The sequence below is a fragment of the Alteromonas hispanica genome (genome assembly GCF_010500915.1).
In the GTDB taxonomy this organism is placed as follows: domain Bacteria; phylum Pseudomonadota; class Gammaproteobacteria; order Enterobacterales; family Alteromonadaceae; genus Alteromonas; species Alteromonas hispanica.
On record NZ_JAAAWP010000001.1, the window covers coordinates 403701 to 461371 of the forward strand.

A 57671-nucleotide genomic window follows, 5' to 3' on the forward strand; every position below is an offset into this window, starting at 1 on the left:
CCTGCAGATGATTCTAAACAGTCACCTGCAACACCCTCTAAAGAGGCTACTACGGAAGCGCAAGATATAGACGCTGATATAAACGCTAAAGAAGATAAAAAGGTAGAGGATAAACCAGCAGCTGAGAAAGCAGCGTCGGCGGTGGTATCACCTCTAGGCGCAAGCGGATTAGGTAAGCGCAGAGCGTCTCATCCAATGACTTCGCCTGCCTCTGTTGACGATGCGTTTGTCGATGTTGAGTTAATCTCAAAATCGGATGATACGCGGCCTTCTTTGGCAGTTTGTGGCAAAACTGCGCTGGTATCGCAAGCATCAGCACGAGCTTCGGCTCCTGCAACCTTGCCTGAGAGTGTAGATTAATGAGTTAAGCCACTCTTGTCCTACTGGCTCTTCCTGTCGTATTAAGGAATGAGCACGGTAGCAGCCGTATAAAAGCCGTTTCATTATGAAACGGCTTTTTTATGTTAAGTGGACGCTACTTGTATTAATTGCATGGCATTTTATACCATTAGTCCGTATAGATAATTACCTACTAGAAAGTATTCAAATATTGACCATTGGTAACAACAATGACGGCAGATACAAACATTGATAGCGCAATAGATCCCCAATTTTTATCATGGGTAGAGCAAGTCTGCTCGGCCTCAATAAGCCGCGCATCACTTATTCAAACACTGTGGAGTGGCTACGGTGCTTGTTTCCGCGCTATTCTAGAGCAGCACGATGCCAATACAACCGAAGGCCCGCTACCTGTTGTGGTAAAGTGCGCTTCGCCTACTGACGTTGCTCAACATCCGAGGGGGTGGAGTTCATTAACGGGCCACCAAAGAAAGCTTAAGTCATTTGCTATTGAAAATAACTTTTACAATCACATTCAACCATTCACGAATGAGTTTTGCAAAACGCCTCGGGGTATCGCTGTTGAAACCAAGGAAGACAAAACACTGTTAGTTATGGAAGACCTTGGAGCAGCGGGCTATTCTGAAACTACACTCTCTCTTAGTGTTACTCAAGCTAAGGTTGTACTGCATTGGCTGGCGGAATTTCATGCCGCATTTATAGATACGAAACCATCTTTAAACCTTAAAAAGCCTAACGGCGAAAACGTTGAAGTTTGGCAAGAAGGCACCTACTGGTATCTGAACACCCGACGTGATGAATACAATGCCATGCCCTCTTCAGAGTTGAAAACGCGAGCGCAAGAGATAAGCACCCTACTCGCCAACTCAAAATACCAAACTCTGCTTCACGGTGACGCAAAAGTGGCGAATTTCTGTTTTACACCGCACTATACGCAGTGTGCTGCAGTAGATTTTCAATATGTGGGCTTTGGCGCCGGGGTTAAAGATGTTGCCTATTTTTTGGGAAGTGCTTTGAGCGACAACGATCAACGTCTGTTCCGCGACCGTTGCTTAAATGTTTACTTTACCGCGCTTGAACGTGCCTTAAAGCGCCAATGTGCGAACTCTAAAACAAGCATCACAGAACAAGACATTCCGTTCATTGTGAACGAGTGGAGAAGCCTTTACTCGTTCGCCTGTGCCGATTTCCATCGTTTTCTAGCGGGGTGGAGCCCAAACCATAAAAAGATTAATATCGAACTTCAGTATCAAACGTCATTAGCGCTGAACAGACTAGGCTAGTATTCCCACACGTCCCCTCATATAAATGGTTATTAGCCGTTGCCCGAGTTGATGAAATAGCATTTTTATCCATATTCGATTTGTTTTTTATAAGTTACTTTGCGATGTATTGAGTTTAGTGACCGAATATCAATTACCTAACGTATAAGATTTCGTGGTTACGAGTTCAAATATAATTGCGATGATAGGTATTGACATCGTTGACCTGCACCACTGATGCCGAATCATTAATGACGAAGTTGACGACAAACTTAAATATATAAACGCGATTTCAAATTATTATGTATAAACGCAAACTCTATCTATTTGGCCTTCTCTCTACCTTTATTCTTATTATCGCGTTAGCAAGTGCGGCTGTTACGGCTCACCTCACTCGTGCAAACTTAGAGCAAAGCCAACTAGCTCAATCTCTTCTGTCTGAGCATCAAGAGCTTTCGAGCACTTCCTATCGATTGTTTAAACAACTCACTGACGAACTCATTTTTGGCAAGGGCGCTAATCAGGCGAATGTTAGAAACAAACAAGAAAAAATTGATCAATCTATTACGCGAATTAAGAAGTTCGAACTAGCCCAGCGAGAGGCATTAGGACTTGATGCTACTCAAGGCAGCGTTGAAGATACTGACGAACTTGAGGCGTTGATTGCCTATATTGTCTCAGAGTTTCGCGACATCGCCCAGCTAAACGACAGCACGCCTTTACATGAACAAGAGCGATTACACACCCTGCTTGAAAGCACCATTGATAATCAATTTAGAGAAGCTATAAACGCAGCAGTAGTGCGTCAAGGCAAAGTAGTATCTAGAATAAATGCAAGTATAGACACGCTGAACACCAGTATTGTTTGGTTTACCATTATTTTAGGCGCTATTACCTGTCCTTTTATTTTATTAGGCTGCTACTGGCTGTTTAATGCTTTGTATCACCCATTAACCGTTATTCGCACAGGCACCGATGCTATTGCATCTGGCAACTATCATTATCGCCTACCTGAAACACTGGATGATGAGTTTACTGACTTGGTTAAAGCGTTGAACTCAATGATTGCAAGACTCGCTGAGCACGAAGACAAAGCATCAGCCTACCGCAAGCAGCTAGAATATGATGTTGAGACCCGCACTCGCGCCCTGCAAGAAGTGAATAATAAACTCACTCAGTTAGACGCCAAGCGTCGGCAGTTTATGGCTGATGTGAGCCACGAATTGCGCACGCCTCTCACTATTATTCGGGGTGAGGCCCAAGTAACACTACGTCAAAAATCTGCGGCAAATGAGATATACCAAGAAACGCTGCATACAATCTTAGAGCAGTCTGTGAAGTTAAGTAAACTAGTGGACGACCTTTTGCTTTTGGCTAGAGCAGAAATGCATGAGTTCACCCTAGATGTTGCAGAATATTCACTGAAGTCTTTGGTCAACGAACAGATAGCATTATGGCAAAAAATTGTGAAACCACGTGTAATTTCGTTGAAGTGGAACATTGATAGCGTGGACAAAAGTCAAACCGTAATCATCGATAAAGACAGAATTATTCAGGCGCTTACTATACTTATCGAGAACGCCAGTAAGTATTCAACTGAACATGCCCCTATTACTCTCGCCGTAGATGAAAACGACCATTGGGTAAACATTCATGTTATCGATATTAGTGAGGGAATTTCCTCATCGGATTTAGAGCACATTTTTGAGCGCTTTGTGCGTTTAAAAAGAAAAGGCGATGGAATGGGTTTAGGGCTATCTATTGCGAAGGCAATTGCCGAGGCTCACGGCGGAAAGCTGATGGCTACATCAACACTGGGCAAAGGCTCAACATTTACGCTATCGATTAAAAAAGCAAACAACAATAAGCCGCTCGCAGCTTTTGAAGAAACAACTTTCAGCGAAGTTCCAAACAATGAGAGACAGCCATAATGAAAATTTTAGTTGCAGATGATGAAGCGCCACTTCTACGATTTATATCTCGCGGATTGAGCGCTGAGGGTTACCATTGTGTTGAAGAAAGCACGCTACATAATTTGATCACTCGTATTAAGCAAGAGTCTCCCGCTATAGCCATACTCGACAGAATGTTTGGGGATGAGGACAGTGTGGAACTGCTTCCAACCATAAAATCAATGCCAAATGCACCTATGGTTCTGCTTTTAACAGCCGTTGACGATGTGAAGGAAAGAGTGAATGGTTTAACGCTGGGTGCTGATGACTATTTGTGTAAGCCCTTCGACTTTGACGAGTTATTGGCACGTATCACAGCACTTAAACGCAGAGCTGGCACAACGGCTGTGAACGACAGTTTTACAGTAGGCCCTTTGCAAATTGATAAAGACTCTCGAATTGTCACTCTCTGCGGCGAAGAGCTCTCACTTACAAAGCTAGAGTATGACACCTTATTCTATTTTGCAGAAAATGCAGGCAAGGTGCTGTCTAGAGAACGAATACTCAGTCGAGTTTGGAGAAGTCATAGCGACCCTTTGACCAACGTTGTCGATGTATACATCAGTCGCTTGCGACAAAAGCTCAGTGTGAACAGCTCAATTTCGATAGAAACTTTACGGGGAAATGGTTACCGGCTAACGGTAAAATTAACGCCGTAAAAGAAAAAAAAGCCCAACGAAGGGACGCGTTGGGCATAATTGTAACGATTATTACTGTATCGTTTAACACGGGCTTTCTATGGCACACACATCAAATCCTCAACCCAGATGCCCCGCGAACGTTCCTGCCACTTTCTCAGCAGCAGGACAACAGTATTTGCTACCCTTTATATGGTAGAGAAAAAACGTAACTAAACCTTTTACGCTCCATTAAAAAAAGATGAACGGAAGATTAAAAAGTCACTGCCATATTTTTCAGCATTGGCTTTACACATTCACTTTTAAAAATTCGGCTTGTTGTCAGCCTTAATTTCACCTAATTATAGCTGCGTATATTTAAAAGAACCCGAGTGGATCTTCGCTGTAACTGACTAATAAATTTTTGGTTTGTTGATAGTGGCTCAACGCTAGCTTATGGGTTTCTCTACCAATCCCTGACTTTTTATAACCGCCAAACGCAGCATGTGCTGGGTACATGTGATAACAGTTGGTCCACACCCTGCCCGCTTCAATTTTCCGTCCCATGCGATAAGCCAAATTCATATTTCGGCTCCATACACCTGCGCCAAGTCCAAACTCGGAACTGTTGGCAAGTTTGAGTGCTTCGGCTTCGTCCTTAAAGGTCGACATTGAGATAACTGGGCCGAAGATTTCCTCCTGAAAGACACGCATGTCGTTGGTTCCTTTCAGCAACGTTGGCTGAATATAAAAGCCGCTATTCAGTTCATCTGTCAACTGCTCAACATTTCCCCCTGTGAGTACTTCAGCACCTTCACTTTTACCAATTTCAATATAGTTAAGTATTTTGTCGAACTGTTCTTTCGATGCTTGTGCCCCCACCATGGTCTCAGTATCAAGGGGGTTACCTCTTAAAATTTTCGCAGTGCGCTCAAGAATTTTTTCCATAAACTGATCGTAAATGTCTTCTTGAATAAACAATCTCGACGGACAGGTACACACCTCGCCTTGGTTAAAGTATGCAAGTACGGCACCTTCAATCGCTTTCGATAAAAACGCGTCGTCTTTATCCATAACGTCATTAAAGAAGATATTTGGTGATTTACCTCCTAATTCGACCGTCGAGGGAATGATATTATCAGCCGCACACTTTAGGATATGAGAGCCCACTGGCGTTGAGCCAGTAAAAGCAATTTTGGCAATTCGCTTACTCGTAGCTAGCGCTTCCCCCGCCTCTTTACCAAACCCGTTTACAATGTTTAGTACACCAGGTGGTAGCAAATCGCCAATAATTTCAGTAAGCACTAAAATAGAAGCCGGCGTTTGTTCTGCTGGTTTGAGCACCACACAATTGCCTGCGGCTAATGCAGGTGCAAGCTTCCATGCAGCCATAAGAATGGGGAAGTTCCACGGAATAATTTGACCAACAACTCCCAGTGGCTCGTGAAAATGGTAAGCAACGGTTGTTTCGTCTATTTCACCAATAGAACCATCTTGAGAACGCAGGCAACCTGCGAAATACCTGAAATGATCGGCGGCGAGAGGAATATCAGCCGCTAAGGTTTCGCGTACTGCTTTACCATTGTCCCACGTATCTGCTACAGCCAGCAGCTCTAAATTCTCTTCTATAAGATCGGCAATTTTAAGCAGAATATTACTACGCTCTGTGACAGATGTTGTTCCCCATCCTTCCCTCGCCTCGTGTGCTTTATCAAGGGCAAGATTAATATCATCAGCGTCTGAACGCGGTATCTTACAAAACACTTTTCCGTTAACCGGGCTAATATTGTCAAAATAGTTACCATTAACAGGCTCAACCCACTGCCCGCCAATATAGTTACCATATTGAGCTTTAAAATTTACAAGTGCGCCTTCACTTCCGGGATTTGCATAAATCATATTTGTGCTCTCTTCTTGTTGTCTAGCGGTAAAAATTCATATAGCTATTGGTCGTAAATATAGATAAAACACCATGCTTTATATTCACTATTGATTTACATTAATATAACAATAAGAAGGTAACTTGATTTGCTGTCCAAGAAATTTGCCTGAGAGTCCAAACAATCAGTAAAGGCTAACTATGCATACTCCGAATTTAGACAAAAAACGTCAACAGCTTGATGTCTTAATTGAAAACAAGGTTACATTTTCTGCTGACAGCAGTGAGTTGAGTATTTACGACACCTACGAAAGTGCTCAAAAGGTTGCACTTCACTCAAACGAGCTACTTTTCTGCGCTATGCTAACTGGTAAGAAAATAATGCACGTAGAAAGCAGCCAATATCACAAAGCATTTTTACCAAATGAATCGTTTGTGGTTGCTCCGCAAAATAAGGTGCTTATCGACTTTCCTCAGGCTTCTCTCAATCGGCCCACAACGTGTCTCGCTATAGAGATAAGCCGAGACAAGATCAATGATGTCTCCAAGGCGCTAAATATGAAGCAGCGGCTAGCTCACGATGCCTTGTTTGAATACGTTCCAAATGTCGTGCATACGCAGCACAATGTACAAACACAGCAATTACTAGAGCGTATGGTTCATTTATTCAGTGAACAAGGTGCCGAACGTCACTATTTAATTGATTTATCGTTAAACGAGCTCATTACTCGGTTATTGCAGCAGCAAAGCCGTGAGCTTCTTTTGGCAAATTCAGAAGAGCTGAAACTAGATAGCAAAATAAGCGAGGCAATTAGGTATATAGAAGAGAATGTTTCGCAAGACTTAGACATTAACAAGCTGTGTAAGATAGCATGCATGAGTAGAAGCAAATTCTATCAGCAGTTCAAGCTTGCCTTTGGTACTACACCGGCTTTATTTCAGCAGCAATTGCGGTTAAAGCGCGCACGGGCCCAACTGCTCAGCGGTCAACCTATCAGCGCCGTGTGTTTCGATTTAGGGTTTAATAGTGCAAGTCATTTTAGTCGAGTATTTAAACAAGCTTTTGGCATTGCGCCAAAAGAGTGCCGGCACTAATGCACCAAACAGAAAAAAGCCCAATTTGACAATTGGGCTTTTAGGATGTTTATAAGGCTTAAGTCGGCTTAAAGTTGGTTAAATTTACTCAGTCTCGTTTCATATCTACGTGCGGAATGTCATCTTCAAGATACATTACCGAAGTGGGGACAAAGCCAAAGCTCTTGTAGAATTCGAGTAAATATTCCTGTGCACCTATCTCGATAGACGCGTCAGGCCACAATACATCGCATTCATTTATGGCTTTATCTACCAACAACTTGCCTGCGCCCTTGTTGCGGTGAGCACTATGGGTAGCTATACGCCCAATACTTGCTGACGGATAGCTAACGCCAGGCGCTAATAACCTAGCGCACGCAATCAACTTGCCATCGACAAAACCCATTAAGTGACGAGTTTCTTGATGCCTGTCTTTTTCATCAAGCTCTGGGTAAGGACATGTTTGCTCAACCACAAACACATCTACCCTAAGTTTTAGCAAATCAAAAAGCTGGTGAGTACTAAGCTCATCGAACTTACTGCAGATCCAGGTGATCATGAAGCCTCAATTTTGTTGTTTGACTGTGTAAGCTAACGCAAAAAGGTAAATTCCAACGCGACATATTACGAAGAGGAAAGTAACTTACCACGTCAAATCATCGGGGATTTCATAGTCTGCATACCAATCATCCTCTGCTTCATCTTTACCATCATTACCGCTTTTATCTAAATCAGCTCGGTAAACAATAAAGCTTTCATCTCGCTGCGCAATTTTATCGGCGACCGGCGTTGGCACCAGCTCGTAGGCATCATCTAACAACACTACGGTCAATCGACCTTTTGTCACCTGACGGTGCATATCCGCACTTACGTACATCCGCTTCACCACGTTATCATGAGTGAAGTTAAGTACGGTATCGCCTTTGCGTTCTTGTTTATTGGTGACTATTAGCTGTTTAACCTGAGCTGCTATAGAGCGCTTTTCTCGCTCGTTTTGCTGCAGTTGATTTAGCTCGCGAGAGCGCGCTTTTTTCTCTTCAGCCGCCTGCTGCGCTGCTATAGTAGCTTCATCAACAACAGGCTTTTTCTGCTTCTGCTTTTTACGCTTCTCAGCACGGGCTTTCTTTGCAGTTCCTTTATCTGCTAAACCCGCTTTCAAAAGTTGGTCTTGTAGAGATGCCATATATCGTTCAATTACCTATTAAGTTACTTCTTTTTGGCTTTAGATTTAGCTGCGGGCTTCTTAGCCGCAGTTTTCTTAGGTGCCTGCTCTTGCCATTTACCGTTTTCGTACCATGCCGACCAACCAGTCGCCTTGCCCGCGTCATTCTCAGACATAACGTACTGTTGTTTTGTTTTACGGCTATAGCGCACTATTGTTTCGTTACCGTCTGAATCTTTTTGTGGAGCATCAGCAAGATAATAGAACTTAGGCGAAATTCGGTCTCTAAAGCGAGCAAGTTCGTGAACTTTCGGAGCACGTGTTTCCCTCGACTTTGGGAAATTGTGAGCCGCTAAGAAGATACCCGACGCCCCGTCGCGTAGCATAAAGTGGGCGTCCGATTTTTCACAGGGCAGTTCCGGAAGATCCACGGGATCTTCTTTCGGTGGAGCAGCTTCACCATTTCGAAGTAACTTACGAGTATTTTTACATTCTTCGTTAGTACAGCCGAAATACTTACCGAATCGACCGTTTTTAAGCTCCATATCACTGCTACACTTGTCACATTCAATGATAGGTCCGTCGTAGCCTTTAATTTTAAACGTGCCCGTTTCAATCTCGGTACCTTCGCAGGTAGGCGTGTTACCACAAACGTGTAGTTTTCTTGTTTCATCAACAAGGTAACTGTCCATAGCTGTACCGCATTTAGGACAGCGTTTCTTTGAACGCAGCGCTTCGGTCTCTAACTCCTCCTCATCATCAACTTTCACTACCTCATCGCCAGGCGTTAAGTTCATGGTGTTTGTACAGCGCTCTTTTGGGGGAAGGTTATAGCCAGAACATCCTAAGAACACACCTGTGGATGCTGTTCTTACATTCATTTCTCGTCCGCACTTATCGCACTCAATGCCAGCTGGGATTGCTTGATTGAGGCGCATACCGCCCTCTTCAGGATCTTTTTCAGCATTGAGTAATTTGCCATAAAAATCGCTGTAGAAATCGTTGAGTACATCTTTCCAGTTTTTATTACCTTCGGCTATATCGTCGAGATGCTGCTCCATGTTGGCCGTGAAATCGTAACTCATTAAATCGTCAAAGTTTTCCATAAGACGATCGTTTACAATCTCACCCATTTTCTCAGCATAGAAACGCTTGTTTTCCAAGCGAACATAGCCTCTGTCTTGGATAGTGGAGATAATACTCGCGTAGGTAGACGGACGGCCAATACCACGTTTTTCGAGCTCTTTTACCAAAGATGCTTCGTTAAAGCGCGCAACTGGCTTGGTGAAGTGCTGCTTTGGATCTAATTCATTGAGCGTTAGTGAATCGCCTTTTTGCACATCGGGTAGCAATAGCTCATCGTCACCCTTTTTGCGTAACTGGGGCTGAACACGTGTCCAACCGTCAAATTTTAGCACTCGCCCTTTTGCGGTGAGCTCATAATCAGCCGCAACTACCTTTATCGTTGTTGCATCGTATTTGGCCGGTGTCATCTGACAGGCTAAGAATTGACGCCAAATTAGCTCGTAAAGACGCTGAGCATCTCGTTCCATATCACCTAGGCTTGCAGCACTAATGGTAACATTTGAAGGACGTATAGCTTCGTGAGCTTCTTGTGCGCCTTCCTTACTGCCGTAGCGAATAGGCGATTCCGGCAGATACTTGTCGCCAAAGTTATCCGTAATATAGCTGCGTGCACTCTCAACGGCCTCTTGGCTCAAATTTGTTGAATCTGTACGCATGTAGGTGATGTATCCCGCCTCGTACAAGCGCTGCGCCATCATCATTGTTTTCTTCACGCCAAACCCTAAGCGCGTGCTTGCTGCTTGCTGAAGCGTTGACGTAATAAACGGGGCTGACGGCCGGCTCTGAGTAGGCTTAGACTCACGACTTTCTACCGTAAAATAGGCTTTTTCTAAATCGGCTAATGCCTTATCGGCTTCGTCTTTATTTTTGGGTTTAAATGCGTTGCCTTGATATTTGGCAACCAGCATTTTTAAAGCCGCTTTTTCTTGACTGGTAAGGTTGGCGTGAATATCCCAAAACTCTTCCGGTACAAAAGCTTTTATTTCCCGCTCACGCTCTACCACCAAACGCACTGCAACAGACTGAACACGACCTGCAGATAACCCTCGGGCCACTTTTTTCCAAAGCAGAGGCGACACCATAAAGCCTACAACTCTATCTAGGAAACGTCGTGCTTGCTGCGCATTTACACGAGAGATATTAAGCTCACCAGGCGCAGAAAACGCATCTTGAATGGCATTTTTAGTGATTTCGTTGAAAACCACACGTTGATAAGTTTTACCCTTGCTGCCTAGTAACTCTTGTAAGTGCCAAGCAATAGCTTCTCCCTCGCGATCCAAATCGGTTGCGAGATAGATGGTATCTGCATCTTTGGCTAACTTTTTTAGCTCACTGACAACTTTTTCTTTGCCCTGCAACACTTGGTAGTGCGCATGCCAGTTTTTTTCAGGGTCGACACCCATTCGGTCTACAAGCTTTAAATATTCATGTCGACGAAGATATTCTTGCCGCGCTTCTTCGCTGTATGTTTTGAGTTCTTTTGCCGGTTTTTTAGGCTCTACATTGCCTAACGCCTTCGTTGGAAGATCCCGAACATGGCCAACCGAACTTTTTACGATAAAATCTTTACCGAGATATTTATTTATCGTTTTTGCTTTGGCTGGTGACTCGACTATGACCAGTGATTTTGCCATATAATTGAACTAAACCTATTGATTTTAAATGACTTATTACGTCAAATACCGAAAATTGATGCAACCTTGCACTATATATAGGGTGCGCGCTCTTTTTTAACATATATCTACAAAGTGAATGGAAAACAAGATCTTCTTCATACTTATTCTTTCGCTTGCTTCAATCTCACACAAAAACTGTACAAGAAACAACCAGCGCGATTGGCAAAGCCTTTAAAAGCCGTATAATGCCAGCCATTCCACTAACACCGGCGCCTCCTATCAATCGTAAAATGAGCACTGGTGATAAAAAAGCGCGATTGTTTTACGCCTCGCTGAATGCCTAGAACTATACAGCGTAGCGTTCAAATGCCCAAACACCAAATAGAGGGAAAGTATGAAGCAATTTGAAGTGAATTTTGATGGCCTTGTTGGCCCAACCCACAACTATGCCGGTTTATCATTCGGTAATGTTGCTTCTCTCAACAACGCCAATGCGGTAAGTAGCCCAAAGCAAGCAGCCAAACAAGGGTTAGCAAAAGCGAAAGCACTATCAGACATGGGGATGAAGCAAGGCGTATTGGCACCGCAAGAACGCCCTGACATTAACGCGCTGCGTCGATTAGGTTTTTCAGGCACTGATGCACGCGTACTAGAAAGCGCTGCAAAGCAATCTCGCGAGATATTTTTAGCATGTTGCTCTGCTAGTAGCATGTGGACTGCAAATGCCGCCACTGTGTCTCCTAGTGCCGATACGGCAGATGGACGAGTGCATTTTACCCCTGCAAACTTAACAAACAAGTTTCACAGGTCTTTAGAACCGCAAGTTACCGGCAACATTTTGCGCGGTACGTTTGCCAATGAAACCTACTTTGCTCATCACCAACACTTGCCAGATAATGACCATTTTGGCGACGAAGGTGCTGCGAACCATACTCGTTTGTGCAACGATTATAACGAGGCAGGAGTTGAGTTATTTGTTTATGGCCGACATGCTTTTGACCCGTCAAAGCCTGCACCGACAAAATACCCAGCAAGACAAACATTAGAGGCCTGCCAAGCCGTGGCTAGATTACATGGTCTAAGGGACGAAGGCGTTGTGTACATGCAGCAAAATCCTGATGTGATTGACCAAGGTGTATTTCACAACGATGTAATCGCTGTCGGCAACCAAAACGTGCTCTTCTTCCACGAACAAGCGTTTCACGAGAAGGAAAAAGGGTTTGCTGAGCTACAACGTAAGTTTGGTAACAAGCCACTACACTTCATTGAAGTGCCTACAGCGAAAGTGTCTGTGCAAGACGCAGTGAAAACCTATTTGTTTAATACGCAAATTATTACTCTGCCAAATGGTGAAATGACGATAATTGCGCCTACCGACTGTGCTGAGAACGAGTCAGTTAAAGCCTATTTAGACAATCTTGTCACTCTGGATACGCCAATAAAGTCGGTAAATTATTTTGACGTTAAACAAAGCATGCGAAATGGTGGTGGCCCGGCGTGTTTGCGTTTGCGTGTGGCAATGAGTGAAGAAGAGCTGAACGGCGTAAATCAGTCTACTCTGATAAACGATGCACAATTCGCGCGACTAAATGCGTGGATAGATAAGCATTATCGCGATGAATTAAGCGAAGATGACTTAAGAGATCCGCAGCTACTCATTGAATCTCGCACTGCCCTTGACGAGCTGACGCAAATACTTCAGATAGGTTCGGTTTATCCGTTCCAGCAGGGTTAACAACCTAATCTGAAAGGCTTACACGGCTATCATTAAAGCGTTCATCTGATATAACAAAGCCGGCATTCATGCCAGCTTTGTTGATGCGTAAAAGATTGATTCCATATCGTAATTCCGCTACCTCGATATTATGGAGTCACCTCAGTACATTGGTCTGTTACGCCAAACGGATTGGCAGGCGGAGATGCCCCCTCATCAGTTACATCATCAGCAGAAATGCTTAATGTGTAATGCATTGATGCTTTTGCTTCACTACCCGTAGACTGACCGAATACAGAAATAACGGCATCGTACCAAACCGCATAACTTGCTGGGTATCGGTACTCAAGTTCTGCGTAGCCATTCTCATCTGTCACTGAGTCTACTGCAAATGTGATTGTTCCTACTGAACCTGGCGTAAGCGTGCCATCACCATTGGTATCTTCAAGACGAGGCGTGGTGTCTAAAATGCCGTTGTCATTAACATCCTCTGTTTCACACCTTTGGTTCACGATAGCCTGCCAAATCGACTCTTCATCATTGTAAACCCAAAAGCCGGTGCGATACTCACCGCCATCAACGAACTTCACTGGAGTAACAGAGGCAGTAAGTTCTACACCGCTAACGGGTTGACCTACAGAGTCTGATACAAACACGCTGAAACGTTTCAAATAGGTTGTAGAGGTTGGCTCTTCAAGCTCATTGCCGGTACCAATAGATATATCAAACGCTCGGTTACCAACAGTCAGCACAACATCATCTTCTATTGCAGGATCATCAGCCACAAAGGCCGTAATAACTACTGCATCAGGTGTTGATACAGATCCTGATGTAAATACCGTAGTAGCGATACCTTTACTGTCAGTGGTAGCCTGTGAAGGTGAGACAAAACCAGTTGAAACATCTGACACAGTAAAGTTGATGACACTGTCTTTCACCAAGTTTCCGTCTACGTCTCTCACTACCGCACTGATAGTGCTAGTTTGACCATCTGGACCCAATAAATCTGGTGACGCATCAGCAATGAGTGTATGTGGCGTGGTAGCAACAAACTCAATTTGCGTTAGCGCAGACACAAGCACATCGCCATTCCCATCTGTTGCAGTAGCCGTGATAGATGAAATGCCAGCATTGGTAGAGCTTATGCTAATTGTAGCCTCACCGTTTGCATCTGTTGCCACCGTTGATGTACCACTTATCACGCCACGAGAAGCACTAAAGGTTACGTCTTCACCAACCACCGGTGCATTATTCTGGCGCCATTGAACCGTAATGGACTGCTGTTGACCTACAGGTACTTCTTCAGTAGGAAGGTTTACGAAATTGAATTCGTCCTGTTGTACTTGAACAGTAAACGTAGCGCTTGCGTTTAACGCGGTTGCAGTAATGGTATTTTCACCCGAGTTAGTCGCAGTATATGACACTGTCGCTTGGCCTGTAGAGCCAGTATTTACCTCTGATTCGCCAAGTGTACCTCCGCTGGCCTCAAGCTGAACAGGTTGGTTGAGTATTGAGGTACCGTCAGAATCCTGAACACGAATGGTGTAATTTACCATATCGTTTAAAATAACTGATGACGCGCCATTTACCGTAACTTCGGTTCCGTCGATTTCAATAGAAACGTTTTCTGGGCTTAGCGAACCAGCTTGTGCCGAAACGGTTACTGTACGATTAGCTGCGTTGTTTCGCGTAGACAAAAGAGCGCGTGCAGTGCCATCTGCAGCTGTAGTAGTTTGAATAAGCTGCAGTTCAACGCCATCTTCACTAGGTGCAGAAAAACTCACTTCCACACCTTCCATAAGTACACTTTGCTCGTTTTTTACCAGTGCAATTAATTCAACTTCATCGCTTCCGCTTGATGCTAATTGAATGCTATCTGCAAATAGCTCTAGCGAAGCAGGTTCCTCGCTTACGCTAGTACGACCTGAAGAACTAAACGTAGTAGAATCTGATTCTCCTGTTGGTAAAGTAACGATAACTTCACCATCGCCAGACAAATCACTTACCGCCATACCAATTGACGCAATACCATTCTCGTCCGTCAGTGCAGTTGCAGTGTCATTTGAAAACTCTGCCAAGTCGCTGTTACTAAGTGAGAAAGTTAGCAATATGTCATCTTGAGGGTTCCCGTCTGCGTCAGTAACCGTCGCTACAGCGGTAAGTGCATTGTTTGTAGAGAGCTCATTATCTTGTTCACCGTCACTGTTTCGCAATATCAGTGATACGGAAGATTCTGTAGAGCCCGTTGTTGCAGCGGTTGCTGAAAATGTCGTCGTTCCCGTCTCCCCAGTACTTAAGCTGGCGGTGATTTGACCGTCGCCCGACGCAGTACTAGCATTAAGGCCAATACGCGCTACCCCGCTTTCATTGGTGCGAGCGGTTCCTGTATCATTGGCAAAGGTTGCTAGCGCTGCGTTATCTAGCACAAAACTAACTAAGCTATCAGACAGTGCATTACCGTCTTGATCGGTGACTGTGGCTACTACAGTAAGGCTGTTGTCTTCTGATAAATTGCTATCGCTTTCACCATTGAAATTCTCTAGAGCGAGAGAAACTGTATAAGTTGGCGTAGTGGTTCCACCGCCACCATTACCAGTACCGTTGTCCGTATCGTTTCTTGAGACAGAACCGCCTCCCCCACATGCTGTTAGCATAAATATTGCGCTAAATAAGCTTAGCGTCTTCGCTAATGTCCGCATAATTCGTTCCTGAACCTCTATTAATGGCAATTGCGTCGTTTTTTATGTTTAAAAATCAAATGAATCTGGCACACTACGGAAGACTAAAAAATATAATAATGCACAGGGAACTTTCATGTCTCAATCTGCACACAAGTATAGTTTAACCGCCCGTATCTTTATCGGCATGGCAACCGGTATCTTAACCGGCGTGTTTCTCCAATTATTGTTTGATGATAGCGGAGATTTCACATTTTCGATATTCGGTTTAGAGCTCTCTACGTATAACATTCTTGTAGAAGGTATATTTTCAACTTTAGGCCAAATATTTATTGCCAGCCTGAAAATGCTGGTAGTGCCATTGGTATTCGTCTCGCTCATCTGCGGAACAAGTACCTTATCTGACCCCAGTAAGCTTGGTCGCTTAGGCGCAAAGTCGGTTGGCCTTTATGTTGTCACAACCGCGATTGCGATAACACTGGCAATGAGTATAGCCCTAATTATTGCGCCAGGCGAAGGACTAAATTTAACAACAGAGACAACCTTTCAGGCAAAAGAAGCGCCAAGCCTGTCTGATGTTATTGTCAATATGTTCCCAAGTAACCCAATCAATTCTATGGCACAAGGGAATATGCTGCAAATAATTGTTTTTGCAGTGCTATTTGGCATAGCAATGGCAATGACGGGAAACGCAGGCAAGCGCTTAACCGCAGTGTTTGAAGACATCAACACCGTTATCATGCGCCTTGTTACCATTATCATGAATCTTGCACCCTATGGCGTTTACGTGCTAATGGCCAAACTGTTTTCGACTATCGGTGGCGATACTATTCTTAGCTTAGCTAAGTATTTCTTCTTGGTATTTGGCGTACTTATTTTGCACGGATTAGTGACTTATTCAGTATTGCTGAAAGTGCTAGCTGGTCTAAACCCTATTACGCTACTGAGAAAAATGCGCGACGCTGCTTTGTTTGCATTTAGTACATCAAGCAGCAGTGCAACACTGCCTGTTACAATGGAGACTGCCAGAAACAAGCTAGGTGTAGGGAACTCCGTATCGTCCTTCACGTTACCATTAGGCGCTACCATAAATATGGATGGCACAGCTATTATGCAGGGTGTTGCCACCGTATTTATCGCTCAGGTTTACGCTGTCGATTTGAGTTTAGGCGATTACATGATGGTAGTACTTACCGCCACATTAGCCTCAATCGGCACGGCAGGTGTGCCAGGTGTTGGTCTTATAATGCTTGCTATGGTACTGCAGCAGGTAAATTTACCGGTGGAAGGTATTGCACTTATTATTGGTGTAGACAGACTTCTAGATATGACCCGTACCGCGGTAAACATCACAGGAGACTGTATGGTGTCGTGCGTAGTGGCTAAAAGTGAAGGCGCGTTAGATGAGGATATATTTAACGACCCTAACGCAGGCGAAAAGCAAGAAGACGTTGACTTCGAGCATTTCGAACGCAATAAATAAAACGGCCCTCTGTCCTGCAAAGAACATAAGCAGGGAAGACTGAAACGAAAAAAGGTAGCTATTTTGCTACCTTTTTTATGGTCATTTATCTCAAAGCACTTTCTCGATTTTCTTGTTTCCTCGAAGCCTTATTTTTAAATAGAAATCGGGCTCAAAGGTAGTGTGCTTATTAGTGAAGCGAGGATGAGGGCGAGATCTTCGCCGCCTTTTGTGCGGGATATAAGGTTGCCATTATGCACAAGCTTAAGGCCACAAAAGTTGTGATAAACACGTCTTGCCATTGAAGTTCTGAGGGTAAAAAGTCGATAAAATAGATATCGCCTGAGAGCACTTCAATGCCTAACGCATTTTCAACGAATAACACAATAGATGATAGATTGGGGGTGACAAGTAGCGCTAAAGCCACACCAACCGTTATACCTACAACACCGTTGATAGCGCCCTGAAAAATAAATATTGAGCGTATTAATGCGTCTGTAGCCCCCATCGTTTTGAGAATTGCGATAGCTGCTTGTTTTTCTCTTACTGCCATAACAAGGGAAGACACAATATTAAAGCACGCCACCCCAATAACTAAAATCAACGCTATGTACACGACTGCTCTTACCAACTGGATGTCGTTATATAAGTGGCCCTGGGTTCGCGTCCAATCAGACATATAAACAGCTTGAGGGTAGCTGTAGCCTATCTCGCGCATTATGGTGTTGGCCGAGTATGCGTCATAAAATGTAAATTGAAGTCCTTGTGCACGAGATTGCAATTCTGCGGCATTTGACGCTGTATCAAGATGCATTAGTCCTACTAAGTTGTCTAGCTCGCCACCTATTGATAAAAAACCACTGACAATTAAAGAAACAGTTTTAGGTGCTTTAAACGATAAGTCGTTTGTTGTCACTGGCACCAAAACCTGTATAGGGTCGCCAACGGAAAGCTGAAGCTTCTCTGCTATTCCCTGACCAACTAAGACCCCCTTTGGTTCAGCCGTAAACGCTGCCCACTGTTTATCTGTTACTCGCTCTTTGTATTGAGAAGTGTTTTCTGAAGGAATAATACCCGTTAACTCTACGGCCTTTAGCTCACCTTTGAACTGCAGCATACCGGTAAGTTTAGTGTAAGGCGTAATGCGTGCTATCCGCTTGTCCTGCTCTAAACGGTAACGCTGGGCCTCCAAATTATCAATGCCCCTATTATCAACACTGTATAGTTCACCATGAGGAATAACACTTAAGATCCTGCTGGTAAGCTCCTTTTCAAAGCCATTCATAACACTGAGTAATAAAATGAGAACAAAGCATCCTAGCGCGATACCAACGGTAGAAGACATAGAAATGAATGAAATAAATCGCTGCTGAGAGCCGGATTTACGAAACTGTTTGGCTAGTTCAAATGCAAACATGCGCCCTAGACCTCTTCGGCACTAGACTGAACTAACCTACCGTCTTTTATACGCAGTACTCTGTCCATCTTTTTAGCGAGGCTTATGTCGTGAGTTACAACAACAAAAGCGGTTCGCTTTTGCTCGCTTAGAGCAGTAAGGAGTTTGTAAATTTGATCGCCCGTTGTGTCGTCCAAATTACCAGTTGGCTCGTCGGCAAGCACAACAGAAGGCTCTGTCACTAAGGCTCGTGCTATCGCTGTTCGTTGGCGCTCGCCCCCAGACATCTCTGCTGGAAGGTGGTCTAAACGATGTGACAAACCGACCTCATCAAGCATAGCCCGTGCTTTTTCTTGCGCTGCTGACGCAGAAAGACCGCGTATACGAAGCGGCATAGCGACATTTTCTAATGCTGAAAACTCACCCAACAGATGATGAAATTGGTAGATAAAACCCATTTCTTCATTGCGAAGCGTCGCCAATGCATTCGCGCTTAAAGAATTAAGAGATTTTCCCTTGAAGTGAACCTCTCCACTGCTAGGCGTATCCAGACCGCCCAACAAATGCAGCAAAGTACTTTTACCCGAGCCAGAGCTTCCTAGGATAGCCACGTGCTCTCCGGCATTGATAGACAGCGACACATCGTGGAGAACGGGGGTAACATTGCGACCGTCATGGTAGCTTTTATGAATATTGTGGCAACGAAGCACGTCTTGCATACGTTTTTTCTGCTCTTTTTCTCTTTGTGCAAATGTTACCGTTAAACACCAGCAACACCAAATAGAAAATAAAAGCCATTCAATAATTTAGACGTTGCTTTTTACGCACTCCGCCAAATTTTCAACCGATTGAGGTTTTCCGTAAAGCCAGCCTTGCCCAAAGCCTACTGACAAGCTACGTAACTCTTTCGCTTGCTCACAGTTTTCCACACCTTCTGCAATAAGCTCCACGTTGAGCCCCTCGGCTATACTGACGATATGAGGAATAAGAGACGAACGAATGCTGTGCTCTTCCATTTCCATCACAAAGCTTCGATCTATTTTGAGGTAATCACAGCTCAATGTTTGCAACTGTCCTAAATTAGAATAGCCAACGCCAAAGTCATCGATAGCGAATAAGAACCCTTTGCTTTTAAGCGACTTAATATGCTTTACAGCGCTTTGTGTTGCTATTTGCTCATCTTCTGTAATTTCTAAGACAAGTTTAAACTGCTTAGTGTTGAGCGCTTGAACAAAGTCGAGATCTAAGCAACCGTTACGAGTGAAGTCTACTGGGAAAAGATTGAAAGAAACTTTAAATCCCTCTGGAATATCAGGATTACTTGTAAGCTCCGACATCGACTTTTTGATCATATCAAGGGTGAACTCCCAGGTTTTATCAAGAGATTTTATGTACGGAATAAACTCATCTGGAAATATAACGCCAAAGTCATCTTCAAAACGGCTAAGCACCTCACATCCAATAACTTGTCCAGTACGAAGGTTGACGAAGGGCTGATAAACGCAGAAGAAACTCCCCTGTTGCAGCCCTTTTTTAACTCGATACTCTATTGAACGTCTGCGGCGAAGGAAATTAAACGTCACCATATGGGAAAATGCTGCCGTCATTAGCATGATTAGGAAAAATAGAAACAATTTACCGGCATGAAGGTTCATAAGACGTTTGTAGTCTGGGACAACTTTTAGGCACGTATGAGAATACGTTTTATTGCACAAAATAAAATCAAGAGAGAAGAATTGAGACTTCGCCAGCATCTCATTACTCAAAGTTCTATTAATGAGTGTGGGATTGCCCGCCATCGGGTAGAATTTGTCGCCGTTATAAAAAAGCTGCCAGTCTTGTGCGTTACTAAAGCCAATAACGCTGTTCATATCTAATACCGCATTGTAACGCCCTCTTCTCACTACAGTGCCCGTAGACCTTTGCTCGAATAACTGAAGAGGTGTATTTATCCAAAAAATATCATCTAGTGCTGTAACAAAATCTGGCTTTGCGTCCTCAAAGGGGGTATCTAGAATACCAAGGTAAGTGCTGCAGGATAATTTATCGTTCTCGTAGAATCCAATTTCTTTCACAAAGCGAGAGCGAAACAAGGTTTTTCTCATTTCAAACAAGTGTTCATCGCTACATACTTTAAACGCAAGGCTATTTAGGTGGTCGAGCGTTAACTCCGCATCTCGAAACACCATGCCAACATTATTTAAGATTTGTCGAGCGCGCGCCTCCTCCTGCGTTTTAACAAAAGAGAAGGTGATTAAGGCAAGTAATAGAGTGACTGCAATTACGCACACCAAGGATGCGAAGACTGCTTTAGCATTGTCGGCCAAAAAATAATTATTTGTGTTCGGACGTGTCATAACTTGCGCAAAAATTAATATGATTATCGACGCAGCAGCGTAAACTAATCGCAGAAAAAAACACTTGAACTTTGGGTTTAATAAAGGCTTTTAGAGATTAAACATTTGTTAGAAACGTTCCAAATTAATGGCTTTCATTAAGCTTTAAACAAAAAAGGAAATGTCTTTGTTGTTTAAACAAACCACCTTTCTTGGGTTTTTATGAATTGATGCGTTTATTTAGAGCGACAACATAATTCATTTGGAAACTCACCGCATTCACAATGCTATATAAAGAATTTCGTTACATCCGAAGATTTATCAAAACCTAGACGATTGAATTTAGTGCTTATCTTTCTAAACGATGCTGAAACGTGAGAGACAAGATAGATTAGGAAGTTGAGTGGGAGAATTTGAAGACTTCCTTACCATTGATGGCGGAGCGGACGGGACTCGAACCCGCGACCCCCGGCGTGACAGGCCGGTATTCTAACCAACTGAACTACCGCTCCACACAATGGGTAAGATAATAACGCGACACAATTTATCGATTAATGGCGGAGCGGACGGGACTCGAACCCGCGACCCCCGGCGTGACAGGCCGGTATTCTAACCAACTGAACTACCGCTCCACATAATCGAGATTGCTTTGTGTTGCTTTATTGTATAGCTAAATGGCGGAGCGGACGGGACTCGAACCCGCGACCCCCGGCGTGACAGGCCGGTATTCTAACCAACTGAACTACCGCTCCGAAGACCTTTTAGCTATATCATTGAAAGTGGCGGAGCGGACGGGACTCGAACCCGCGACCCCCGGCGTGACAGGCCGGTATTCTAACCAACTGAACTACCGCTCCACATCTTCAATGTTATCAGTGAGTTAATTGGATTGCTGTAACCCCGTGCCCTCACTGCGGCGCAGATAATACGTATTACCCAATGTGGAGTCAATGCTTTTTCTCAATAAAATTGTCATCTGCAGTTTGTTTGTCTGTTAAATAAACATTATGTTGAAATAAAGCTCAAGACGAACAAATTAAAAACGGATTTTGACAGAGTTTTAAAAAGCTCGCGAAAATTACTTTTCGCCTTCGTTTTGTTTTTTCTTTTTAAACATCCCAAACAACCGTTTAAGCCCTTTCGGTTTCTCGTCTAACACTAACGAAGAATCATCTATGTCAGCCTTTTTGGTTTTTGCCTTGGGCGCAACTGGCGACGCTTTCTTCTTACGAAGAATAATGATGATACCTGCAGCCAGAAGACCTAGAACGATAATAGAGCCATTAACCGCAACAATTAAAAGTATAAACGTGTCTGAGTCTATTTCGTCTTCTTTTGTCTGCTCTTGCATGCTTTCAACGATTTCTTGCTGCTCACCAAGCAGTGGCGTAGTGCCATCGACGATAGGATCTTCTCCATAAACCAGCGGATCTTCAACTTCTGGTTCTACGGGCCCTTTACCTAAAAAGGTATATTCAGGTACGTCTAAGATAAAGTCTCTACCATTAACTGTGGTGCCGTATGCGGTTAGCTTCACACGAAAAACACCTTTTTCATACGCTATGATTTGGTATTCCCTTGCTTGATCGCCACCTTCGGTAAGCGAAAAATTTTGTGTATCGCCATTAGGAAAACGCACTTTGCCGTCGACTAACAGTGACTGAATTTCAACAAGCTCTCTGTCTACATCAATAATAAAGTTGTGATACCCAATATTTCCGTCATCTAATTGCACCGAAATAGCAACCGGGTTCTCCTCTAAAATAATGGGCGTTCCCTCTTGCTCTCGGGTGACCATGGGAGTGGTAACCCTAAAGACCGGCTTCCACTCTCCTGGCGCAATTTTTAAGTTAAATTGCCCAGTAAAAATTCCGTCTCCGGGTTTCTCATCCATGCCCAAACCATTATCTTTGAACGTGGCTATGAGTTCGTCAGTGGCGCCGAAATTATCGTAATTAGCGTTATTTGTGCTGATAAATTCGATATCAACATCCACCACGTTGCGGAACTCATTAACATCAATGGCTTTACCTCCATTGGTTAAATACGCGGTGGATTTTAGAATTTCACCAGAAAAAAGTAAGTCTGGAAGTGGTTCGGCGGTTAACTCCACATCAGAAACAACCATTATTCGACTTTCTGGAAGTACCTGCCCAACTGCTTGCCAAGGGCCTGGTGCGGGATTTTTAATGGTGATCATGTCGAAAGAGTCTGAGTCGTACCACTCTACTCGCTCTTCATCCACTCTACCCTGAAATAATTTGGAGCCATCTGGACGAACAAGTACAACCGGTGCGGAGCCATACTCTCGAAAAAATACCATAGTTATTTCTTCGACATTGTAATCGATGCGAAAGCGGTTTTTTAATAGTTCTATGGAATTTGTGTATTCATCACCTAGTTCGGTAATGACCGATGTGTCGACGGATTTTGTGGTTTCTTGTGAGTCAGTTACTGCACCGTCTGCAGCCTGCTGAAGCATATCCTGCTGTTCTCGCAACGATTGCGAAGCTGTGTTTGTACACCAAGCGCTCAGAATAACGATCGCACAATAAATCCACAATTTCACGTAGCCATGCTCCTGCACTAAGTCTTCTATTATACTTTCAAAGGTTGATGAAAAGCCGCTATTTAGCCAATTGCAAAAGGTCGTGGGCAATGTTTTATCTAAAGCTTTTCCCAGCTTTTTTATTTCGCCTCACGACTCGCTTATTGATTTAGGGCGCCACAAACAGTTACCACCTGCGTCCTGAACTATATCTAAACGGGCTTCATGCTGTGCTAATTCATCGGCGGTAGCTTTAATAACCTTTAATTTATTTCCCGTTCGCTCGATGCGTCTTACGGCCGTGGAGTCGGCGTCACTGCTTCCCGTTGATGCCAGTCTCAACTTTGTCTGACCGCCAGTCATTAGCAGGTAGACGTCGGCTAAAATCTCTGCATCAAGTAATGCTCCGTGGAGAGTACGGTGGCTATTATCAATGCCGTAGCGCTTACATAAAGCGTCTAGGTTATTTTTTTGGCCAGGATGCATTTTTCTTGCAAGCACTAGCGTATCTAGTACATCGCAAATTTGATCTGTTACCACGCCTTTGGTGCTTGGCTCCATACCAAACTCATGATCCATAAATCCAACGTCAAAAGGCGCGTTGTGAATGACGAGCTGAGCCCCTTTTATAAACTCAATAAAGTCGTTAGCAACGGTTGAAAAAACTGGCTTGTCGCTTAGAAATTCATTTGTAATGCCGTGAACTTCAATAGCCTCTTGCTCAATATGACGACCTGGGTTTATATATGCGTGAAAATGATTACCTGTCAGTCGGCGATTGACCACTTCAACGCAACCAATCTCAATAATTCGATGGCCTTCTTTTGGGTCAATACCGGTTGTTTCAGTATCTAATACAATCTGGCGCATACATCCTCTACTATTATTGTGTTTCTATTTTTTGATAGTATATCAACCCCTTTGCTGCAGGCTAAGGGAAAACCAAAAATAAATGCATAACACTTAGGTTACTGCTTAACACGATAGGACACCACGTGGCTCAAGAAAACGTACAAAAATCCATAGATATTTATACCGATGGCTCTTGCTTAGGTAATCCCGGACCGGGCGGCTATGGCGCTGTGCTTATTTACAAGGGCCACCGCAAGGAACTCAGCGGAGGCTTTGCGCACACAACAAACAACCGAATGGAATTGCTTGCACCTATTGAAGCGCTGAACTCTCTAACCGAAGCCTGCCAGGTTGATCTCACTACAGACAGCCAGTACGTAAAAAATGGTATCAACCAGTGGATCCATAATTGGCGTAAAAATGGATGGAAAACATCAGATAAAAAGCCGGTTAAAAATGCCGACCTTTGGAAACGTTTAGACGAGGCGGTAAAAAAACATTCGGTTAATTGGCACTGGGTAAAAGGTCATTCCGGCCACCCCGAGAACGAGCGTTGTGATGTGCTTGCTAGAACTGCGGCAGAATCGAAACCGACAACGCCTGATAGCGGCTTTGTCGGTTAATACGTTTGCGGTGTAATTTTTACCACGAAACCGTGAGTTTGCCCTTTGTATCGTTGTTCTCCAATCGTGCATGGGGCTTATCAATATCGTCGATTTTATAGTGAGTGTCTATGTTCACTCTTAACTCGCCAGTGGCAAAAGCCGGTAAGCATACTGTTGAAAAGTCACTAATTAGCTTAGCTTTGTAATCATCGCTGCGATTGCGAAGCGTGGTTCCCGTCAACGTAGCGCGCTTGCCCAATAGTAATGCCATGTCGAGCTTATCAGCATAACGCCCAGCCAGCATGGCTAAGTTTACAATTATGCCGTCATGTTTGAGCACGCTTAAGTCTTTATTGAGGTAATCCCCGCCAACCATATCCAGTACCATGTCAACGCCATCGGGCCATACTGCTTTAAGTTCATCGACAAAGCTTTGAGTTTTGTAGTTAACTAATTGTTCTGCCCCATTTTGTTCACACAGCGACAGCTTCTGTGATGATGAAGCTGTGACGGCTGCATGCACTCCCCAATATCGACACAATTGAGTAGCCGCAAGCCCCACCCCGCTTGCCCCACCGTGGATGAGTGCCCGCTGAGCGGGTTTCACATGAGCGATGGTTCGCAGGCACTGAAACGCAGTTAAAAATACTTCTGCTAAACCCGCGGCCTCAAAAAAAGGCATATTTTCAGGAATAGGCATTAAATGGGCCGGATTAACAATGGCCTCTGTTGCATAACCTCCACCAGCAACTAAACCAAAAACACGGTCGCCCTGCTTAAAGTTAGACACATCAGGTGCAACCTCTGCAACTGTCCCTGCTACTTCAAGCCCTAAAATAGCACTTTCCCCGGGCGGTGGCGGATAGTGTCCCTGACGCTGTAACGTATCGGCTCGGTTGATACCAAACGCACTCACTTCAACTTTTACCATGCCATTTGGCAGCACGTATGACGCTCTCTCTTTAACATTCAGTTCAGTGGGTGAGCACCCTTTTTCGAAATCTACGTAATACATGTCATCTCCTATGTTGAGCGCAGTTGAATTAAGCGAGCTGTATATTCCTACCTAACGCCATCTTGCTTTACTATTTTTGTATCGATTTTGATTACGCGGTTTGTCTACGCGTTTTGATTACGCGATAGGGCAACGTATAGTTCGCTTCAGCACCATATTGTGACAGAAAGTCCGCTCATTTTCGCTGAACCTGACGAGTTTGAGCTATGCATGACAAAGATACCGACACACAAAACAAGAATATTCGCTATAATCCGCGCTGTTACATTTTACCTACCTTATCAGATACGAGAACTTATATGTCCGCACAAGTAATTTTACAGCCCAACAGAGATAAATCACTGCGCCGCCGTCACCCTTGGGTTTTTGAAAGTGCTGTAGATGAGGTAAAAGGTCGAGCAAAACTAGGTGATACCGTTGATGTTTTCGATTCGCAGGGCGACTGGCTGGGACGCGGTGCCTACTCCCCTGATTCAAAAATACGTATTCGTATGTGGACGTTTAAGCAAGATGAAAGCATCGATAATGGTTTTTTCATGCGTAAGTTAGAAAAAGCGCTAGCACTGCGCAGACGTTTATTTGACCCACAGCAGACCAATGCATTTAGATGGGTGGCGTCTGAAAGTGACGGTTTACCGGGTATTACTATCGACCTTTACGATAATGTCGCAGTTTTACAACTACTAAGTGCGGGCGGGGAAAAACATAGAAGCAAAATTGTTTGGGCTATTACCAAATTACTGCCCGATGTTCACATCTACGAGCGAAGTGATGTAGACGTTCGTAAAAAAGAAGGTTTAGAGCCTGTAGTAGGCGTTTTACACGGCACACCGCCAAACCAAGTTACGGTAAAAGAAAACGGACTTAATATTGTTGTCGATATTGAAAGCGGACATAAAACAGGGTTTTATCTCGACCAGAGAGATAGCCGTGCGGCAGCCGGACAATATGCCAAAGATGCAGATGTACTTAACTGCTTTAGCTACACGGGCACCTTTTCATGCTATGCATTAGCCGGTGGCGCAAAGTCGGTAACGAATGTTGATGTGTCACAACCAGCTTTGAACCTGGCAAAGCATCATGTTGAGATTAATGAACTCGATGGCAGTAAATCTCACTATATCAATAAAGATGTGTTCAAAGCTTTGCGTGAATATCACGCTGAAGGCACTCAGTTTGATATGGTGATTTTAGACCCACCAAAATTCGTGGATAACAAAGCAACGTTAAACCGAGCAGCAAGAGGCTATAAAGATATCAACATGTATGGCATTCATGCAGTGAAATCTGGCGGCCTTTTGCTTACTTTTAGTTGCTCTGGGCTTATGCCTGCCGACCTTTTTCAAAAAATTGTCGCAGATGCAGCGCTAGACGCAGGTAGAACCATTAAAATAATCGCACGGCTTAATCAGGCCTCAGATCATCCCATTATTGGAAGTTATCCAGAGGGCTATTATCTAAAAGGTTTGGTGTGTGAAGTAACCGACGACTAGGATTTGTGTACCTTCGCCGTAGATAAAAACTTAAACCGTTGCCCCAGTAGCGCACTGTTAATACGCCAGTAGCGCTTCGTTAAAACGCGGATAGCGTTGGCGCGATACTTTCTCGCGCCTTTTTGTCTTCCCACTTTTTCCACACTAACTCATGAAAATAAAAGGCTACCGTATTAATGGCAGGCTCTACCAATGCGACTAACCCACCAACAACCATACTTCCGGTAAGCAGGTAGGCTACGGTAAACGCAACCGCAAAATGCATAATAGCGAATGTCATCGTTTTTTTCATAAAATAGCCTCTGTCATGTTGATTTTGAACTCGAATGCAATTAGCAGCTTTAACTTGTAAGCCAGCATTTGAAAACAAAAAGTCGTACGCTTTAAATATCGTAATGAGAATTATTATCAAAAGCAACACAAAATGAAAAACGAATTAATTTACCAAGGCAATCGATTTTTCCGAACTAAGAGGCGTGACGAAATATCAGTAACGCAAAGAGGTTGTACAAAAGTGATGAGCTTAAGAGCAGGAGCGGAACAACCAAGCGACAGAGCGCTGGGAAACATTTAGATTAAAAAGGGAGCGATTTAAAAGAGGCGCTTAAGTACAAAAGGCCCCTCTCTCGAAAAGGAAATGATTGTTTTTAGAGATAGGCTACCTACCCGACGCTTCGTCAAGACAGCAGAGCACTAAAACCAATTATTTCCTAAACCGACTTACTTCATTTGGGTGATTTCCACCCCAATAATGCAACTCGATTCCGACTCAGGTTCACAACGCACTACATTAGCAAGCGCGGCGAGTGAAGGTATTTGTGAGCTAGACGACTCTATCGCCACGCTAATCTGCGTTCCAACTTCTATAGCGGGTTCATCGACCTCTAACGACATACCGGTAGCGCTAATATCCCTACACATTGCCTGCATCGTACGGCTCGATTCATCATCGGTAACCTGTAACTGACACGGCGAGTTAACCATCATCCTGAAAAAATTACGCTTATCGTCGTACCCTAGCATGTCTACTTCCTCTGATTTTTAGCTCACGCTTACTACCCTAATCTTGTTATAGATTGAGGATTTTGACTTGTCAAACCGCGTGACTAGATTCCACACAATTATGTGTTCAAATTTGCTCTGATAGCAAGGTTTAAAAATCGCTTAAAAACAGGCTTATACGTTTTGCAGATATGGGATAAGCCGTGCCAAGTTGCTGTGCGAACAGCGATACCCTTAACTCTTCAATCATCCATCTCGCTTCGTCGAGCGCCGCTGGCACCTTACCTTTCGGAAATTTACTTCGCGCTTTTTCCCACTCGTTAACACATTTCTCTATAGTAAGCTGATGCTGTCTATCTTTATGTGGATCGATAGGGAGCTTCTCTAACCTGCGAGAAAGACCCTTTATGTAACGATTCCAGTCATCAAGTCTTGCCTCACCAATATAAGAAGCAAACCCTGGAAACACCAGCGATGATAAATGGCCTTTACAATCGCCCAGGGCATTTACCATGTTAAGAGGAACATTCCCTTTCATCAGCTTTTGACACTGGTGCGCTAACGTAAGCCCCTGCTCAACTTGCTTAGCAATATTCAGCACCTTATCGTTGATATCTGCGCGGACTTTGTCTAAACAGGCCTCAAAATCGGCTTTAGTTCGAATATCGGTATCGTACTCTTTGCAATAATCTGATACCAGGGCGTCAATCCCCGCAAATATACAGTCGTCGATAAGCGCTTTTACCTGACCAAAAGGATTAAAATACAAACCGAGCTTAGCTTTATTGGGAAGCTTATTTTGCAAGTAATTAAGCGGCGACGGCATCGCATTTTTAATCAGAACGTTTACGCCCTGACGATGCTCAGTTTCGGCCTTATCTGCCTCATCAACTAGCGCGATATCAACCCTGTCGCCTCGCTTCACCAATGCCGGAAACGCTTGCACCTCAAATCCACCCACTTTTTGTACAAAGGTGGCTGGTATATCCTCAAAATCCCATTGCTCAATGTCACTGCGCTCTAAATCGGGAGTGGCGGCTTTTTCAAATGTCTTTTGAACCTGGCCTGCACACTGCTGCTTTAACTGATGTAAGTCGTCACCTGTGGCAATGTTATCTCCGTTATCATTAACGACTGCAAAGTGCATTTTAAGGTGTTTGTCTAACTGCTCAAAATTCCACTCTTCAGGCTCAATCACTACGCCTGTCATTTTTCGCAACTTATCCGCAACCGCATCCACCATGGCAACAGGGCGATTATTCTTATCGGTTTCGCTTATATCCGAGAGACAAGCATCAGCAAAATTCGGCGCTGGCACAAAGTTTCGGCGCAAACGTTTAGGTAATGTTTTAATCATGCCCACAATTAGCTCGTGTCTTAACCCGGGTACAAGCCAGTCGAAACCAACATCATCAACCTGATTCAGAACAGGTAGAGGTATCACCACCGTTACGCCATCATCTTTCGCATTTGGCTCAAAGTTATAGCGAAGAGGAAGAGTGATGTTTCCCTGTCGCCATACATCAGGAAATGCATTCGCTACCGATTGACCGGGTTGCTGCCTATACACATCTTCTTCAGTAAAGGTGAGACCTTCATTGCTACCATGCTGCCTGAACCATTTTTTAAAGGCGGCTTCGTTATTGGCTTCTATGGGTACTTTCTGAGCGTAAAAATGGGCAAGCTCTTCATCGTCTACAACTAAGTCTCGGCGTCGCGTTTTTTGTTCAAACTCATCTGCCTGCTCTAATAGCGCTTGGTTTTCTTGTAAAAAGCCAAAGTTGATTTTTGTGTTTCCGGCAACCAACGCCTCTCGTATGAATAACTCGTGACAAATAGCAGGATCTATCTGGCTGTAAACTTTGGCTCGCTTCATAACAATGGGCAAGCCAAAAAGTGTGACCTTTTCAAAAGCGATTACCGCCCCTCGCTTTTTCGACCAGTGAGGCTCTGAGTAACTGTGCTGGGTAACGTGTGTTGCTAATGGCTCAACCCAAGCCGGGTCAATTTTAGCCACCATACGTGCAAACAGCTTTGATGTTTCGACTAACTCTGCCGCCATAATCCATTTTGGCTGAGCTTTTGATAACCCCGAACCGGGAAATATCATAAAGCGTGTATTTCTAGAGCCTAAGTACTCTCGGTCTTTATCTTTAAAACCAAGGTGAGACAGAAGCCCACTAGCAATGGCCTGGTGAATCGCCTGGTAATCTGCTTCTTGATTTGAGATCCCCAAACCTATCTCGGCTATCGACTTTTTAAGCTGGCTGACAATGTCCTGCCATTCCCGCATACGCAAATAGTTAATAAAACGCGTTTTGCACCATTTTCTAAGTTGGTTTTGACTAAGATTGTTTTGCTGCTCTCTAAACCCAAGCCATAAATTCAGTAAGCTAATAAAATCCGAGTCTTTATCTTGATATTCACTGTGACTTTCGTCTGCCTGCTGGCGCTTCTCCTGCGGGCGCTCTCGCGGATCCTGAATAGAGAGCCCAGCTGCAATCACCATAACCTCGCTTAGCGCATTGGTAGCATCAGCTTCTATCACCATTCGAGCATAGCGTGGATCTATAGGAAGCCTGGCGATATTTCTGCCCATCTTTGTTAACTGCATTTTGCCATTGCGCTTGGCAATAGCCTGAATTTCTTCAAGCAGTCTAAAACCATCATTAATGTTGCGATTATCCGGCGGCTGCACAAACGGAAAGGCAGCGATATCGCCTAGTCCTAGCGCTAGCATTTGCAGAATTACTGAGGCTAAATTTGTCCTGAGTATTTCTGGGTCGGTGAACTCTGGGCGACCTAGATAATCATCTTCGCTGTACAAACGAATACAAATACCGTCAGACACACGGCCGCATCGACCGGCCCGCTGGTTTGCAGAAGCCTGTGAAATAGGCTCTATTGGCAGGCGTTGAACTTTACTACGCGCGCTGTAGCGAGATATCCGGGCAAAACCGGGGTCGATTACATATTTAATACCTGGCACGGTAAGAGAGGTTTCAGCCACGTTGGTAGCCAGCACGATACGTCTTCCACTATGAGACTGGAAGATACGATTTTGCTCAGATGCTGACAGGCGTGCGTACAGCGGCACTACCTCTGTATTGCGATAGTGCTGCTTACTTAGCGCATCTTGGGTGTCGCGAATTTCCCGCTCTCCGCTCAAAAATATCAAGATATCACCCGGCGCCTCCCCCATAAGCTCGTCTACCGCTTGAACGATAGCGTCTGACTGGTCCATATCATCGTCGTTATCTTCGGCCGCTCGGTAACGTACTTCTACAGGATAGGTTCGCCCACTGACTTCTATGATAGGCGCGTTATTAAAGTGCTTAGAAAAGCGCTCAGGGTCGATAGTGGCAGACGTTATTATGAGTTTAAGATCAGGGCGCTTATCTAGAAGCTGACGTAAATAGCCAAGTAAAAAGTCGATATTTAAGCTGCGTTCATGGGCTTCATCAATAATTATCGTGTCGTACTGATTTAAAAACCGATCTTGTTGCATTTCCGCCAGTAACATACCGTCGGTCATTAATTTAACGTAGCTACGTTCGCTCACCTGATCGCTAAACCGAATTTTAAAACCGACTTTTTCACCTAGCGGCGTGTTGAGCTCTTCGGCTATACGAGTGGCTACGCTGCGTGCAGCAAGTCTTCGTGGCTGTGTATGAGCAATCATACCGTCTACACCACGGCCTAACTCTAAACAAATTTTAGGCAGCTGTGTGGTCTTTCCTGAGCCCGTTTCACCAGCAACAATGACAACCTGATTATTGGCAATGGCTTCCTTTATGTCTTCTTTTTTATCGGAAACAGGAAGTGGCGGATATTCAACATCCGGAAGGTTTGCTTTGCGCTGCGCTTTTTTCTCTGCGGAATATGTTATGTCGCGCTTTAATTTTTCAAACTGCTGAAGCAGCTTTTCATCATTTCGACCGTCCCCTTTAGCCGATTTCGCAAGCTGGGTGATTCGTCGTTTCAAGCGAAACTTATCTGCTGTAAGGCAAGCATCAAGTTCCTGATAAAGCGGTTTTATTGCTATGGGTGAAGACAAGGTAACATCCTACAGATAATAACGTTTGAGCTTTCAAATAAAAATGGGGCGTCGATCCTAGAAGATAGCCACCGAAAAAGCCAGCGTATGTTAATGCCAAAGTCAGCGTATATAAGAGACAAAGTCAGCGACATGCTCCGCGAACCTATCAGCCAAAATACCGGCAACAAAATAAACGCGGTAAACACATCATGAGCAAAGAGGTGTATTTAGAGCAACGCTTTACAACACACGTCAATCACTTACAAATGGCCAATACAATTAGCATTGGCCAATTGTACGTAGATTTAGGATGTATGGGTTAACTCATCATCTAATGGGGTGCTAAAACGGGGAAACCCAAGACTTATGGCTGCAATACCAAACACAAAAATGAGCATGGGGTACCAACAGTAAGGTGTTATTGCTAACGGAGATATCCCCACTACTGCAGCTGCACTAAGCAACTGTGCTCCGTAAGGAACAAGCCCCTGAAAGCTACAGGAGAAGATATCTAATAACGAGGCCGTTCTTCGTGGGTCTACCCCGTACTTCTTATTCAAATCTTTGGCAATTGGACCCGCAGTTACAATGGCAATAGTGTTGTTCGCGGTAGTAATATCAAGAAAGCTCACTAATCCAGCGATACTAAATTCTGCCCCTTTCTTGGTTTGCACCCGCTTTGTTAAGCGCTGTATTAGCCATGTTATTCCACCGTTGGCATGCATTAGTGCCACAATACCGCCAATGGTAATGGCAATCATAGCGAGATCTTGCATCCACCCCATTCCCTTTTGGATACTCTGCATCATGGTAAGTGGCGTAAAACTGCTCTGCACCAAGCCCACTGCACATGCACTTGCAATACCTACGGCCAATACACTAATCACGTTAAAGCCACTTAGCGCGAAACCAATAATGCATAGATACGGCAATATTCTCCATAAGTCATAATCTTTCGACTCTACAATGCCCGATGTATCAACATCCACTAGCAACAGTAAAATCATGGTTACTATGCACGCGGGCAACGCCACCATAAGGTTTGCTCTAAACTTGTCTTTAAGCTGCACACCTTGGGTTCTTGTTGCTGCTATCGTGGTGTCTGATACAAATGAAAGGTTATCTCCGAACATCGCACCTCCAACTACAATTCCTAACGCCATTTCAATAGGCAAACCAAGGTTAGTAGCAAGACCTGCCCCGATAGGAGATAGCGCGGTAATGGTGCCCATGGAAGTTCCCATGGCAAAAGAGATAAAACAACAAATTAAAAACAAGCCGGGGAGTATCAACGAAGAAGGAACGAATTGCAGCGCCATGTTTACCGTCGCGTCTCGTGCGCCTATATCAATGGTCACAGCATAAAAAGCACCTGCGAGCAGAAAGATAAGTACCAGCAGAATAATGTTCTTATCTCCCCCTCCCTGGCAAAAGGTTTGCACCTTTTCAGAGAAGCTTACTTTGTTCCCCTTCGGATTTAAGCAAAGTCCGTAGCCTGCACTGATGAAAAACGCCACCAATATTGGCATAGAGGTAATATCGTTAGTCGTTATGCCGGTAACAACTACCAGAATAACAAAAAGGAGTATGGGCGTGAGACCCAACGGATTTGGCGCGACGGAATTAGTTGAATGCACTGATAACTCGTTTTATGTTGCGTCTATTTAAAAATGAGACGAAAGCATAAAAGGTTTTATTTTTATTGCAAAGAAAATTGAACAACCATATTGCATAAGCAATAAGCATAAGTTTATAGATTGAATGCTAAATTCATGTTTGCATAATTGAAAGTAAGTAACCCTAGGGGCTCTGGTCATAGAGCCCCTTGAATTTTTTTGCTGCTAAGCAAGCCATGTTTATCAGTTATCTGCTTGCCTGAAATTTATTCGGTCGATGCAGGTTAAACAGCGTGTTGATAGCCGTCTTTTAACTGCACATCAATTGCTCTTAACACCGACGTACGATTAATGCAGCCTAACAAAACACCATCGTCATCAACCACCGGATATACTTTTGGTTTTTGTTTCAAGAACAACTCGCCTAATTCAATTACCGACATATACGGTTTAACGGAAAGCACTGGAGACTTCATTATGTCCCCGACGCGACATATTTGTTCACGGTAATAACTCGACGCAATCATGGTAGCAATACAGTCTTGTTCGGAAAGAAAACCAATGACTTTACCTTTTTTGTCCACCACAGGGCCGCCACTTTGATTACTAGAAAGCAATGCTTCGACGGCTTGGGCAACCGGCATTTCCACGGTTAGCTTTACAGGATGGGTGTTCATATAATCACTGACTTGCAACGATTCCATTTCTTATCTCCTGTCGTTGCGCATACCGGTACATACAATAACAACTTTGCAAAACAGCGTATGAAACAAGTCTTCGTAACGACCTAGTATTTATTATTAATTTCGGTGAAAGCGACATTTCCCTCACAGTTTTAGCGTAGACCGCTAACCCCTTTCAAGCCAGTCATTTTAACAAATTTTTTACACCTTTAATTGGCCCGTGAAAACCCAGCAAAAATAATAAATTTAGATAGCGACATGGTTTACTCTTTATGCGCTTAATTCTTGCCCATTGAAGGGAGCATTTTACTGCCGTTTTTATCACCTTTCTTGTAACCGAGCAGGACAATAATACGATGCAAAGTTGGCGCTAAACGCCTTGCCGTGTAAACTCTACGAAAATTAATGGCACCCTATTTACGGAGCAACTTTGGCGGTTATGCAGACACCTACCTTTTTATGGCACGACTTTGAAACGTTTGGCACTAATACCCACAAAGATTTGCCTTGCCAGTTTGCAGCAGTGCGAACAGATGAAAACTTAAATATTGTGGGAAAGCCCATCAATATAATGTCTGCAATAGCAAACGACTACCTTCCCCACCCAGAGGCCTGCCTTGTTACGGGTATTACACCTCAACAAACCTTAAGAGATGGCATGAATGAGGCCGACTTTGCCTCTAAGATCTTTGAAGAAATGTCGCTCCCCAATACGTGCAGTGTGGGTTACAACAGTATTCGATTCGATGATGAGGTGGCGAGGTTTCTTTTTTATCGAAACTTCTTCGACCCGTATGCAAGAGAATGGCGCAACGGAAATAGCCGGTGGGATATTATAGATCTTGCCCGTGCATGCTATGCACTGCGTCCAGAGGGCATTGAGTGGCCGGAACGGGATGACGGAACACCAAGCTTTAGATTAGAACTACTCACGCAAGCCAACAATTTAGAGCACGGTAATGCCCACGATGCTTTAAGCGATGTCTACGCCACTATAGCCTTGGCTAAGCTAATTAAAGAGAAGCAACCACGACTGTTTGATTATGCCTTTTCGCTAAGAAACAAACACGCTGTTATGGAGCAGATTGACGTCTCGAAGCCCTCTGTATTGCTGCACATATCATCGAAGTTACCTGCTGCCCAAGGTTGTTGTACATGGATAATGCCTATTGCGAAACATCCCAAAAACGGCAACGGATTCATTACTGTCGATTTATCTCATGACGTTGATAGCCTAATTCATGATTCACCCGAGGAGATAAAACAAAAGCTCTACGCACCATCCGAACACTTTGCCGATAAAAAGGAGCGTCCGGGTGTAAAATTAATCCACGCCAATCGTTCGCCTTTTATTACTACGGCAAAAGCAATGTCAGAAGAAAACGCCATGCGTTTAGGACTTGAACGCGAGAAATGCCTAGATAACTATCGCAAACTAGCCTCTCATCCTGAAATTGCAGAAAAGCTGATTGCTGTGTACAGCGCAGAAGACGAGCACGACGAGAACGACATCGACCACGCGCTCTATAGCGGAGGCTTTTTAAGCGATGCAGACAGACGCTGGTGCGAACAAGTTGTCGCGGCTAGCCCTGAAAATTTGCCGGCTCTTGCAGATTTAACCCAACATCAAGGCTTGCGAACTTTACTCTTTAGATACCGCGCTAGAAACTACCCAAGTACCCTGACAGCGGATGAGATGACGCGCTGGCAACGCCATCGCCAATCACGATTAACCGACGCTTCGTCAAACGGCTCCATTACATTAGATACTTATTTGGTGAAGCTTGAACAACTGGCTCATGAGCATAGCGACAACCCCGATAAACAGGCAATTTTGCGCGCACTATTTCAATATGCTGAAAACCTTTGACGTAAAGCCCTTATAAGAATAAATTGATAGCTAACGGATTAGCGGTACTGTTACCTCGCAAGGCAGAAACGCATTAGTGAGTAGTACTATTTAGAAAGAATATGAGCAGCCGATAATAAAACCAATAAGCGCTCAGGGGATTATGTTTTCATGAATGGCGTAACAATTAGCTTCGACAAATCTAGAACCTATATCAATTTAATGCTTAACCCTACCGAGTTTGAAGCAGACGTTGATATGAGTGAGATCCGCAAACAGCTGGAAAGCGGCGAGACATCTGGTCTCTATATTTCAGAGAAAGCGTTAAAATCGGCATGCGATACTGCCAACCATTATTTCAAAACCGATGATGGCACCATAGTGCAAGAACGCATTGGTGAGCGAAAAAATGCGGAAGTCGAGTTTCGCATCCCCGAAGATTCTATGACTGCCAATTTGGTTCTTACAACACCTTATGGTGGCAGATTACCCTCTTTTGCCGCAGTTATGTCTCTTGCAATGAAAAATAAAATTGTAAAAGGAATAAGTACCAAACGCATTAAAGCGCTTTTAAAGAGAGCCCAAAAGGCTACTAGCGGCGAAATTCTTGAAGAGACAATTGCAAAAGGTTTGCCCCCAAGGAATGGCAAGAACTCTAAATTTGTCCCCTTGGTACCCAATGCACTGGACAGAATTTTGCGCCCCCAATCACAAGGCGGTGAGCGGGTTGACATGCGTAATCTTGGCGAAGTGATCTGCGTGAAGGTTGACACACCTGTACTAAAACGAACAGCACCAACGCAAGGCCGCTCTGGTTTTGACGTTAAAGGTAATAAGCTGCCAAGCGTTGCTGGCGAATGGCTTGAGTTTAAGATGGGCACGGGCACTGTAGTATCAGACAGCGACTCTAACCTGCTTATCTCTGCCATATCTGGTATGCCTAAATACCGAGACCAGATAATGAATATAGACGACACCTTTATTTGTAGCGGTGTAAACGTGGGCTCTGGCCATGTTAATTATGAAGGTGCTGTTTTAGTGAATGGCGATGTTACTGAGAAGATGCAGATAAAAGCGTCTGGTGATGTCACAATCAATGGCTTTGTAGAATCGGCCTATATCGAGTCTGGCGGCGATATCATTATTACCGAAGGCGCGATGGGCAAGGTTAATGACACTGAAGGCGAATATCAATGCAAGCTTATGGCTGCTGGCAGTATTCACGTGCAGCACGGCCAAGGTGTCGAAATGCAATGCAAAGGCGATGTCACAATTGGAAGGCAACTTGCCTACAGTAGGGTTCGTTGTGGCGGTGCTGTAGTCGTGGGTCAAATTGACAACCCAATGGGCAATTTATTTGCTTGTGACATAGTAAGCCAAGGCAGAGTGGAAGCCGGAACTTTAGGCGCAGTATCTGGTAGTACATTGAAAATTGACTTTAGCCCCGGCTTTAACCAATTGCTTGAACGAAAAGACGGCATTGATGAACTACTTAAGCAAATTCGCGAAAACAATTTAAAGCATAAAGAAAAAATTGACCTGCTAAAAAGCAAAAAGGTTCCTAAAGAGTTAAAGCGAAAAATGACAGACGCCCTTGAGCTATTTAACAATGAAACTGCGCTGCTCGAGTGGATTGAAGCAAAAGCCTATGAGATAAAAGTTGCTAAAGAAAGTTATCAATCAGACGTAAAACTTATTGCTAACAAGCGACTCTATGCAGGGGTTACTGCTAAGTTGAATAATAGAAACTGGCGTTCTGAAAGAGAATACAATCGCTCACGCGTTCGCTACGATGCACACCAATGGCATTACGACCCTATCGTTTAATCCGTGCTTAGCTTATTCTAGGCCAGCTACTCGTATGAGCTGGTCTAGCTTACTATTAAAGTTTTGATTGCCAAGACTCTGGCTGCTATTCATGTGAAGCAGCGATGTCGCACCCTAACCTATCCGTTTTATTTAAGGCTGCCAACGTACGCTCATACCAGTCTGAAAACTCTTCCTCATCTTTAAGCTCAGCTAAGCCAATTGACACTTTCATCATCGACATGAGGCTTTTCTGTTTTTTGATGCTCTCTAACAACCTAGCAGCCAATGTTTCTGCGGCGTCTAGTTGTGTTTGGGGGCACAATATAATGAATTGCTGCTCGTTAAACCTAGATACTACATCCACTTCTCGAATGGTGCTCAAGCAGCTTGATGCACAGCGCTTGAGCATATCTTCGCGAACAAAATCATCGATTGCTCTCTCTTTATTATTGCGCTGTTCAAGCGAGATAATAATAAGCGTTGCAGTAGTGTGAAATCGTTGGAAACGAGAAATTTCTTCTTCTGCTCGTTGGATCATGTGGTTTCGATTATACAAACCGGTGATTTTGTCGTGAGCAGATAAGAACGCCAAAGCACGATTCTTTTCTAATAAAGCGGCCTTCAACTCACCGATTCGCGTGTCTTTACTAGCCAAAACATGCTTGTATTCGCGCAGGTAGCGACTGCGATATATAAGCCCTATTAGTACAATTAATACAAAAACTACACACAACAACAAAACTGAGTAGTTGCGGCTTTCACGCACTTTAACATTGTTCCATTGCTTATAAATAGCCACTTTCTTTTCTTCAGGTATGCGTTCAATGGCAAAGTTTAATTTTTTAATTAAATGGCTGGATGATTTATTGACCCCAAAAGCGAGTGAATCATGAGGCTCGGCGTACCCCACTATGCTTAACCCCTCTAGATCTTGATTATTAATATGCATATTCATACTCAGCAGAGAGCCTACAAGCACATCGAATTTATTATCGAGAAGTTGTTTCAACCCCTCTTGCTCTGAGGACAACATAGAAATACGAACATTGGGGTAATGACGATAGATGTATTCAAGCTGACGGTAACCATCAACTATACCCACCGTACGATTACCAAGCCCAGAATACCCTTGGACCATGGGTGTTCCCTCTTTGGCCACTAGTACATTGGGCGCCTCGAAATACGGGAGGCTGAAGTCGAGAAACTGGCGCCGATAGTCTGACGTATTCAGCATAGGGATAACCTGACATCGCCCCTGCTGAACATATTCTAAACTCTGCTGCCAGTTTTCAGTAGGCACGAGGGTAAACGACAGGTCGGCCAGATCCCCTATCAGCGCTAGGTATTGCGCAGAGATACCCACATGGCGATTATTGCGAATTGCTTCGTAAGGCGCCCAGTTAGGATCGATACAATAGGTAACTTTTTCAACGTTATTGTTAAGTATGTCGCTTTCGATACTATTTTCGACCAGAGCGAAAGCTTGGCAAAAGAAAACATTTACGAGCGTAAATGCTGCCCACCCAATGTTTCGAGCTAACTTTGAAATCATACTTACTGGAATTAAGAAACTACCGACAATGGGGCAAGTATTCATTGACCTAAGCCAATTTGCAACGACTTTGGCCCGAATAAGTGCAACTAAGTCGCTAACTGGCTAAGTTACGTGCTGTTTGCGCTGAAACACCTCGTTTTCATACGTTTTATTTCGCATAATTTCGGCGAGTTTTAACACGGCCAACTCAACGTCGGCAAAAGAAAGGTACAACGGAGCAAAACCTATACGTAAAATATTCGGCGCACGAAAATCAGCAATAACGCCTTCAGCAATCCATGCCTGGCATATGGCATAGGCATCTGGATGTGAGAGCGCGAGTTGGCTACCTCGGTTTTCAATTGCTGGGCTAACTATTTCCATATAATCACACAATCCAGCTCGTTTACCTTCCGCAGCAAAAAATGCCTGTAGTTTTTTCGATTTCTCATCAATGGCTTTCAAAGTGACACTTTCAAATACAGAAAGTGCCGCATCAAGTACACTCATGCTCAAAATTGCCGGCGTTCCGCACAAATTTTGATTAACTGAATTTTGCGCCTCGTAGTCAGGCGTAAAAGCAAAGGGCGATTTATGGCCCATCCACCCAGATAGAGGCTGCCTGTATTCCTCCTGATGCCTTTTTGCAACATACACAAACGCCGGAGAACCCGGTCCTCCATTCAAGTATTTATATGTGCAACCAACGGCAAAATCTACTTGGCATTCGTCTAATTCTACAACAAATGCCCCAGCGCTATGTGCCAAATCCCATAGCGTCAATATGCCCATTGTATGCGCTTGTCGTGTAACAGCTTCCATATTCTGCTTAAAGCCAGAACGAAAGTTGACTTGAGTGAGCATCAACACGGCTATATCGTCGGTTAGTTGGCTCTCAACATCGGCTTCATCAATGTATCGAATACTGTACTCATCACCAAGAAGACTGAGTAGGCCCTGTACCATGTAAATATCGGTAGGAAAATTATCTCGCGTGGTAGCGATAACCTTGCGTTCGGGACGCATTTTAAGCGCTGCGCTCAGTACTTTAAATAAGTTGATGGAGATAGAATCACAACAAACTACCTGCCCTTTTCCAGCGCCAATCAGAGCCCCAATTTTATCCCCTACTTTTTGCGGTAGATTAATCCAGTCGTGACAATTCCAACTTTTAATTAAGTCCGTACCCCATTGATTATTTACCACTTCTTGAGCTCTTGTCTGTGCTGCTTTCGGGAGAGGGCCCAACGAATTACCGTCTAGATAAACCGTATTAGGTGGTAACGAAAATCTTTCCGCTACATGGCGCAAGGGATCTTTATCGTCTAATTGCTTGGCGGAAAAAACCTTATTAATCATTTGCTGTCACTACCTTAATAAGTGCTTTGTAAGAGTCAGTTTGAGGGTGAAGCCAGTCAAAGTGGCCCCCGTTGGGAATAGAAATCGTCTGTGCATTATCATCGATACTGTGACGAGTAGGTACAATATTATCCTCGTTACCTTGCATAAGAATGACAGGAAACGGAATGCGACTTAACTGTGGTGTAGCCTTTTTATAGTCATAAGGGATGTTATCTGGCGTATCCCCCATAAACGCCGTTGTGGCCGTTTGGCAGCTATTTTCACCTCGAGCGTATTGTGCAATATCTGTAATTGCAGCAAGACCTATCACCGATTTTATCGTGATGTTATCGGGTATCGATGCTGCATTTTGAGAAGCAAGGAGCGCCAAATGACCACCAGCAGAATGGCCAATAATATACACTTCTTTGGGGCCAAGCTTCGAGAGTTCAAAAAGTGAATGACTAACTCCGCTTTTAACATCTTCTAGGCTGCCAGGCCAACCTCCTCCTTCATCACCGCTTCGTCGATATTCTACAGCAAACGTATCAATACCCTCATTGGCCAGAGACGTGTAGAAGCCTTTCCCATGAGATAAGTCATAAGCATTTAACCAGCAGCCGCCGTGAATAAAAATAATCGCTTTATTGGCTACTTGTCCGTTATGTGAAGATTCAACCTTTGCTCGCCAATAGGAAATTGTTTGTAATTCTGAATTGCCGTAAGCGTATACGCTAGTTGGCGCAGACGCAGGGAGAGTGGACAACGTGCTATAGGCAACTTGTTCAGCTTTTGTACGTTGGTTGCTTTCATTTCCAATAGGTGCGTGTTCTGGACGAGTCGAGCAACCAAAGGCAAACGCAACCATGCAAGACAATGAAATTAGATTTTTTAGCGCCATAGAACGTTCTTATTATTTTTCTTTTATCATTAAAACATGAATGGCACCCAAATGGGTGCCATTGCCAGCATTAAAGTTATTTAACAATGTAAACCTTGGCCTGAAGGCTACATCATTTCAACTGCAAGGGCCACACCCTCACCGCCGCCTATGCATAATGATGCAATACCGCGCTTCTTATCTTGTTGCTTAAGCGCGTGCAGCAAAGTAACCAACAGCCTCGCTCCCGAAGCACCAATTGGATGACCAAGGGCACATGCACCACCTTTCACGTTGACCTTACTGGCATCAAGATTGAGCTTTTTCATCGCTAGCATGGTGACCATGGCGAAAGCTTCATTGATTTCAAATAAGTCAACCTCATCCTTCGACCAGCCCGCTTTGTCTAAAACTTTTTCCATCGCGCCGACCGGTGCCACGGTGAAGTTTTCAGGTTCAATAGAGTGTGTCGCGTGGGCAACCACTTTGGCCAGTGGCGTTAACCCCATTTCTTTAGCTTTATCCTCGCTCATGACCAATAGTGCTGCAGCACCGTCAGATATGGAGCTAGAGTTTGCTGCAGTCACAGTTCCGTCTTTCTTAAACGCTGGACGTAATGAAGGAATCTTTTCCGGCTTCGCAGAGCCAGGGCCTTCATCAGTGTCTACAACGACATCCCCTTTTCTACCAGAAATAGTCACTTCAACTATTTCATCTTTAAACGTACCGCTGTTGATGGCTTCATGGGCTTTTGAAAGCGAACTCAGCGCAAACTCATCCATTTGTTCGCGAGTGATATTTTCGCTGTCTGCAGTGTCTTGCGCAAAACATCCCATAGCTTTGCCATCATAGGCATTTTCAAGCCCGTCTACCATCATATGATCAAGTACTTGACCGTGACCCATACGATACCCCGTGCGCGCTTTCGGTAGCATGTAAGGCGCATTGCTCATGCTTTCCATGCCGCCAGCTACCACGGTTTCGGCGCTACCTGCTTTTATCAGGTCATGTGCAATCATCACCGCTTTTAGCCCAGAGCCGCATACTTTGTTAATGGTCGTTACGCCTGCACTGAGCGGTAAACCTGCACCTAAAGACGCCTGACGGGCCGGCGATTGCCCCAACCCAGCAGGCAGTACACAGCCCATAACAACCTCATCAATTTGCGAGACATCCATGCTTTCACATGTCGCCTTAATAGCAATCTCGCCTAAGTCAGTTGCACTCAGCGGTGCTAAACTGCCGTTGAATCCACCCATTGGAGTACGCTTTGCAGCTACGATAACTACTGTTTTATCACTCATAACATTACCTTTAATATTCAATTAATTTAATCACTTAGGCGATAACGCTTACCGCTTTGTATACAAAAGTAAACACCCACAACCCAGCTAAACAAAGTCCGTCTTCATGAAAAATTGACGTTAGCAAAATGTTACTTTACCTTTACGTAAAATGTAATTAACGTTAACGTAAACCTGTCAAAAGGTTCTGTCAACCAAACACAACAGTCTTGTTTGATACTTGGGGAAAATAAAACTAACAGCGCGTTCTTTTTTACTCACCGATCAAGTTAGTAGGTGCTAAACAGAGAACAGAGACACCCACGCTATCGACACAAGAAAGACGTTCTTTCGCCTAATGTTGTTCCAGAACAATGATAAAACTAGGCAAGGACTAGGTGGTAAGGCAGTTAAACCGATTGAGCATAACAGGTGACAAGTGACGCGCTAATGCGCAGCGTTGAGGACATAGTTAGTCCACTCACATATTTTTTGGACAGCAAGAAAATGCTTCACGACAAGGTACATGTAATGAGCAAGTCGGAAAATGAAACTACTTTCGCTATAGGTGAGCTTGCGAGAGAGTTCGATATTACGCCGCGTTCCATTCGTTTTTACGAGGAACAAGGTCTTTTATCGCCCACTCGCACCGGTCAAAACCGCGTTTATCTCAACAAAGATAGAGTGCGCCTAAAGCTGATTTTACGCGGTAAGCGTCTTGGTTTTTCACTTGCTGAGGTGAAAACCTTGTTTGACATGTACGACAGTAATCCGAACTCGGCCGTTCAGCTAGAAGCTATGTTAGAGATGTCCGAGCAAAAGCGTGCGGTTCTTAATCAACAACTAGAAGATATACAAATGTTGATGACAGAACTGGACGACGTTGAAACCAGATGTAGAGAAGAACTCGCAGAACTCAAACGAGGAAAAATCGCATGAACACCTCCTACCCTACAATGAATTTTGGCCTTGGCGAAGAAATGGATATGCTTCGTGATCAAGTGTATCAATTTGCGCAAAAAGAAATCGCGCCGTTAGCGGCTCAGGCTGACGAAGACAATCAATTTCCAAACCATCTTTGGACAAAGCTTGGCGAAATGGGCCTAAATGGTGTCACTGTTTCTGAACAATACGGTGGCTCTGGCATGGGCTACCTAGCGCACACCATTGCAATGGAAGAAGTGAGCAGAGCGTCTGGCGGTATTGGCTTAAGCTATGGCGCTCATTCCAACCTGTGCGTTAACCAAATTTACCGAAATGGTAATGAGGCTCAAAAGGAAAAGTATCTTCCTAAATTAGTGTCTGGTGAGCACATCGGTGCTCTTGCTATGAGTGAGCCTAACGCGGGCTCCGATGTAGTTAGCATGAAATTGCGCGCAGAAAAGCGCGGTGATAAGTACATCTTAAATGGCAATAAAATGTGGATCACCAACGGACCAGATGCGCACACCTTTGTTATTTATGCGAAAACAGACCCATCTGCAGGCCCTCGTGGCATTACAGCATTTATTGTTGAACGCGACTTCCCGGGTTTTAGCAGGGCACAGAAACTCGACAAACTAGGCATGCGCTCTTCAAACACGTGTGAGCTTGTGTTTGAAGATTGCGAAGTGCCAGCTGAAAACATACTAGGCAGTGAAGGCGAAGGCGTGCGCGTGCTTATGAGTGGTTTAGACTATGAACGCCTCGTACTGTCCGGCGGCCCTCTGGGCATTATGCAGGCTTGTATGGACATTGTGGTGCCTTATGTTCACGACAGAGAGCAGTTTGGTCAGTCGATTGGGCAATTTCAACTCGTACAGGGCAAAGTGGCAGACATGTATACCCAGATGAACGCTTCACGGGCCTACGTTTACGCTGTAGCCCAATCATGCGATCGCGGAGAGACAACGCGTAAAGACGCTGCCGGCGCAATTCTATATTCCGCAGAGTTAGCGACCAAAATAGCATTAGACGCTATACAGTTACTTGGTGGTAATGGGTATATCAACGAGTACCCTACTGGTCGACTCCTTCGCGATGCCAAGCTTTATGAAATTGGTGCAGGTACATCTGAAATTAGAAGAATGCTGATAGGTCGCGAGCTATTTAACGAATCGAAATAGTTTGTGCCTCAGTGGCACCACAGACAACATAGAGAAGACAATACAGAGACACCCATGCAAATAAGTTAAACCGCTGTGAAATTGGTAGGTTAGCACGTTCATAAAAATATTAGCGAGACACCCATTCTAACCGGAGTAGTTAGATGGGTGTCTTTATAACAGTCGCAACGGTGCCGTTATGCTAGCTAAATTTTTGTATGGGTGTCTTCGTAACACGTCTTCTTAATACGAATATAAAAAGTTCAAACAACAAATCAATAGCGCCACTATCGAAGCGCTATTACACAGGAGGGGGTATGCCCGTTCTACGTTCAAGTGTTAATACCAAATCTGAAACCTTCATCGCCAATCGCGACCATATGCAAGCGCAAGTGGATGACTTGTATGAAAAAATTCAAAAAATATCCCTTGGCGGTGGTGAAAAAGCGGCAGAGCGCCATATTTCAAGAGGCAAACTTCTTCCAAGAGACAGAATTAACGCGCTTTTAGACGACGACACTCCTTTTCTTGAAATTGGTCAGTTAGCAGCGTGGGAAGTGTACGATGATTACGTGCCTTGCGCAGGAGTAGTAGCCGGTATCGGAATGGTAGCAGGTACCGAATGTATGATTGTAGCGAACGATGCTACGGTAAAAGGTGGCACCTACTACCCTCTTACAGTGAAAAAACATTTAAGAGCGCAAGAAATTGCCGAGCAAAATAATCTCCCTTGCATTTATTTAGTGGACTCTGGTGGCGCAAATTTACCTCGTCAAGATGAAGTGTTTCCTGACAGAGATCATTTTGGCCGGATCTTCTTTAACCAGGCCAATATGTCTGCCAAAAACATCCCTCAAATTGCAGTGGTTATGGGGTCTTGTACGGCAGGCGGCGCATATGTTCCAGCTATGGCAGATGAAAGTATTATCGTAAAGGAGCAAGCCACTATTTTCTTGGGTGGCCCTCCGCTCGTAAAAGCTGCTACTGGCGAAGTTGTGACCGCCGAAGAACTCGGCGGTGGTGATGTTCACACACGCATATCCGGTGTTGCAGACCAACTCGCAAATAATGATCACCATGCCCTTTCGCTTGCAAGAAATGCTGTTTCTAGACTAAACAGAGAAAAGCCTCAGTTGCTCGACGTAAAAGAACCCAAACCGCCTAAATTTGACCCTAAAGAGATTTACGGCATCGTGCCAAAAGACAGCAGGCAAACCTTCGACGTACGCGAGATCATTGCTCGTATTGTAGATGAGTCTGATTTTGATGAGTTTAAACCACTTTATGGAACCACTCTGGTTTGTGGGTTCGCTCGAATCTTTGGAAACCCCGTTGGTATAGTGGCCAACAACGGTATTTTGTTTGGCGAGAGCGCCATGAAAGGTGCCCATTTTGTTGAATTATGTGCCAAGCGAAAAATCCCACTCGTTTTCTTGCAAAACATCACTGGTTTCATGGTCGGAAAGCAATATGAACACGGCGGGATTGCCAAACACGGTGCAAAAATGGTGACGGCTGTAGCCTGTGCCAAAGTGCCGAAGCTTACTGTTCTAATTGGCGGAAGTTTTGGTGCCGGTAACTATGGCATGTGCGGCAGAGCCTACGACCCACGCTTCATGTTCATGTGGCCGAACGCACGAATTTCGGTAATGGGCGGAGAACAAGCAGCCGGCGTGTTAGCACAAGTTAAACGCGACCAAAAAGAACGCGCGGGCGAAAGTTGGAGCGATGAGGAAGAGGCGCAATTTAAGCAGCCAGTTATAGAAAAATACGAGGAACAGGGACATCCATACTATGCGTCTGCACGACTTTGGGATGATGGTGTCATCGATCCCGCAGATACACGTTTAGTGCTTGGTTTGTCGCTATCTGCAGCACTCAATAAGCCCATTGAGGAAACTCAATTCGGCATATTCAGAATGTAGGAGCTAAACACATGGAAAACGCAGTAACCTATCGTATTAACGATGACAACATCGCGGTTATCACATTGAACAGAGCTGAAAAGCATAACGCCTTCAATGATGAAATGATCAAAGAGCTAGAGCATCTTTTTAAGAAAGCGGGTAGCGACGACACAGTACGTGCCGTGGTTTTGCAGGCCGAGGGCAAAAGTTTTAGCGCCGGCGCAGATCTTAACTGGATGAAAAAGATGGCTAGCTATACCGAAGAGCAAAATCACAACGACGCAATGGCACTCGCTACTATGCTTCACACGCTCTATACACTTCTAAAGCCTACTATAGCAAGAGTTCAAGGCGCAGCGTTTGGCGGCGCTATAGGCCTTATTGCCTGCTGCGACATCGCCATCGGAAGTAAGCTAAGCAAGTTTTGCTTGAGCGAAGTCAAAATCGGACTAATACCAGCAACCATAAGCCCGTATGTAATAGAAGCTATGGGTACACGGATCTGCAGACGATATTTTCAAACGGCTGAGGTATTCTCTGCACGCCGCGCTAGGCGCCTAGGCCTATTAAGCGAAGTTGTCAACGAGGACGAGTTAGACAGCACCGTTGATGACATTATCGAAAAAATTCTCAAAAACGGTCCACAAGCGGTATCTCAATCAAAAGCATTAGTACAATGGGTGTCTCACAAAACAATAGACGCTCAAATGCTCGATGAGACCAGTAAATTAATAGCAAAAGTGAGAACGTCAGAAGAAGGCCAAGAGGGTCTTTCCGCTTTTCTTGAAAAACGCAGCGCGGCTTGGTTGGAGACAAAATAATGATAAACAAACTTTTAGTAGCGAACCGAGGCGAAATTGCCTGCAGAGTAATGAAAACAGCCAAACTTTTAGGCATTCAAACGGTTGCGGTTTACTCTGATGCTGACGCCAATGCTCGTCATGTGGCTATGGCAGACGAGGCGGTGAATCTGGGCCCTGCACCCTCAAAGGAAAGTTATTTGCGCGGCGATCTTATTATTGAGCACGCAAAAACCTTAGGGGTAGATGCGATTCATCCAGGCTACGGTTTCTTGTCAGAAAACGCAGAATTTGCCAACCTCTGTAAATCTAACAACATTATTTTTGTGGGTCCTCCCGCCTCAGCAATAGAGGCTATGGGCTCTAAGTCTGCGGCTAAACGCATTATGGAAGAGGCTGGCGTGCCACTGGTACCTGGCTATCACGGTGATGATCAGCAAGAGTCCACGCTGAAAAAATCTGCCGACGAAATGGGCTACCCTGTATTACTGAAAGCTGCGGCAGGTGGCGGCGGCAAAGGTATGCGACAGGTATGGAACGAGAGTGAATTTACTCAAGCACTGAATGCGGCTAAACGAGAGTCTATGGCAAGCTTCGGCGACGACCATATGCTAGTAGAAAAGTACCTCACTCGCCCTCGTCACGTTGAAATTCAGGTTTTCTGTGATAGCCACGGCAACGGCGTTTATCTTTTCGAGCGCGACTGTTCTGTTCAGCGCCGTCATCAAAAAATTATTGAGGAAGCCCCAGCTCCAAACATGTCACAAGAAATACGAGAGCGTATGGGCGAGGCGGCAATATTAGCGGCGAAGGCCATTAATTATGAGGGCGCAGGTACAGTCGAGTTTTTACTTGATGAAGACGGATCCTTCTATTTCATGGAAATGAACACTCGCCTTCAGGTAGAACATCCCGTTACTGAAATGATAACAGGCGAAGATTTAGTTCAGTGGCAACTGAGTGTTGCAGAGGGAAATGCGTTACCAAAAACTCAGCAAGAGCTCACGCTAAACGGACACTCATTCGAAGCGCGTATCTACGCTGAAGATCCTGCCAATAACTTTTTACCCTCTACCGGCACTTTGCATTTGCTACAGCCACCTGAGCAGTCAAGTTTAGTACGAGTAGATACAGGGGTTATTCAGGGCGACGAGGTGAGTGTTTATTACGACCCCATGATTGCAAAGCTTGTGGTATGGGGAGAGTCTCGTGATATCGCTCTCAAGCGCTTGCTTCATGCACTTGGCGATTATCATATTGCCGGTGTTACAACCAATATTGAATTCCTCAAGCGCGTAGCCAGTTTTTCCGCTTTCCAAGCTGCTGAATTAACTACCACTTTTGTAGACAAGCACAACGATGCACTTTTTGCCGAAGTGAAGCGAGACACCCAAGCAAAATTACCCGCAATGGCGTTGTTAGCCATTCTTCATCGTCGTCTTGGTAAAAGCATGGATGTCTTTGATAAGCATTCGCATGAGTCGTCGCCTTGGTTTACTACGGGCGCATGGCGCGCGAATTCGACATACAAAGAACAGGTTACGGTTCTTGTTGGAGAGGAAGAGTTTCACGCCAAGGTAAACCATACTCTCGGTGGTGAGACATCTGAGGCCTGGGAAGTAGTGGTTGGGGACAACACTTTCATCGTGAGCGGCTCGATTAATAATCATCAATTACGTGCCAACATAAACGGTATTGAGTCACGGTATACCTTTGCGGTAAAAGATGATGAGTTTGGTTTGTTTAACCAAGACACCCATATTAACTTCAGCGTTGTCGCTCCTTCACACGGCGACGATGATCATAACAATGGCAATTCAAACTTCGATGCCCCCATGAACGGCACCATTGTGGCGCACTTAGTTAAACCAGGAGAACAGGTTAAAAAAGGTGAACCTATTTTAGTTATGGAAGCAATGAAAATGGAACACAGCATCACGGCACCTAGTGATGGCGTGGTAGATAGCTTCTATTTTGAGCCGGGTGAATTGGTTGATGGCGGGGCTTTACTTCTCGAATTCACGAATGCGGATTCATAAGGAGTTATACAACAATGACCATGCCTAAAGTAGTAAGTATTGTTGAAGTCGGCCCAAGAGACGGACTACAGAATGAAAAATCGATAGTAAGCGTTGAAGAGAAGATAAACTTTATAAACTTGCTTTCGAAGACCGGTATCAAGCGCATTGAGGCAGGAAGTTTTGTTTCTCCCAAATGGGTGCCACAAATGGCAGACTCTGGCGATATCTTTTCAGGTATAGAGAAGAGCCCTTCAATCACCTACTCTGCGCTTACGCCAAACATTAAGGGGTTAGATGCAGCAATTGAGTCAGGAGTTGAGGAGGTGGCTGTATTCGGTGCAGCGTCAGAGTCGTTCTCTATGAAAAACATTAACTGTTCGATAGAAGAGAGTTTGAAAAAATTTGAGCCCGTTATTGCAAAAGCAAATACCCATAACATAAAGGTACGTGGATACGTATCGTGTGTTATGGGCTGTCCTTACGAGGGAGAGATATCGCCAAGTGCAGTTGCAGATGTATCTAAGCGCCTTATAGATATGGGCTGCTATGAAATATCTCTCGGCGATACTATTGGGACTGGAACTCCAGTTGCCACCAAAAGACTTCTTGATAGTGTTTTAAATGTGGTGAATATCAAACAGCTTGCTGTTCATTTTCACGACACTTATGGACAAGCTCTTGTAAACCTTTACTCGGCATTGGAGTATGGTGTCGCAACAATAGATTCCGCCGTGGCAGGTCTTGGAGGGTGTCCTTACGCTAGAGGCGCCAGTGGCAACGTTGCAACGGAAGATGTGCTTTATATGCTTAATGGAATGGGTATAAATACTGGAATTGATATGGAGAAGCTTCTTGTTGCTACTCAATTTATCTCTGAGGTTGTAAATAAAGTTCCCTCATCAAAAGTGGCTAATGCCCTTCTAGCTCGGTAATCTTATTTCTGGCAACTTGCGATAAGCATCCCAGGCTTTGATGAGTTGCCAGAAAGTTCACCAACTTAAACGTCAATTTGATTTGGTTAGAAGCATCATGGGCTTATAGAAAAACCTTTAGCGAGACACCCTCGCTATTTAAGAGTTTTATCGAACCGTTTAACGCTCTCTTAGCAAGAAATTCTAGGCAAGACACCCATCGTATTATTTTTGTAAACGGTAAAACCTGAGTCGGCGATATCCTGGGTGTCTTTGTACCAGTCTTTTTACCCGTCTTTGTATAAGTGCCGTTGTTTCAGAACTTCTCAGCAAACCGACTTTTAGCATCCGAAATTTTCACTCGCAATTTTGCTGAACCTAATCGACACAAAAAACGATTAAAGGCAGGAGTGAAAATAGCCCCAGCGAATTAATGCTTTTCGATGGGTGTCTTCGTAGCTATCCGAAGCTAAGAGGTTTCAAAAACCGTCTTTGTGTCAGGTTTAATCGAGATGCGAGGGTGATAGCTTAATGGTCTATTTTTCTACAAAAATGCAGCCATATGCCACAAAGTCGAAAATCACAAATAAGCCTAGCGGATACGCCTTTTTATCACTGTATTTCTCGTTGCGTACGTAAGTCATTCCTCTGTGGAGTAGACCATGCGACAGGAGAAAGTTACGAGCACCGTAAAGACTGGGTTGAACAACGTTTGCTATTTCTCGCGAGTGTTTTCGCTATCGATATTTGTTCTTACGCAGTGATGAGCAACCATGTTCATGTAATATTGCGCGTTGATCAGCATCCTGCAAGACGATGGGATACTGAGAAAACGTTAATACAGTGGCATAAAATGCACCGCGGTACTTTGCTCACACAAAAATATCTTAAGGGGATAGAATTAACAGATAGTGAACACAAAACCGTAGCTTCAACTGCGAAAATCTACAGAGAAAGGCTGCAAAGCATTAGCTGGTTCATGCGAAACTTAAACGAGTTCATCGCCAGGAAAGCAAATAAAGAAGACGAGTGTACTGGTAGATTTTGGGAGGGAAGATTCAAATCACAAGCACTACTCGACGAGCGCGCATTGTTAGCATGTATGGCTTACGTAGATTTAAATCCATTTCGCGCAGGTATAGCGACCAGTTTATATGACTTAAGTCACACCAGTGTTCTCGTACGACTAAAAGCGGCTTTAAACAAAGGCAAAAAACAGCAATGGAAAACCAAAGGATTAGTGAAATTCAAAGAAAGTGAGGGAGTAGAAGGTGAAAAAACAATTCCATTTTCATTCGATAGTTACCTAAGCTTGCTTAAAAGAAACATGGAATTTATCACTAGCTCAGACACTACACACAAAAAGGCCTCTCTATGCCACTCTGGTCTACCTGAACAAATGGGCTTTAGAGCAGACACCTGGGATACGGCATGTAAAACTATCGAAACGTCCTTTTCTTTTGTTATCGGCTCATCTGAAAGCATGCTTCGTTTTAAAAAGAGCACGAAGAGAAAACGAATGGTGGGAATGACACCGGCAAAGATGCTTTTTGATACCGCAGTTTAGTTACTTCTCCTTTGGCAATATCAGCGTTGAAATAGTGGCAACAATCATCATTGCTGTCATAATATACACAACGGAAAATGATAAAAAAGGGCTGAGGCTAGCGTACAACGCACCAAATCCCAACAATATCACCCCGATGGCAGTGTTTGAAAAACCTACAAGTTCAGTACGCTCCTGCCCTTCTTTCACATCGAGACTATAAGTTTTCCTGCCGGTTCTAACACCAGCATGAGCAATTGATAATACAAAGAAAAGGGTTGCGGAAACGAGAAGCGACTCACTGGGAATTACCAATAACCCAATGCAAGATAAAATAGTAAGGATGCCGGCTATTTGTAGCGTTACCTTCGCGCTGTAATCTGCCACCTTCCCCCATAATAAAGAAGAACACATTGAAGCTAGCGCTTGCGCCGCAATATAGACGGGCAACAGCTTTTGAGCATTTTCCCCGTTTTCTAGCATAAAATACGGGGCAACCAGAGCTGAATGCACAAAGAGACCTCTAACTAAGACAAACTTGTATACTGTTTTATCAAATTTAATAGAAAATACGTTTCCGCTTCCATTCGAATTATCCTCTACTTTTGTCTTCAAGCTGAACATACAAAAAAGCGTGAGGAAAAAAGAAAACGCTGCACAAAACAGAACACCGTACAAAGCGTTGTCTTTAAACGTGCCATCTAAAAGCAATAACGGAACAGCAACGAGTAGGGTCATAACGCCAGATATTGTAGATGCCATTCCTACAAGGTTGCCTCGTTCACCTTTGGGAACTACATCAGCTTCTATATCTTTGACGGTTAATGAACATGCCGATCGCCCTAAACTGAGTAAAACTAAAAATGCCAAAATCCCCCACCCTGCAAAAAACGCCTCAAGCATTAACGCAGAACAAATTATCCCAACTACCGATGCGATTTGAACGCAGATACCTATCCGCCATACTTTATACCTCGCGGCATTGTTTCTAAGATAAAGGCTTATTAGGACTTGAGGCAGTAATGCGCCAGATTCACGTATGGGCACTAGCCACCCAACCATCCAAGCAGGGGCTCCAATAACAATTAACAAGGCAGGCAACGTAGTTTTAGCTGAAATAAGTAAATCAGCCAGCTTATTAAAAGACAGGCCGGAAACTAGACGGTGTTTTTTTTGAACCATGGCAGGTTGTCTATTTTTTTATTTATTGTTTTTACGGGTGATGTACCCCAAGGATCATCTCAATATCAACAAGTTATAAATAATCAGAAAATAAATAGAGAGTTATCAAGTAAGTTAAGCGTTATTTTCAACAACTGTTTTCAAGTTTTCTAAACCAAGCGCAAAATCAGGACCGATAATACCGTCTATAAAGAGAATAAAAAATTTATTGACTGGATTGTTATCTACTGTTCCCTTATCGCGCCAGGTTACCCGGCTTCCTTCGTCAACAGCTTCGATTTCGACTACGCCATCAGAGCCCATATCAAGCTCTGGAAAGAACAGAGAATAGCCAACTTTACTGTTATGTTCTAATAAGGTAATTTCCATCTCACCATCTCCTTGCGTTTCGCTCTTCCACTCTAGCCGCATTCCAATGGCGCGGTCTGGACCTTCATAGGAAAGCTCAATATCTGGGTCACGCTTGAACCACACTCCCCACTTCTCCCATTGCTTTAAATTGACAACATATGGATAAACATCTGACGTTTCTGCGTCAATGATTATACTTCTCTCTACTGTGTAGTGTTGAGGCATAAAAAAACTAGCGACGATGCCGATAACGATTAATGTACTCACAGTAAAGAAGAGTTTCTTCAACACACCCATGTTTTACTCCAGCTTGTTTGCCCAGACAAAATATAACATTTAATTAACAAAAGTCATCGTCCATTTTTCTTATTTATAATGAAAAGAACTCAATAAACGGATTTATATAAACCTAAAAAATACAAAGACACCCAAGCTCTTTTGCAAGAAATTGATGTCGCTTGGTATCGACAATGAGCTGCAGCTTAGTAAGCATGGATGTCTAGATAAAGCGTCTAGATAAAGCACCTTGTGCCGTTCTAAGCTTGGGTGTCTTGATAAAACATTGATAAAACATCTCGATAAAACACCTAGAATGGGTGTCTTGCTTAAAACACCATACAGCCATCAAATCACTTAATGTCATAAATATCATTAAAGTTAATAAAAAGTGACGTAAAGTAACAAACAGCACCTATTATTTTTATAGGGGTTCTGTAAGATGAAACTAGCATTCAAAGATTCTTCACTCGAAACGACAAAGAGCATCAACGAAACGCATATAGCTAAAATTATTCAAGTTCTTCAAATTGCATAACAAGCGGCACCACTTATTAACAGGAGTTTTTTAAGAATGACTGATCGGAGTTCTCGTTACATAAGCAACCTTACTCGCGATACCTATGCGTTAATACTAGCAGGTGGTAAAGGCTCAAGACTCCACGAGCTCACAGCCTGGCGAGCAAAACCCGCACTCTACTTTGGCGGAAAATTTCGGATCATCGATTTCCCACTGTCAAACTGTGTTAATTCAGGTATCAAACGCATCGGTGTTGTTACCCAATACAAATCACACTCGCTTATTCGACACCTTGTTCGTGGCTGGGGCCACTTTAAGAGAGAATTAGGTGAGTCTGTTGAGATCTTGCCAGCCTCTCAACGTTTTTCAGACAACTGGTATGAAGGCACCGCAGACGCGGTATTTCAAAATATTGACATCATTCGAGACGAAATTCCAAAATACGTAATGATTTTATCCGGTGACCATATTTATCGCATGGACTACGGCGATATGCTGGCGAAACACGTTGAATCGGGTGCGAAAATGACGGTGTCCTGCATGGCAGTTCCCGTTGAAGAGGCAGCCGGTGCCTTCGGTGTCATGTCAGTAGATGAGTCTTACCGAATTATTGGTTTTGAAGAGAAGCCAGAGCACCCTACACCTCTGCCGCATGACGAAACACACTGCTTAGCGTCGATGGGGAATTATGTATTCGATACAGAGTTCTTATTCGAACAACTTCGAGTAGACTCTGAAAACATGGGCTCTCAACGAGACTTTGGTAAAGACATTATTCCCGCCATTATTGAAGAGCACAAGGTTCAAGCCTTTCCATACGAAGCAACAGATGGGAACAATGCCTACTGGCGAGACGTGGGCACGCTTGATTCGTTCTGGGATGCCAACATGGAAATGGTTGCACCCGTGCCACAGCTTAACTTGTATGACAAAAAGTGGCCCATTTGGACTTACCAAGAGCAGTTGCCGCCAGCAAAGTTTGTTTGGGAAGATGATGATAGACGTGGTGAAGCCATTAACTCGGTTGTGTCTGGTGGCTGTATTATTTCAGGGTCTACCTTAAGAAACTCTATTTGTTTCTCTAATGTGCGCGTTCATTCCTATGGGCTTATTGAAGATGCCGTTATTTTGCCCGGCGTTGAAATTATGCGCGGCTGTAAGCTCAAGAAGGTTATCATAGACCGAGGGTGCGTTATCCCTGAGGGCACGGTGATTGGTTACGACCACGATGAAGACAGAGCCAGAGGTTTCCGAGTATCGGAGAAGGGCGTGGTGCTGGTAACACGCGAAATGCTGGGCCAGCACACAGGTTCATATTAACCGAAGTCTGTAACGTTTTTAACGGTTCCACTCCCGTAAAGTGGTAGCAATAAATTTTGCTACCGCTTCGGGATGCTCAAGCGGGAACATGTGTCCCCCCTCCATTTCTGTGTGCTCCATAGCGTTATGCTGCATTAAACGTTCATACATCTCAGGTCGGCATACTTTACTTTTCTTCCCTGTTACTAAAATTGCAGGACATCGAAGTTTCCCTTTATATTTACCTAAATTGTGTGGAACGTTTCTAAATAATGCGGCTTCTACATCAGCTTTAAATGTGAGTGAAATGCTGTCTGCATTTTTAGTTGTTACCGCATTAACATAGTCTCTCACGCACCGCTTATCCATATCTCTGAACAATGCCTTACCATGAAAATAAGACACCATGTCTGTTGAGGCTGGCCAGCGCGTATTTCGGGTTTGCGCTAATTTGGCTGGTGTGAGCTTATTAATAAGAGGGGTAAATTTAGCTACTCTGAAAAAGTGACTCATTGGGCCAACAACTAAAGGAGGATCGAAAAGAATTAACCCTCTAAATAGCTCTGGCTCTTCGCACGCAGCCATATAGGAAATAACAGCCCCAAAAGAATGCCCAACGGCAAATACCCCCCGGTCATCTTTATTTTCAGCTTTAATATGCTTTATCAACTCTTGAACTTGGTTGCGCCAGTTTCCATTCACCGGCAGCTTTGGGTCATGGCCAAAGCGTTCCACATGCAAGCGGTTAAAACTGCTAGGCAATGCAGAAAAAAGGGTATTATAACTCCCAGCAGGAAACCCATTAGCATGGGCGAAATGAAAACTTAATTCTGCAGAAGACACCATGTCACTCCTGAACCTAAAGAAAAAGAAAAGGGGCTAAAAATCAGCCCCTTAGTGAGTGTAGTTTTATAGTACTATAACCCCCTCGATTCCGCCATTTCCCAGTCTTTCACTATCTTAGTACTGGTCCATAAAAATACGCCTATCGACAGTGCATATGGAACAACAAGATAGATAAGAGCCTGTCTTAATGCTTCAGTTTCACCTAAAGAAGGCACGAGAGACTGACTGATTATTCCTGTTAAAGTAGGACCGCCACCAAGTGCAATAATGTTAAGCACAAAGAAGAATAGCGCTGTAGACATAGCTCGAACATTTATCGGCGCGAGTGTCTGTGCCATCGCAAAACTTGGACCTAAGTAAGAGCCACTAGTAAACAACAGTAGCGCTATTAGCCCTACCGAAAGCCATAGGTCTTGAACCTGTAGTGAAACATAAAATGCGGGAACACCAATAATCAGCATAATCGCTGGCAGTAGCGCATACGCTTTTTTATTCTGCTTACCCCATCTATCGGCAATATAGCCACCAAGCCACACACCAAGAGCGTAGGCTGTGCCGTTGATGATGCCAAACACAATTAAAAGTTGGGTGATATCTAGCCCGGCAAAGGCACGCACATAGTAATCAATGATCCAGGTAGAAATGGCATAGTTGCCAAATGAACCAAACGAAATACCCAGTGCCATACCCCACCATGTAGGTATTTTTAGAAGCTGCTTCAGCGATTTCTTAACGCTTGGTTTGTTCGCGTCATTTACCTGCGAGGCCGCAGTAAGTGAGCGAGA

At 44.1% G+C, this 57671-nt stretch carries 43 protein-coding genes and 4 tRNA genes (2 of these 47 cut by a window edge); 19 read left to right on the forward strand and 28 right to left on the reverse strand.

The features are described from left to right. The 4 genes from rne to GTW09_RS01730 form a co-directional block, all read left to right on the forward strand. Positions 1 to 360, forward strand: partial view of a ribonuclease E gene (gene rne, locus GTW09_RS01715; protein WP_203565580.1) — the 3' portion only. 3033 nt of this gene lie to the left of the window's left edge; 360 of the gene's 3393 nt are visible here — the last part of the coding sequence; the start codon falls outside the window, past its left edge; it ends in the stop codon at positions 358 to 360. Between the two features lie 209 nt (positions 361 to 569). Then, a complete protein-coding gene (locus tag GTW09_RS01720) occupies positions 570 to 1643 on the forward strand; it encodes a phosphotransferase (protein WP_203565581.1) in 1074 nt (357 codons plus the stop codon). Between the two features lie 281 nt (positions 1644 to 1924). Beyond that, entirely contained in the window at positions 1925 to 3553 is a 1629-nt protein-coding gene (locus tag GTW09_RS01725; RefSeq protein WP_163109495.1) for a sensor histidine kinase, read from the forward strand. Continuing rightward, positions 3553 to 4233, forward strand: coding sequence for a response regulator transcription factor (locus GTW09_RS01730; protein WP_163109498.1), 681 nt, complete (start codon positions 3553 to 3555; stop codon positions 4231 to 4233). Before GTW09_RS01725 ends, GTW09_RS01730 begins: the two co-directional genes overlap by 1 nt. A gap of 336 nt (positions 4234 to 4569) precedes the next feature. On the opposite strand, the gene exaC is transcribed toward GTW09_RS01730, so the two are convergent. Beyond that, positions 4570 to 6090 (reverse strand): acetaldehyde dehydrogenase ExaC, encoded by a 1521-nt coding sequence (exaC, locus tag GTW09_RS01735; RefSeq protein ID WP_071979116.1) that lies wholly within the window; start codon positions 6088 to 6090, stop codon positions 4570 to 4572. A 181-nt stretch (positions 6091 to 6271) separates the two neighbouring features. Here exaC and GTW09_RS01740 point away from each other — a divergent pair, with 181 nt between their 5' ends. Then, positions 6272 to 7165 carry an AraC family transcriptional regulator gene (locus tag GTW09_RS01740; RefSeq protein WP_163109501.1) on the forward strand — a complete coding sequence of 298 codons (894 nt, stop codon included), beginning with the start codon at positions 6272 to 6274 and terminating at the stop codon, positions 7163 to 7165. 88 nt (positions 7166 to 7253) lie between these two features. On the opposite strand, the gene GTW09_RS01745 is transcribed toward GTW09_RS01740, so the two are convergent. The 3 genes from GTW09_RS01745 to topA all read right to left on the reverse strand — a co-directional run bounded on the left by GTW09_RS01745 (position 7254) and on the right by topA (position 11026). Further along, on the reverse strand, positions 7254 to 7703 hold the full coding sequence (locus GTW09_RS01745; RefSeq protein WP_163109504.1) for a GNAT family N-acetyltransferase: 450 nt from the start codon (positions 7701 to 7703) through the stop codon (positions 7254 to 7256). 84 nt (positions 7704 to 7787) lie between these two features. After that, the gene (locus GTW09_RS01750) at positions 7788 to 8327 is read right to left on the reverse strand and encodes a DUF2058 domain-containing protein (RefSeq protein WP_071979171.1); all 540 of its coding nucleotides are present in this window, start codon (positions 8325 to 8327) and stop codon (positions 7788 to 7790) included. Positions 8328 to 8350: 23 nt separating this feature from the next. Beyond that, positions 8351 to 11026, reverse strand: a complete 2676-nt coding sequence (gene topA, locus GTW09_RS01755; RefSeq protein ID WP_163109507.1) for a type I DNA topoisomerase — start codon at positions 11024 to 11026, stop codon at positions 8351 to 8353. Positions 11027 to 11402: 376 nt separating this feature from the next. On the opposite strand from topA, the gene astB reads away from it, so the two are divergent. Continuing rightward, the gene (gene astB, locus GTW09_RS01760) at positions 11403 to 12743 is read left to right on the forward strand and encodes an N-succinylarginine dihydrolase (protein WP_163109510.1); all 1341 of its coding nucleotides are present in this window, start codon (positions 11403 to 11405) and stop codon (positions 12741 to 12743) included. Positions 12744 to 12871: 128 nt separating this feature from the next. Here astB and GTW09_RS01765 read toward each other — a convergent pair whose 3' ends face one another. Further along, entirely contained in the window at positions 12872 to 15421 is a 2550-nt protein-coding gene (locus GTW09_RS01765) for an Ig-like domain-containing protein (protein WP_163109513.1), read from the reverse strand. A 115-nt stretch (positions 15422 to 15536) separates the two neighbouring features. On the opposite strand from GTW09_RS01765, the gene GTW09_RS01770 reads away from it, so the two are divergent. Then, on the forward strand, positions 15537 to 16883 hold the full coding sequence (locus tag GTW09_RS01770; protein ID WP_100972286.1) for a dicarboxylate/amino acid:cation symporter: 1347 nt from the start codon (positions 15537 to 15539) through the stop codon (positions 16881 to 16883). Between the two features lie 169 nt (positions 16884 to 17052). Here the strand turns inward: GTW09_RS01770 and GTW09_RS01775 are convergent, their stop codons facing one another. From GTW09_RS01775 to dnaQ, 9 genes are all read right to left on the reverse strand, one after another. Then, positions 17053 to 18279 (reverse strand): lipoprotein-releasing ABC transporter permease subunit, encoded by a 1227-nt coding sequence (locus GTW09_RS01775; protein ID WP_163109516.1) that lies wholly within the window; start codon positions 18277 to 18279, stop codon positions 17053 to 17055. Positions 18280 to 18284: 5 nt separating this feature from the next. Continuing rightward, positions 18285 to 18977, reverse strand: coding sequence for a lipoprotein-releasing ABC transporter ATP-binding protein LolD (lolD, locus tag GTW09_RS01780; RefSeq protein WP_163109519.1), 693 nt, complete (start codon positions 18975 to 18977; stop codon positions 18285 to 18287). A gap of 87 nt (positions 18978 to 19064) precedes the next feature. Further along, positions 19065 to 20615, reverse strand: a complete 1551-nt coding sequence (locus tag GTW09_RS01785) for an EAL domain-containing protein (RefSeq protein WP_163109522.1) — start codon at positions 20613 to 20615, stop codon at positions 19065 to 19067. Between the two features lie 414 nt (positions 20616 to 21029). Beyond that, a tRNA-Asp gene (locus GTW09_RS01790) sits at positions 21030 to 21106 on the reverse strand. Between the two features lie 43 nt (positions 21107 to 21149). Next, a tRNA-Asp gene (locus GTW09_RS01795) sits at positions 21150 to 21226 on the reverse strand. 43 nt (positions 21227 to 21269) lie between these two features. Then, a tRNA-Asp gene (locus GTW09_RS01800) sits at positions 21270 to 21346 on the reverse strand. Between the two features lie 28 nt (positions 21347 to 21374). Continuing rightward, positions 21375 to 21451 (reverse strand) — tRNA-Asp (locus tag GTW09_RS01805). Between the two features lie 221 nt (positions 21452 to 21672). Then, positions 21673 to 23076: a TIGR03503 family protein gene (locus GTW09_RS01810; RefSeq protein WP_163109950.1), complete on the reverse strand. Its 1404-nt coding sequence runs from the start codon at positions 23074 to 23076 to the stop codon at positions 21673 to 21675. 216 nt (positions 23077 to 23292) lie between these two features. Further along, positions 23293 to 24012: a DNA polymerase III subunit epsilon gene (gene dnaQ / locus GTW09_RS01815; RefSeq protein WP_071979178.1), complete on the reverse strand. Its 720-nt coding sequence runs from the start codon at positions 24010 to 24012 to the stop codon at positions 23293 to 23295. 125 nt (positions 24013 to 24137) lie between these two features. Between dnaQ and rnhA the strand changes: the two genes are divergently transcribed. After that, entirely contained in the window at positions 24138 to 24617 is a 480-nt protein-coding gene (rnhA, locus tag GTW09_RS01820; protein WP_071979179.1) for a ribonuclease HI, read from the forward strand. A gap of 19 nt (positions 24618 to 24636) precedes the next feature. On the opposite strand, the gene GTW09_RS01825 is transcribed toward rnhA, so the two are convergent. Beyond that, positions 24637 to 25614 carry an NAD(P)H-quinone oxidoreductase gene (locus GTW09_RS01825; RefSeq protein ID WP_163109525.1) on the reverse strand — a complete coding sequence of 326 codons (978 nt, stop codon included), beginning with the start codon at positions 25612 to 25614 and terminating at the stop codon, positions 24637 to 24639. Between the two features lie 299 nt (positions 25615 to 25913). Between GTW09_RS01825 and GTW09_RS01830 the strand changes: the two genes are divergently transcribed. After that, positions 25914 to 27107: a class I SAM-dependent rRNA methyltransferase gene (locus GTW09_RS01830; protein WP_163109528.1), complete on the forward strand. Its 1194-nt coding sequence runs from the start codon at positions 25914 to 25916 to the stop codon at positions 27105 to 27107. 79 nt (positions 27108 to 27186) lie between these two features. Here GTW09_RS01830 and GTW09_RS01835 read toward each other — a convergent pair whose 3' ends face one another. From GTW09_RS01835 to GTW09_RS01855, 5 genes are all read right to left on the reverse strand, one after another. Continuing rightward, positions 27187 to 27399 carry a DUF2061 domain-containing protein gene (locus GTW09_RS01835; protein ID WP_163109531.1) on the reverse strand — a complete coding sequence of 71 codons (213 nt, stop codon included), beginning with the start codon at positions 27397 to 27399 and terminating at the stop codon, positions 27187 to 27189. Between the two features lie 428 nt (positions 27400 to 27827). Further along, positions 27828 to 28130, reverse strand: coding sequence for a PilZ domain-containing protein (locus tag GTW09_RS01840; protein ID WP_071979181.1), 303 nt, complete (start codon positions 28128 to 28130; stop codon positions 27828 to 27830). A 130-nt stretch (positions 28131 to 28260) separates the two neighbouring features. Continuing rightward, positions 28261 to 32166 (reverse strand): ATP-dependent RNA helicase HrpA, encoded by a 3906-nt coding sequence (gene hrpA, locus GTW09_RS01845; protein ID WP_163109534.1) that lies wholly within the window; start codon positions 32164 to 32166, stop codon positions 28261 to 28263. 287 nt (positions 32167 to 32453) lie between these two features. After that, positions 32454 to 33785 (reverse strand): Na+/H+ antiporter NhaC family protein, encoded by a 1332-nt coding sequence (locus GTW09_RS01850; protein WP_163109537.1) that lies wholly within the window; start codon positions 33783 to 33785, stop codon positions 32454 to 32456. 263 nt (positions 33786 to 34048) lie between these two features. Then, positions 34049 to 34468: a CBS domain-containing protein gene (locus GTW09_RS01855; RefSeq protein WP_163109540.1), complete on the reverse strand. Its 420-nt coding sequence runs from the start codon at positions 34466 to 34468 to the stop codon at positions 34049 to 34051. Positions 34469 to 34886: 418 nt separating this feature from the next. On the opposite strand from GTW09_RS01855, the gene sbcB reads away from it, so the two are divergent. Together sbcB and GTW09_RS01865 are read left to right on the forward strand one after the other, a co-directional pair. Continuing rightward, the gene (sbcB, locus tag GTW09_RS01860; protein ID WP_163109952.1) at positions 34887 to 36317 is read left to right on the forward strand and encodes an exodeoxyribonuclease I; all 1431 of its coding nucleotides are present in this window, start codon (positions 34887 to 34889) and stop codon (positions 36315 to 36317) included. Between the two features lie 150 nt (positions 36318 to 36467). Continuing rightward, the gene (locus tag GTW09_RS01865; RefSeq protein ID WP_163109543.1) at positions 36468 to 38123 is read left to right on the forward strand and encodes a DUF342 domain-containing protein; all 1656 of its coding nucleotides are present in this window, start codon (positions 36468 to 36470) and stop codon (positions 38121 to 38123) included. Positions 38124 to 38208: 85 nt separating this feature from the next. Here the strand turns inward: GTW09_RS01865 and GTW09_RS01870 are convergent, their stop codons facing one another. The 4 genes from GTW09_RS01870 to GTW09_RS01885 all read right to left on the reverse strand — a co-directional run bounded on the left by GTW09_RS01870 (position 38209) and on the right by GTW09_RS01885 (position 43164). Further along, positions 38209 to 39657, reverse strand: a complete 1449-nt coding sequence (locus tag GTW09_RS01870) for a diguanylate cyclase (protein ID WP_163109546.1) — start codon at positions 39655 to 39657, stop codon at positions 38209 to 38211. A gap of 105 nt (positions 39658 to 39762) precedes the next feature. Next, positions 39763 to 40998: a kynureninase gene (kynU, locus tag GTW09_RS01875; RefSeq protein WP_163109549.1), complete on the reverse strand. Its 1236-nt coding sequence runs from the start codon at positions 40996 to 40998 to the stop codon at positions 39763 to 39765. Further along, positions 40991 to 41881, reverse strand: coding sequence for an alpha/beta hydrolase family protein (locus GTW09_RS01880; RefSeq protein ID WP_163109552.1), 891 nt, complete (start codon positions 41879 to 41881; stop codon positions 40991 to 40993). The genes kynU and GTW09_RS01880 overlap by 8 nt, the downstream gene beginning before the upstream one ends. A 107-nt stretch (positions 41882 to 41988) precedes the next feature. Further along, the gene (locus GTW09_RS01885; RefSeq protein ID WP_163109555.1) at positions 41989 to 43164 is read right to left on the reverse strand and encodes a thiolase family protein; all 1176 of its coding nucleotides are present in this window, start codon (positions 43162 to 43164) and stop codon (positions 41989 to 41991) included. Positions 43165 to 43674: 510 nt separating this feature from the next. Between GTW09_RS01885 and GTW09_RS01890 the strand changes: the two genes are divergently transcribed. The 7 genes from GTW09_RS01890 to GTW09_RS01920 all read left to right on the forward strand — a co-directional run bounded on the left by GTW09_RS01890 (position 43675) and on the right by GTW09_RS01920 (position 52433). Continuing rightward, positions 43675 to 44082 carry a MerR family transcriptional regulator gene (locus tag GTW09_RS01890; protein ID WP_071979190.1) on the forward strand — a complete coding sequence of 136 codons (408 nt, stop codon included), beginning with the start codon at positions 43675 to 43677 and terminating at the stop codon, positions 44080 to 44082. After that, the gene (locus GTW09_RS01895; RefSeq protein ID WP_163109558.1) at positions 44079 to 45248 is read left to right on the forward strand and encodes an isovaleryl-CoA dehydrogenase; all 1170 of its coding nucleotides are present in this window, start codon (positions 44079 to 44081) and stop codon (positions 45246 to 45248) included. The genes GTW09_RS01890 and GTW09_RS01895 overlap by 4 nt, the downstream gene beginning before the upstream one ends. A gap of 296 nt (positions 45249 to 45544) precedes the next feature. After that, the gene (locus tag GTW09_RS01900; RefSeq protein ID WP_071979192.1) at positions 45545 to 47152 is read left to right on the forward strand and encodes a carboxyl transferase domain-containing protein; all 1608 of its coding nucleotides are present in this window, start codon (positions 45545 to 45547) and stop codon (positions 47150 to 47152) included. A gap of 11 nt (positions 47153 to 47163) precedes the next feature. Next, positions 47164 to 47955: an enoyl-CoA hydratase/isomerase family protein gene (locus GTW09_RS01905; RefSeq protein ID WP_163109561.1), complete on the forward strand. Its 792-nt coding sequence runs from the start codon at positions 47164 to 47166 to the stop codon at positions 47953 to 47955. Further along, the gene (locus GTW09_RS01910) at positions 47955 to 49973 is read left to right on the forward strand and encodes an acetyl/propionyl/methylcrotonyl-CoA carboxylase subunit alpha (RefSeq protein WP_163109564.1); all 2019 of its coding nucleotides are present in this window, start codon (positions 47955 to 47957) and stop codon (positions 49971 to 49973) included. The genes GTW09_RS01905 and GTW09_RS01910 overlap by 1 nt, the downstream gene beginning before the upstream one ends. Before the next feature lie 14 nt (positions 49974 to 49987). Beyond that, positions 49988 to 50887 (forward strand): hydroxymethylglutaryl-CoA lyase, encoded by a 900-nt coding sequence (locus GTW09_RS01915; RefSeq protein WP_163109567.1) that lies wholly within the window; start codon positions 49988 to 49990, stop codon positions 50885 to 50887. 541 nt (positions 50888 to 51428) lie between these two features. Next, positions 51429 to 52433 (forward strand): transposase, encoded by a 1005-nt coding sequence (locus GTW09_RS01920; RefSeq protein ID WP_163109570.1) that lies wholly within the window; start codon positions 51429 to 51431, stop codon positions 52431 to 52433. Here the strand turns inward: GTW09_RS01920 and GTW09_RS01925 are convergent, their stop codons facing one another. Then, the gene (locus GTW09_RS01925; protein WP_163109572.1) at positions 52434 to 53594 is read right to left on the reverse strand and encodes an MFS transporter; all 1161 of its coding nucleotides are present in this window, start codon (positions 53592 to 53594) and stop codon (positions 52434 to 52436) included. A gap of 114 nt (positions 53595 to 53708) precedes the next feature. After that, complete coding sequence (locus GTW09_RS01930) at positions 53709 to 54242, reverse strand: SRPBCC family protein (protein WP_163109575.1); 534 nt, start codon at positions 54240 to 54242, stop codon at positions 53709 to 53711. Positions 54243 to 54795: 553 nt separating this feature from the next. On the opposite strand from GTW09_RS01930, the gene glgC reads away from it, so the two are divergent. After that, positions 54796 to 56061 carry a glucose-1-phosphate adenylyltransferase gene (glgC, locus tag GTW09_RS01935; RefSeq protein ID WP_071979199.1) on the forward strand — a complete coding sequence of 422 codons (1266 nt, stop codon included), beginning with the start codon at positions 54796 to 54798 and terminating at the stop codon, positions 56059 to 56061. 18 nt (positions 56062 to 56079) lie between these two features. On the opposite strand, the gene GTW09_RS01940 is transcribed toward glgC, so the two are convergent. Together GTW09_RS01940 and GTW09_RS01945 are read right to left on the reverse strand one after the other, a co-directional pair. Beyond that, entirely contained in the window at positions 56080 to 56883 is an 804-nt protein-coding gene (locus tag GTW09_RS01940) for an alpha/beta fold hydrolase (RefSeq protein ID WP_163109954.1), read from the reverse strand. A gap of 74 nt (positions 56884 to 56957) precedes the next feature. Then, positions 56958 to 57671, reverse strand: partial view of a spinster family MFS transporter gene (locus tag GTW09_RS01945; RefSeq protein ID WP_163109578.1) — the 3' portion only. It continues 612 nt past the right edge of the window; the window shows 714 of its 1326 coding nt (coding positions 613–1326); its start codon lies beyond the right edge, outside the window; the stop codon is at positions 56958 to 56960.

Coding starts and splice junctions, on each gene's coding strand:
- GTW09_RS01895 (WP_163109558.1), top strand. CDS start 44,079: ATGAACACCTCCTACCCTACAATGAATTTTGGCCTTGGCGAAGAAATG.
- GTW09_RS01785 (WP_163109522.1), bottom strand. CDS start 20,615: ATGACACGTCCGAACACAAATAATTATTTTTTGGCCGACAATGCTAAA.
- lolD (WP_163109519.1), bottom strand. CDS start 18,977: ATGCAAGACGTGCTTCGTTGCCACAATATTCATAAAAGCTACCATGAC.
- GTW09_RS01925 (WP_163109572.1), bottom strand. CDS start 53,594: ATGGTTCAAAAAAAACACCGTCTAGTTTCCGGCCTGTCTTTTAATAAG.
- GTW09_RS01750 (WP_071979171.1), bottom strand. CDS start 8,327: ATGGCATCTCTACAAGACCAACTTTTGAAAGCGGGTTTAGCAGATAAA.
- astB (WP_163109510.1), top strand. CDS start 11,403: ATGAAGCAATTTGAAGTGAATTTTGATGGCCTTGTTGGCCCAACCCAC.
- GTW09_RS01910 (WP_163109564.1), top strand. CDS start 47,955: ATGATAAACAAACTTTTAGTAGCGAACCGAGGCGAAATTGCCTGCAGA.
- GTW09_RS01730 (WP_163109498.1), top strand. CDS start 3,553: ATGAAAATTTTAGTTGCAGATGATGAAGCGCCACTTCTACGATTTATA.
- GTW09_RS01855 (WP_163109540.1), bottom strand. CDS start 34,468: ATGGAATCGTTGCAAGTCAGTGATTATATGAACACCCATCCTGTAAAG.
- GTW09_RS01835 (WP_163109531.1), bottom strand. CDS start 27,399: ATGAAAAAAACGATGACATTCGCTATTATGCATTTTGCGGTTGCGTTT.
- GTW09_RS01725 (WP_163109495.1), top strand. CDS start 1,925: ATGTATAAACGCAAACTCTATCTATTTGGCCTTCTCTCTACCTTTATT.
- GTW09_RS01885 (WP_163109555.1), bottom strand. CDS start 43,164: ATGAGTGATAAAACAGTAGTTATCGTAGCTGCAAAGCGTACTCCAATG.
- GTW09_RS01920 (WP_163109570.1), top strand. CDS start 51,429: ATGCCACAAAGTCGAAAATCACAAATAAGCCTAGCGGATACGCCTTTT.
- GTW09_RS01740 (WP_163109501.1), top strand. CDS start 6,272: ATGCATACTCCGAATTTAGACAAAAAACGTCAACAGCTTGATGTCTTA.
- topA (WP_163109507.1), bottom strand. CDS start 11,026: ATGGCAAAATCACTGGTCATAGTCGAGTCACCAGCCAAAGCAAAAACG.
- GTW09_RS01880 (WP_163109552.1), bottom strand. CDS start 41,881: ATGGCGCTAAAAAATCTAATTTCATTGTCTTGCATGGTTGCGTTTGCC.
- GTW09_RS01870 (WP_163109546.1), bottom strand. CDS start 39,657: ATGATTTCAAAGTTAGCTCGAAACATTGGGTGGGCAGCATTTACGCTC.
- GTW09_RS01930 (WP_163109575.1), bottom strand. CDS start 54,242: ATGGGTGTGTTGAAGAAACTCTTCTTTACTGTGAGTACATTAATCGTT.
- kynU (WP_163109549.1), bottom strand. CDS start 40,998: ATGATTAATAAGGTTTTTTCCGCCAAGCAATTAGACGATAAAGATCCC.
- GTW09_RS01775 (WP_163109516.1), bottom strand. CDS start 18,279: ATGTTTGCATTTGAACTAGCCAAACAGTTTCGTAAATCCGGCTCTCAG.
- GTW09_RS01905 (WP_163109561.1), top strand. CDS start 47,164: ATGGAAAACGCAGTAACCTATCGTATTAACGATGACAACATCGCGGTT.
- GTW09_RS01765 (WP_163109513.1), bottom strand. CDS start 15,421: ATGCGGACATTAGCGAAGACGCTAAGCTTATTTAGCGCAATATTTATG.
- GTW09_RS01825 (WP_163109525.1), bottom strand. CDS start 25,614: ATGTATTACGTAGATTTCGAAAAAGGGTGCTCACCCACTGAACTGAAT.
- GTW09_RS01890 (WP_071979190.1), top strand. CDS start 43,675: ATGAGCAAGTCGGAAAATGAAACTACTTTCGCTATAGGTGAGCTTGCG.
- GTW09_RS01830 (WP_163109528.1), top strand. CDS start 25,914: ATGTCCGCACAAGTAATTTTACAGCCCAACAGAGATAAATCACTGCGC.
- glgC (WP_071979199.1), top strand. CDS start 54,796: ATGACTGATCGGAGTTCTCGTTACATAAGCAACCTTACTCGCGATACC.
- sbcB (WP_163109952.1), top strand. CDS start 34,887: ATGCAGACACCTACCTTTTTATGGCACGACTTTGAAACGTTTGGCACT.
- GTW09_RS01720 (WP_203565581.1), top strand. CDS start 570: ATGACGGCAGATACAAACATTGATAGCGCAATAGATCCCCAATTTTTA.
- exaC (WP_071979116.1), bottom strand. CDS start 6,090: ATGATTTATGCAAATCCCGGAAGTGAAGGCGCACTTGTAAATTTTAAA.
- GTW09_RS01900 (WP_071979192.1), top strand. CDS start 45,545: ATGCCCGTTCTACGTTCAAGTGTTAATACCAAATCTGAAACCTTCATC.
- GTW09_RS01770 (WP_100972286.1), top strand. CDS start 15,537: ATGTCTCAATCTGCACACAAGTATAGTTTAACCGCCCGTATCTTTATC.
- GTW09_RS01745 (WP_163109504.1), bottom strand. CDS start 7,703: ATGATCACCTGGATCTGCAGTAAGTTCGATGAGCTTAGTACTCACCAG.
- GTW09_RS01840 (WP_071979181.1), bottom strand. CDS start 28,130: ATGCTAGGGTACGACGATAAGCGTAATTTTTTCAGGATGATGGTTAAC.
- GTW09_RS01810 (WP_163109950.1), bottom strand. CDS start 23,076: ATGCTTCAGCAGGCTGCAGACGGTGCAGTAACTGACTCACAAGAAACC.
- GTW09_RS01865 (WP_163109543.1), top strand. CDS start 36,468: ATGAATGGCGTAACAATTAGCTTCGACAAATCTAGAACCTATATCAAT.
- GTW09_RS01915 (WP_163109567.1), top strand. CDS start 49,988: ATGACCATGCCTAAAGTAGTAAGTATTGTTGAAGTCGGCCCAAGAGAC.
- dnaQ (WP_071979178.1), bottom strand. CDS start 24,012: ATGCGCCAGATTGTATTAGATACTGAAACAACCGGTATTGACCCAAAA.